The sequence below is a fragment of the Streptomyces sp. NPDC013157 genome (assembly GCF_042899865.1).
In the GTDB taxonomy this organism is placed as follows: domain Bacteria; phylum Actinomycetota; class Actinomycetes; order Streptomycetales; family Streptomycetaceae; genus Streptomyces.
Genome location: NZ_JBIBAK010000001.1, coordinates 618,920 through 675,705 on the forward strand (window position 1 = coordinate 618,920; position 56,786 = coordinate 675,705).

Annotated in this window: 48 protein-coding genes (2 of these 48 running past the window's edge); 25 read left to right on the plus strand and 23 right to left on the minus strand. The window is 72.5% G+C overall.

The annotated features are described in order from the left end of the window. On the plus strand, positions 1 to 1,696 hold the 3' portion of the coding sequence (locus ACFY6U_RS02850; protein ID WP_390034748.1) for an esterase. The gene continues 59 nt to the left of window position 1, outside the view; the window shows 1,696 of its 1,755 coding nt (coding positions 60-1,755); its start codon lies beyond the left edge, outside the window; it ends in the stop codon at positions 1,694 to 1,696. 65 nt (positions 1,697 to 1,761) lie between these two features. On the opposite strand, the gene ACFY6U_RS02855 is transcribed toward ACFY6U_RS02850, so the two are convergent. Then, complete coding sequence (locus tag ACFY6U_RS02855) at positions 1,762 to 2,958, minus strand: cytochrome P450 (RefSeq protein WP_390035188.1); 1,197 nt, start codon at positions 2,956 to 2,958, stop codon at positions 1,762 to 1,764. 226 nt (positions 2,959 to 3,184) lie between these two features. After that, the gene (locus ACFY6U_RS02860; RefSeq protein ID WP_390035189.1) at positions 3,185 to 4,207 is read right to left on the minus strand and encodes a DUF2278 family protein; all 1,023 of its coding nucleotides are present in this window, start codon (positions 4,205 to 4,207) and stop codon (positions 3,185 to 3,187) included. Between the two features lie 157 nt (positions 4,208 to 4,364). Here ACFY6U_RS02860 and ACFY6U_RS02865 point away from each other — a divergent pair, with 157 nt between their 5' ends. Beyond that, on the plus strand, positions 4,365 to 4,805 hold the full coding sequence (locus tag ACFY6U_RS02865) for an SRPBCC family protein (RefSeq protein WP_390034749.1): 441 nt from the start codon (positions 4,365 to 4,367) through the stop codon (positions 4,803 to 4,805). 19 nt (positions 4,806 to 4,824) lie between these two features. On the opposite strand, the gene ACFY6U_RS02870 is transcribed toward ACFY6U_RS02865, so the two are convergent. The 5 genes from ACFY6U_RS02870 to ACFY6U_RS02890 form a co-directional block, all read right to left on the minus strand. Then, positions 4,825 to 5,982 (minus strand): XdhC family protein, encoded by a 1,158-nt coding sequence (locus ACFY6U_RS02870; RefSeq protein ID WP_390034750.1) that lies wholly within the window; start codon positions 5,980 to 5,982, stop codon positions 4,825 to 4,827. 150 nt (positions 5,983 to 6,132) lie between these two features. After that, a complete protein-coding gene (locus ACFY6U_RS02875) occupies positions 6,133 to 7,593 on the minus strand; it encodes an NCS2 family permease (RefSeq protein WP_390034751.1) in 1,461 nt (486 codons plus the stop codon). A 277-nt stretch (positions 7,594 to 7,870) separates the two neighbouring features. Beyond that, entirely contained in the window at positions 7,871 to 10,267 is a 2,397-nt protein-coding gene (locus ACFY6U_RS02880; protein ID WP_390034752.1) for a xanthine dehydrogenase family protein molybdopterin-binding subunit, read from the minus strand. A 5-nt stretch (positions 10,268 to 10,272) separates the two neighbouring features. Beyond that, positions 10,273 to 10,866 (minus strand): (2Fe-2S)-binding protein, encoded by a 594-nt coding sequence (locus ACFY6U_RS02885; protein WP_390034753.1) that lies wholly within the window; start codon positions 10,864 to 10,866, stop codon positions 10,273 to 10,275. Beyond that, positions 10,866 to 11,768 (minus strand): FAD binding domain-containing protein, encoded by a 903-nt coding sequence (locus ACFY6U_RS02890; protein ID WP_390034754.1) that lies wholly within the window; start codon positions 11,766 to 11,768, stop codon positions 10,866 to 10,868. Before ACFY6U_RS02890 ends, ACFY6U_RS02885 begins: the two co-directional genes overlap by 1 nt. Before the next feature lie 373 nt (positions 11,769 to 12,141). Between ACFY6U_RS02890 and ACFY6U_RS02895 the strand changes: the two genes are divergently transcribed. The 3 genes from ACFY6U_RS02895 (at position 12,142) to ACFY6U_RS02905 (ending at position 15,326) form a co-directional block, all read left to right on the plus strand. Next, a complete protein-coding gene (locus tag ACFY6U_RS02895; protein ID WP_390034755.1) occupies positions 12,142 to 13,815 on the plus strand; it encodes a PucR family transcriptional regulator in 1,674 nt (557 codons plus the stop codon). A gap of 168 nt (positions 13,816 to 13,983) precedes the next feature. Next, the gene (locus ACFY6U_RS02900) at positions 13,984 to 14,751 is read left to right on the plus strand and encodes a hypothetical protein (protein ID WP_390034756.1); all 768 of its coding nucleotides are present in this window, start codon (positions 13,984 to 13,986) and stop codon (positions 14,749 to 14,751) included. 74 nt (positions 14,752 to 14,825) lie between these two features. Then, complete coding sequence (locus ACFY6U_RS02905) at positions 14,826 to 15,326, plus strand: DUF2231 domain-containing protein (RefSeq protein WP_390034757.1); 501 nt, start codon at positions 14,826 to 14,828, stop codon at positions 15,324 to 15,326. Between the two features lie 242 nt (positions 15,327 to 15,568). On the opposite strand, the gene ACFY6U_RS02910 is transcribed toward ACFY6U_RS02905, so the two are convergent. Beyond that, a complete protein-coding gene (locus ACFY6U_RS02910; RefSeq protein WP_390034758.1) occupies positions 15,569 to 16,336 on the minus strand; it encodes a GntR family transcriptional regulator in 768 nt (255 codons plus the stop codon). Positions 16,337 to 16,499: 163 nt separating this feature from the next. Between ACFY6U_RS02910 and ACFY6U_RS02915 the strand changes: the two genes are divergently transcribed. Beyond that, positions 16,500 to 17,324 carry a (2Fe-2S)-binding protein gene (locus tag ACFY6U_RS02915; RefSeq protein WP_390034759.1) on the plus strand — a complete coding sequence of 275 codons (825 nt, stop codon included), beginning with the start codon at positions 16,500 to 16,502 and terminating at the stop codon, positions 17,322 to 17,324. Positions 17,325 to 17,652: 328 nt separating this feature from the next. Beyond that, on the plus strand, positions 17,653 to 18,687 hold the full coding sequence (locus ACFY6U_RS02920; RefSeq protein WP_390034760.1) for a DUF2637 domain-containing protein: 1,035 nt from the start codon (positions 17,653 to 17,655) through the stop codon (positions 18,685 to 18,687). An 82-nt stretch (positions 18,688 to 18,769) separates the two neighbouring features. On the opposite strand, the gene ACFY6U_RS02925 is transcribed toward ACFY6U_RS02920, so the two are convergent. The 3 genes from ACFY6U_RS02925 to ACFY6U_RS02935 form a co-directional block, all read right to left on the minus strand. Continuing rightward, the gene (locus tag ACFY6U_RS02925) at positions 18,770 to 19,225 is read right to left on the minus strand and encodes an ATP-binding protein (RefSeq protein ID WP_351500979.1); all 456 of its coding nucleotides are present in this window, start codon (positions 19,223 to 19,225) and stop codon (positions 18,770 to 18,772) included. A 308-nt stretch (positions 19,226 to 19,533) separates the two neighbouring features. Beyond that, positions 19,534 to 19,995 (minus strand): hypothetical protein, encoded by a 462-nt coding sequence (locus tag ACFY6U_RS02930; RefSeq protein WP_390034761.1) that lies wholly within the window; start codon positions 19,993 to 19,995, stop codon positions 19,534 to 19,536. 121 nt (positions 19,996 to 20,116) lie between these two features. Beyond that, positions 20,117 to 20,737 carry a hypothetical protein gene (locus ACFY6U_RS02935; RefSeq protein WP_390034762.1) on the minus strand — a complete coding sequence of 207 codons (621 nt, stop codon included), beginning with the start codon at positions 20,735 to 20,737 and terminating at the stop codon, positions 20,117 to 20,119. 215 nt (positions 20,738 to 20,952) lie between these two features. Here ACFY6U_RS02935 and ACFY6U_RS02940 point away from each other — a divergent pair, with 215 nt between their 5' ends. After that, positions 20,953 to 22,296, plus strand: coding sequence for a helix-turn-helix domain-containing protein (locus ACFY6U_RS02940; protein WP_390034763.1), 1,344 nt, complete (start codon positions 20,953 to 20,955; stop codon positions 22,294 to 22,296). A 13-nt stretch (positions 22,297 to 22,309) separates the two neighbouring features. On the opposite strand, the gene ACFY6U_RS02945 is transcribed toward ACFY6U_RS02940, so the two are convergent. Together ACFY6U_RS02945 and ACFY6U_RS02950 are read right to left on the minus strand one after the other, a co-directional pair. Then, positions 22,310 to 24,052: a pyruvate dehydrogenase gene (locus tag ACFY6U_RS02945; protein WP_390034764.1), complete on the minus strand. Its 1,743-nt coding sequence runs from the start codon at positions 24,050 to 24,052 to the stop codon at positions 22,310 to 22,312. A 79-nt stretch (positions 24,053 to 24,131) separates the two neighbouring features. Then, positions 24,132 to 25,538: a protein phosphatase 2C domain-containing protein gene (locus ACFY6U_RS02950; RefSeq protein WP_390034765.1), complete on the minus strand. Its 1,407-nt coding sequence runs from the start codon at positions 25,536 to 25,538 to the stop codon at positions 24,132 to 24,134. Between the two features lie 552 nt (positions 25,539 to 26,090). Between ACFY6U_RS02950 and ACFY6U_RS02955 the strand changes: the two genes are divergently transcribed. Both ACFY6U_RS02955 and ACFY6U_RS02960 read left to right on the plus strand, forming a co-directional pair. After that, complete coding sequence (locus tag ACFY6U_RS02955; RefSeq protein ID WP_390034766.1) at positions 26,091 to 27,071, plus strand: helix-turn-helix domain-containing protein; 981 nt, start codon at positions 26,091 to 26,093, stop codon at positions 27,069 to 27,071. 36 nt (positions 27,072 to 27,107) lie between these two features. Continuing rightward, positions 27,108 to 27,593 (plus strand): DUF456 domain-containing protein, encoded by a 486-nt coding sequence (locus tag ACFY6U_RS02960; RefSeq protein WP_390034767.1) that lies wholly within the window; start codon positions 27,108 to 27,110, stop codon positions 27,591 to 27,593. Between the two features lie 4 nt (positions 27,594 to 27,597). On the opposite strand, the gene ACFY6U_RS02965 is transcribed toward ACFY6U_RS02960, so the two are convergent. The 3 genes from ACFY6U_RS02965 to rsgA all read right to left on the minus strand — a co-directional run bounded on the left by ACFY6U_RS02965 (position 27,598) and on the right by rsgA (position 31,818). Beyond that, the gene (locus ACFY6U_RS02965) at positions 27,598 to 28,779 is read right to left on the minus strand and encodes an SGNH/GDSL hydrolase family protein (RefSeq protein ID WP_390034768.1); all 1,182 of its coding nucleotides are present in this window, start codon (positions 28,777 to 28,779) and stop codon (positions 27,598 to 27,600) included. 392 nt (positions 28,780 to 29,171) lie between these two features. Further along, complete coding sequence (locus ACFY6U_RS02970) at positions 29,172 to 30,584, minus strand: AlkA N-terminal domain-containing protein (protein ID WP_390035190.1); 1,413 nt, start codon at positions 30,582 to 30,584, stop codon at positions 29,172 to 29,174. Between the two features lie 139 nt (positions 30,585 to 30,723). Then, positions 30,724 to 31,818 carry a ribosome small subunit-dependent GTPase A gene (gene rsgA / locus ACFY6U_RS02975; RefSeq protein ID WP_390034769.1) on the minus strand — a complete coding sequence of 365 codons (1,095 nt, stop codon included), beginning with the start codon at positions 31,816 to 31,818 and terminating at the stop codon, positions 30,724 to 30,726. A gap of 349 nt (positions 31,819 to 32,167) precedes the next feature. Here rsgA and ACFY6U_RS02980 point away from each other — a divergent pair, with 349 nt between their 5' ends. From ACFY6U_RS02980 to ACFY6U_RS02990, 3 genes are all read left to right on the plus strand, one after another. Continuing rightward, a complete protein-coding gene (locus tag ACFY6U_RS02980; protein WP_390034770.1) occupies positions 32,168 to 33,487 on the plus strand; it encodes an acyltransferase in 1,320 nt (439 codons plus the stop codon). Positions 33,488 to 33,627: 140 nt separating this feature from the next. Next, complete coding sequence (locus ACFY6U_RS02985) at positions 33,628 to 33,831, plus strand: cold-shock protein (RefSeq protein ID WP_016578941.1); 204 nt, start codon at positions 33,628 to 33,630, stop codon at positions 33,829 to 33,831. 96 nt (positions 33,832 to 33,927) lie between these two features. After that, the gene (locus ACFY6U_RS02990; RefSeq protein ID WP_390034771.1) at positions 33,928 to 35,709 is read left to right on the plus strand and encodes a DEAD/DEAH box helicase; all 1,782 of its coding nucleotides are present in this window, start codon (positions 33,928 to 33,930) and stop codon (positions 35,707 to 35,709) included. A 204-nt stretch (positions 35,710 to 35,913) separates the two neighbouring features. Here the strand turns inward: ACFY6U_RS02990 and ACFY6U_RS02995 are convergent, their stop codons facing one another. Next, positions 35,914 to 36,930 (minus strand): LacI family DNA-binding transcriptional regulator, encoded by a 1,017-nt coding sequence (locus ACFY6U_RS02995; RefSeq protein WP_390034772.1) that lies wholly within the window; start codon positions 36,928 to 36,930, stop codon positions 35,914 to 35,916. A 200-nt stretch (positions 36,931 to 37,130) separates the two neighbouring features. On the opposite strand from ACFY6U_RS02995, the gene ACFY6U_RS03000 reads away from it, so the two are divergent. Genes ACFY6U_RS03000 through ACFY6U_RS03010 form a run of 3 tightly spaced genes read left to right on the plus strand, consistent with a single transcriptional unit; the run spans position 37,131 to position 39,993 of the window. Beyond that, on the plus strand, positions 37,131 to 37,940 hold the full coding sequence (locus tag ACFY6U_RS03000) for an ATP-binding cassette domain-containing protein (RefSeq protein WP_390034773.1): 810 nt from the start codon (positions 37,131 to 37,133) through the stop codon (positions 37,938 to 37,940). After that, positions 37,937 to 38,971 carry an ABC transporter permease gene (locus ACFY6U_RS03005; RefSeq protein ID WP_390034774.1) on the plus strand — a complete coding sequence of 345 codons (1,035 nt, stop codon included), beginning with the start codon at positions 37,937 to 37,939 and terminating at the stop codon, positions 38,969 to 38,971. Before ACFY6U_RS03000 ends, ACFY6U_RS03005 begins: the two co-directional genes overlap by 4 nt. A gap of 17 nt (positions 38,972 to 38,988) precedes the next feature. Next, positions 38,989 to 39,993 carry an ABC transporter substrate-binding protein gene (locus tag ACFY6U_RS03010; RefSeq protein WP_390034775.1) on the plus strand — a complete coding sequence of 335 codons (1,005 nt, stop codon included), beginning with the start codon at positions 38,989 to 38,991 and terminating at the stop codon, positions 39,991 to 39,993. Positions 39,994 to 40,090: 97 nt separating this feature from the next. Here ACFY6U_RS03010 and ACFY6U_RS03015 read toward each other — a convergent pair whose 3' ends face one another. The 5 genes from ACFY6U_RS03015 to ACFY6U_RS03035 form a co-directional block, all read right to left on the minus strand. After that, positions 40,091 to 41,596, minus strand: a complete 1,506-nt coding sequence (locus ACFY6U_RS03015) for a cellulose-binding domain-containing protein (RefSeq protein ID WP_390034776.1) — start codon at positions 41,594 to 41,596, stop codon at positions 40,091 to 40,093. 340 nt (positions 41,597 to 41,936) lie between these two features. Next, on the minus strand, positions 41,937 to 43,256 hold the full coding sequence (locus ACFY6U_RS03020; RefSeq protein WP_390034777.1) for a radical SAM protein: 1,320 nt from the start codon (positions 43,254 to 43,256) through the stop codon (positions 41,937 to 41,939). Between the two features lie 58 nt (positions 43,257 to 43,314). After that, positions 43,315 to 43,989, minus strand: coding sequence for a pyridoxamine 5'-phosphate oxidase family protein (locus ACFY6U_RS03025; protein WP_390034778.1), 675 nt, complete (start codon positions 43,987 to 43,989; stop codon positions 43,315 to 43,317). A 103-nt stretch (positions 43,990 to 44,092) separates the two neighbouring features. Beyond that, entirely contained in the window at positions 44,093 to 45,160 is a 1,068-nt protein-coding gene (locus ACFY6U_RS03030) for a LacI family DNA-binding transcriptional regulator (RefSeq protein ID WP_390034779.1), read from the minus strand. A 70-nt stretch (positions 45,161 to 45,230) separates the two neighbouring features. Next, a complete protein-coding gene (locus ACFY6U_RS03035; protein WP_390034780.1) occupies positions 45,231 to 46,238 on the minus strand; it encodes a hydroxyacid dehydrogenase in 1,008 nt (335 codons plus the stop codon). A gap of 175 nt (positions 46,239 to 46,413) precedes the next feature. Here ACFY6U_RS03035 and ACFY6U_RS03040 point away from each other — a divergent pair, with 175 nt between their 5' ends. The 5 genes from ACFY6U_RS03040 to ACFY6U_RS03060 all read left to right on the plus strand — a co-directional run bounded on the left by ACFY6U_RS03040 (position 46,414) and on the right by ACFY6U_RS03060 (position 51,798). Next, the gene (locus ACFY6U_RS03040; protein WP_351493151.1) at positions 46,414 to 47,667 is read left to right on the plus strand and encodes an FAD-binding protein; all 1,254 of its coding nucleotides are present in this window, start codon (positions 46,414 to 46,416) and stop codon (positions 47,665 to 47,667) included. Positions 47,668 to 47,739: 72 nt separating this feature from the next. Next, positions 47,740 to 48,984, plus strand: a complete 1,245-nt coding sequence (locus ACFY6U_RS03045) for an ROK family transcriptional regulator (protein WP_390034781.1) — start codon at positions 47,740 to 47,742, stop codon at positions 48,982 to 48,984. Positions 48,985 to 49,185: 201 nt separating this feature from the next. Continuing rightward, positions 49,186 to 50,187, plus strand: a complete 1,002-nt coding sequence (locus ACFY6U_RS03050; protein WP_390034782.1) for an ATP-binding cassette domain-containing protein — start codon at positions 49,186 to 49,188, stop codon at positions 50,185 to 50,187. Between the two features lies 1 nt (position 50,188). Next, on the plus strand, positions 50,189 to 50,992 hold the full coding sequence (locus tag ACFY6U_RS03055; RefSeq protein WP_390034783.1) for an ABC transporter permease: 804 nt from the start codon (positions 50,189 to 50,191) through the stop codon (positions 50,990 to 50,992). A gap of 5 nt (positions 50,993 to 50,997) precedes the next feature. Next, positions 50,998 to 51,798, plus strand: a complete 801-nt coding sequence (locus ACFY6U_RS03060) for an ABC-2 family transporter protein (RefSeq protein WP_351493143.1) — start codon at positions 50,998 to 51,000, stop codon at positions 51,796 to 51,798. A gap of 15 nt (positions 51,799 to 51,813) precedes the next feature. Here ACFY6U_RS03060 and ACFY6U_RS03065 read toward each other — a convergent pair whose 3' ends face one another. Further along, positions 51,814 to 53,073 carry an MFS transporter gene (locus ACFY6U_RS03065; RefSeq protein WP_390034784.1) on the minus strand — a complete coding sequence of 420 codons (1,260 nt, stop codon included), beginning with the start codon at positions 53,071 to 53,073 and terminating at the stop codon, positions 51,814 to 51,816. 116 nt (positions 53,074 to 53,189) lie between these two features. On the opposite strand from ACFY6U_RS03065, the gene ACFY6U_RS03070 reads away from it, so the two are divergent. The 4 genes from ACFY6U_RS03070 to ACFY6U_RS03085 form a co-directional block, all read left to right on the plus strand. Then, a complete protein-coding gene (locus ACFY6U_RS03070; protein WP_390034785.1) occupies positions 53,190 to 53,780 on the plus strand; it encodes a TetR/AcrR family transcriptional regulator in 591 nt (196 codons plus the stop codon). Further along, positions 53,773 to 54,453, plus strand: coding sequence for an alpha/beta fold hydrolase (locus ACFY6U_RS03075; protein ID WP_390034786.1), 681 nt, complete (start codon positions 53,773 to 53,775; stop codon positions 54,451 to 54,453). Before ACFY6U_RS03070 ends, ACFY6U_RS03075 begins: the two co-directional genes overlap by 8 nt. A gap of 247 nt (positions 54,454 to 54,700) precedes the next feature. Beyond that, positions 54,701 to 55,669 carry an alpha/beta hydrolase gene (locus tag ACFY6U_RS03080; protein WP_390034787.1) on the plus strand — a complete coding sequence of 323 codons (969 nt, stop codon included), beginning with the start codon at positions 54,701 to 54,703 and terminating at the stop codon, positions 55,667 to 55,669. 54 nt (positions 55,670 to 55,723) lie between these two features. Then, positions 55,724 to 56,786, plus strand: partial view of a hypothetical protein gene (locus ACFY6U_RS03085; protein WP_390034788.1) — the 5' portion only. It continues 320 nt past the right edge of the window; 1,063 of the gene's 1,383 nt are visible here — the first part of the coding sequence; the start codon lies at positions 55,724 to 55,726; its stop codon lies beyond the right edge, outside the window.

Here is a 56,786-nt window from a genome sequence, read left to right on the forward strand (position 1 = left end):
CGCCGAGGGCGCGGCAGGCACGGCCTTCGCCGGCACCTCGTCGCCGGACGGCTCGTCGAGCACGTCCACGGCGAGCTCGGCGTACTCGCTGGAGTTCGATTCCACCGCCTGGTCGTACGACGCGGCCAACGACGTGTACTACCAGCTCGGGAAGGTGTACGTCGCCAGCCCAGCCACGACGGACTACGAGAACCTGTCGATCTACGTTCCGGGCGCCTACCTGAGGGCCACCGCGAACAGTGACGGGACCACGTACACCGCGACGGTCGACCCGAAGGGGACCGTCGGCGCGTACTCGGGACGCACCGCGCCGATCGTGATCCCGGTCAACACCCCCGGCTACGCCGCGCAGAAGCCGGCCACGTCCTACAGCTACAGCAGCGTCTCGCAGTACCTGAAGGCCGGGCACATCTACGTGTGGCCGGGCCTGCGCGGCCGGGACGGCTCGACCGGCACCCGCTCCGACGCCGCCCCCTGGGGCGTGACCGACCTCAAGGCCGCGGTCCGCTTCCTGCGGTACAACCGGAGCGTCCTGCCCGGCAGCACGGACGACATCGTCCTGTTCGGCATGAGCGGCGGCGGCGCCCAGGCCACCGTGGCGGGCGCGTCCGGTGACAGCCCCCTGTACCACCCGTACCTGCGCACGATCGGCGCGGCGATGGCGGACGCCCACGGCCGACCCCTCAGCGACGCGGTCGCAGGCGTCATGGCCTGGTGCCCGATCACCAGCCTGCACGAGGCCAACCTGTCCTACGAGTGGAACATGGGCCAGTTCGCCTCGACCGGCACGCGCGCGTCCGGCACCTGGACCAGCGCCTACTCGACGGACCTCGCGAAGGCCTGGCCCAGATACGTCAACGGCCTGGGACTGCGTGACGAGCGGGGCAGGCGTCTGAAGCTGACCGAGTCCGCCGGCGGCGTCCACCTGGCCGGCAGCTACTACGACCACCTGATCGAGGTGATCACCGCCTCGCTGAACAACTTCCTGTCCGACAACACCTTCCCGTACACCGTCACGACGATGGGCGGCCCGCCCGGATCGGGCCAGACGGGATCCTCGACCACGTACGAGACGGTCGACGACTACATCGCCTACCTCAACACCGACAGCACCTGGGTCACCTACGACGCCACCACCAACACCGCCACGGTGTCCGGCCTGGAGGGCTTCGTCAGGAGCCAGAAGACCGCGAGCAAGCCGGTCGGCGCCTTCGACGGGTACTCCCGCGGCCAGACCGAGAACGGCGTCTTCGCGATGGGGCTCGACGCCCCGGCGCACTTCGCGCCGCTCACCCGCGACGTCGTCAAGGCGAACGAGTCGACGTACGCCACCTACTCCGGCTGGAGCTCCGACTACGGCTCCGCGGCGTACGACAGCGACTTCGCCAAGAAGGACAGCGTCGGCAAGGACATGGCCTGGCGGGCCGACGCGTACAACCCGCTGTACTACCTCTCGCCCGCCTTCGGCGGCTACCGCCGTTCGCAGGTGGCGCGCCACTGGCGCATCCGCACCGGCATCATGCAGGGCGACACCGCCAACACCACCGAGATCAACATCCGGCTGGCCCTGCTGAACTACGGCATCCCCGACGTCGACTTCGCCACCGTCTGGGCCCAGGGACACACCATGGCCGAGCGCACCGGCGATTCGACGACGAACTTCATCGACTGGGCGGAGTCCGTCACCGGGAAGTGACCACCGGAGCGCCCGGGCGGCTGCGCCACGGGGAACTCCGCCCGGTGCCGAACCCCGGACGCCGCCTAGGACACGGCCCAGGCGAGGTGCAGCTCCTCCGGCGAGCGGTGGATCATCGTCGGCCGCATGGTGACCGGACGCCCCTCCGCGAGCCGCAGGCCCGGCAGCCGGCCGGTCAGCTCCTCCACCGTGATGCGGAGTTGCTCGCGGGCCAGTTGCGCGCCCACACAGGCGTGGGCGCCGAAGCCGAAGGCGAGGTGGCGGGCGGGGGCGGCCCGGGTGATGTCGAACGTGTCGGGGCGGGGGTGCCGGGAGGCATCCCGGTTGGCCGCGCCGAAGGCGACGAACAGGTCGGCACCGGCGGGGAGCTCGGTGCCGGCGAGGGTGACCGGACGGGTGGTGACCCGGCGGAAGCCCTGGAGCGCGCCGTCGTAGCGGGCCGCCTCCTCCACGGCCGCGGGGATCAGCTCCGGTTGCCGGCAGAGCAGTTCCCACTGGTCCCGGTGGCTCAGCAGGTGCAGGACGGTGGTACCGATCAGCGCGGTGGTGGTCAGGTGCCCGGCGATCAGCAGGTTCTGGAGGTGGGCGACGGCCTCGTGGCGCTGTTCCAGGGGGAGTTCGGCGTGGCCGGGTTCGGCCACGGAGGCGACGATCTCCGTGGCCAGGTCCTCGCGGGGGCGGGAGTAGCGGTCCCGGGCGCAGCGGTCGAGAACGTGCTGCATGGCGACGACGTCCTCGGCGGCGGCGATCTGCGCGGCCTCCGGCAGCGGCCGGAACAGCAGCTCCTCGGCGCGGCGCCCGCCGTGCACGACCAGGGGCACGTCGGCGGGGTCGAGTCCGACGATCCTGCCGATGGCCTCGCCGGGCAGCCGCATGGCGTAGGCCGACATCAGTTCCACCCCGCCGTCCGCCGCGAACCCGTCGACGAGGGCGGCGGCGCGCTCACGGGCGTACGGCACGGCCGCCGCGATCCGGGAGGGTGAGAGTGCGCGCAGCAGCGGCGCGCGCAGCTGCTGGTGCCGTTCGCCGTCCGAGGTGACCACGACCGGCGGGCCGCCGAAGCCGCCGCCGAGCACGGCGAGTGCGGCGGGCGAGGGCATGACGTCCGGCCGTAACGCGTTCGCCGACGAGAACTCCTCGGTGCGGCGCAGCACTTCACGGACGTCGGCGTCCCGGGCGACCAGCCAGGCGTCGAGTTCGGGCACCCGCACGAGCCCCTCCGCCGCCCGCGCCCGCGCGTAGAGCGGGTAGGGCTCGCGCATCAGGTCGTCGAGTCTGTCGTGTGCGTCGTGCTTGTCGTGTGCGTCGTGCTTGTCGTGTGCGTCGTGCTTGTCGTGTGCGTCGTGCTTGTCGTGTGCGTCGTGCTTGTCGTGTGCGTCGTGCCTGTCGTGCAGTTCGTGTTCCACGAGACGCCCCCGGGACGACAACGACGGCGGTACGGACCGCGCTCATCGTGCCGTACCGCCGTGCGTTCCCGACAGAGCCGGGTCAGAAGACGACCCACCACCCTTCGCGGGCCGCCTGCTCGGCCGTGTACGACACGCCGTGCGCCTTGAGGCCGGCGGCGTCGAGGAGGGTGATCTCGCCGCCGCGGTTGCCGAGCCGGGCGCCGTCGGACAGCGGCACGGCGAGGGTGGCGCCGGCGGCCAGCGGACCGGCCGGTACCGGAGAGGCCTGGCCGATGCGGTTGAGCAGGCGCCAGCCGGTGAGGTCGACCGGCGCGGGCGAGGCGTTGAGGAGGGTGACGGTCTCCACCTCGGGGGTGGGGCCGGGCGGGTTGACGAGCGCGGCGACGACCCGGACCGGCTGCTCGCCGGGGGCGGGCCGGGAGGTGTCGACGTCGGGAAGGGTGTGGCCGGTGACGTCGTCGGTGTGCCAGGCCTGACTCTGGAAGGCGAGGAATATCCCGACCCAGCGATCCCGGTTCCCGTCCTCGCCCGGGAGGCGAATGAGGAGACCGCCGTCCTGCCACACCCCGTCGTCGCCGGTGAAGCGGCCGCTGTTGCCCTGGTTCATATGGATGTCGTGCACGCCGTTGCCGGGCAGGAAGCCGAACACCTTGTCCTTGACGCCGGTTTCGGGCCCCCAGCGCTCGCCGAAGAGGTACAGCCGGACGCGGGGGTCGTCGACGGCCCGCCGGACGTAGTGGTCGAGCAGGTCGGCCAGGTCGTTGTCGGGGCCGGGACGGTCCGCCGGCAGGACGCGCAGCTTCGCCGGGTCGAAGAGATTGCCGCGCACGAAGTCGAGGTTGGGTCCGCCGGGACCCGGCGGCAGCGTGTTCCAGCCGCCGGCCAGTCCCTCCAGCCGGGCGGTGATGGGGTGCTTGAAGTCGTCGTCGACGAGGTAGAGCAGGTCGGCGGGCTTCTGCTGGGACAGGACGTTGACGGCGGCACGGTAGTGGACGCCGGCGTCGTCCATGAGGTGGATCTGGTAGTGCGGGGTCTCGGCGGCGCCCTCGCGCCGGACGCTGACAGCCCGCGTGATCAGTACGCCATAGGTCTTCAACGGCATGATGACCAACTCCCCGTAAAAGCAGGCGGTTTGCCCGCCCATGGCGGAAATCGTACGGGCCCGGAACCGGTTGCGGTCCGGGTTGGACGATTCTGTCGGTCCTGCGAACAGTCGGGGCGTGCCCCGTTTCCGGTGGCCGGTTCCCTACGATCGTGCCGTGGTCAACTTCCTCCTCCAGCGGACGGCTCCGCTCCCGATCGACGAGGCGTGGCGCCGGCTCACGGAGTGGTCCCGGCATGCCGACGTAGTTCCGCTGACCCGGATCACCGTGCTCACCGATCCCCCGACCCACGAGGGCACGGTCTTCGTGGCGCGCTCCGGTCTCGGACCGCTGTCCTTCGAGGATCCCATGGAGGTGACCGTCTGGCATCCTCCCGAGGACGGCGGCCCCGGCCGGTGCCGGCTCGTCAAGCACGGCCGGGTGGTGCTCGGCTGGGCCGAACTGGCGGTGCACCCCGGCCCCGGCGGCCGTACCCGGGTGGTCTGGCACGAGGAGCTGCGGATCCGGGGGCTGCCGTCGCTCTTCGACCCCCTGCTGCGCAGGGCCTCCCGGGCCGTGTTCGGGCGCGCGGTCAACTCACTCCTCCGGCGGCCCTGACCGCGGTGCCGGACAGGCCCTAGGCCACCGACCCGATCCGCCGCGCCGGCACCGGCGACGACGTCGCGTCGTGATGGATCGGGGTGTGCGCGCCGGTCAGGGAGACCCCGCTGCCGCCCCTGCGGCTCGCGACGATCTCGGCCGCGATCGACAGCGCGGTCTCCTCGGGCGTACGGGCACCGAGGTCGAGGCCGATGGGTGACCGGAGGCGGGCCAGCTCCAGTTCCGTGACGCCGACCTCGCGCAGGCGTTCGTTGCGGTCGAGGTGGGTGCGGCGGGAGCCCATCGCGCCGACGTAGGCCACCGGGAGGCGGAGGGCGAGCCGGAGCAGCGGGACGTCGAACTTGGCGTCGTGGGTGAGGACGCACAGGACGGTACGGCCGTCGACCTGCGTGCGCTCCAGGTACCGGTGCGGCCACTCGACGACGATCTCGTCGGCCTCCGGGAAGCGGTTGCGCGTCGCGAAGACGGGCCGCGCGTCGCACACCGTCACGCGGTAGCCGAGGAACGTGCCGACCCGGACCAGCGCGGACGCGAAGTCGATCGCGCCGAAGACGATCATCCGGGGCGGCGGGACGGACGACTCGACCAGCACGGTGAGCGGTGCTCCGCACCGGGAGCCCTGCTCTCCGATCTCCAGGGTGCCGGTGCGGCCCGCGTCCAGGAAGGCGCCGGCCTCGGCGGCGACCGTGCGGTCCAGCTCGGGGTGGGCGCCGAAGCCGCCCTCGGGGGAACCGTCGGCGTCCACCAGAAGGGCGCGGCCCAGGAGCTCCGCCGGCCCGGTGACGATCCGCGCGAGGGCCGCCGCCTCCCCGCGCGCGGCGGCGGTCAGCGCGGCGGCGACCACCGGCCGGGCGGGGTCGTCCGCCCGGACCGGGGTGACGAGGATGTCGATGACGCCGCCACAGGTCAGACCGACGGCGAAGGCGTCCTCGTCGCTGTACCCGAAGCGCTCCAGGACGGTCTCCCCGTCCTCCAGCGCCTGCCGGCACAACTCGTACACGGCACCCTCCACGCACCCGCCGGACACCGAGCCGACGGCGGTGCCCTCGCCATCCACCGCGAGGGCGGCGCCGGGCTGCCGCGGCGCACTCCCCCCGACCGCCACCACCGTGGCCACGGCGAAGTCCCGCCCATCGGCGACCCACCGACTCAGCTCCTCGGCGATGTCCAGCATGTCCGGATCTCCTTGACGAAGTTGAGGGAAGCGCCCCGCAACGGGCGCTGGGGGTACCCCCGGCCGAAGGCCGGGGGAGGAACTGCGCGACCAGCCCCAACGGACCCGCACCCGACCACGGGCCCGTTCACGGCTCTCCCGGCGGAGCGTCTAGTGGACGCCCAGCCAGCTCTCAATGGGATTGAGGGCGAAATAGACCAGGAAGATCCCTGTCAGACCCCACATGAATGCCCCGATCTCCCGTGCCCTGCCCTGAGCTGCCTTGATGGCGGTGTACGAGATCACGCCGGCGGCCACACCAGAGGTGATGGTGTAGGTGAAGGGCATCAGGACGACCGTCAGGAACACCGGAACGGCGGTGGCCCGGTCGGCCCAGTCCACGTGCCGGGCGTTCATCAGCATCATCGCGCCGATGACCACCAGCGCGGCCGAGGCGACCTCCTGCGGGACGATCGCGGTGAGCGGGGTGAAGAACAGGCAGGCCGCGAAGAACAGGCCGGTGACGACGGACGCGAGACCCGTACGGGCACCCTCGCCGACGCCGGTCGCCGACTCGATGAACACCGTCTGCCCGGAGCCGCCCGCGACCCCGCCGATCGCGCCGCCCGCGCCGTCGATGAACAGCGCCTTGGACAGGCCCGGCATCCGGCCCTTGTCGTCGGCCAGCTTCGCCTCGGTGCCGACGCCGATGATGGTGGCCATCGCGTCGAAGAACCCGGCGAGCACGAGGGTGAAGACGATCATCGCCACCGTCATCGCGCCGACCCTGCCCCAGCCGCCGAACTCGACGTGCCCGAAGAGCGAGAAGTCCGGCATGGAGACGGCGGAGCCGTGCAGTTCGGGGGCTGCGCCGCCGGCCCACTGCTTGGGGTCGATGACTCCGAGGCCGTTCAGTGCGGACGCCACGACGGTGCCGCTGACGATGCCGATCAGGATCGCGCCGGGGACGTTCCGGGCCTGCAGCATGAAGATCAGCAGCAGGGTGCCGGCGAAGAGCAGCACCGGCCAGCCGGCCAGTTCGCCGGCCGGGCCGAGGGTGACCGGGGTGGCCTTGCCCTGGTGCACGAAGCCGGACTTGTAGAAGCCGATGAGGGCGATGAACAGGCCGATGCCCATGGTGATGCCGTGCTTGAGCGCGAGCGGGATCGCGTTCATGATCATCTCGCGCAGGCCGGTGACGACCAGGAGCATGATGACGACGCCGTACATCACGCACATGCCCATCGCCTGCGGCCAGGTCATCTGCGGGGCGACCTGCGAGGAGAGCACGCCGGAGACGGAGAGGCCGGCGGCGAGCGCGAGGGGCACCTTGCCGACGAAGCCCATCAGCAGCGTGGTGAAGGCGGCCGCGAACGCCGTCGCGGTGATCAGCGCCTTCTGGCCGAGGGTGTCCCCGGCCGCGTCCTTGCCGGACAGGATCAGGGGGTTGAGCAGGAGGATGTACGCCATCGCCATGAAGGTGGTGACGCCGCCGCGGACTTCACGCGCGACGCTCGATCCCCGCCGGGATATGTGGAAGTACCGGTCGAGCCAGGATCGTCCGGCCGGGACGCGGGTGCCTTCTCCCGCGTCTTCGGCCGTCGCCCTGGGTTCAAGTGACTGCTGGGTCATGGTGCCGTCTCCCAAGGTTCACAGGGGCCCCCGTGTGTGCCGATGTCTTCGGCGATACACGGGATTTGGGAAGTGCATGACCCGGGGGACGGCCCGGAGGTGCACGCTTGTGGGGTTGGCGCCGGGGAGTTGAGCAGTTGCCCGGCGCCGGGGTGCCGTTGCGCCCACCCGTGCCGCCATGGGGGTCCCCCCAGGCCCTCAAGGCACCGGGGGAGGCACGACTGCCCGCAACGGCAGCGGGGTTACAACGTGGCCGCAAGCCGCGGCCACGCCTTGGTCACGCGTTGCCCGTCAGATGCTCCGGGCGTACCGGCGTGCGGTTGAGCTCCAGGCCGGTCGCGTTGCGGATCGCCGCGAGGACCGCCGGGGTCGAGGACAGGGTCGGGGCCTCGCCGATGCCGCGGAGCCCGTAGGGGGCGTGGTCGTCGGCGAGTTCGAGGACGTCGACCGGGATGGTCGGCGTGTCGAGGATGGTCGGGATCAGGTAGTCCGTGAAGGACGGGTTCCTGACCTTCGCGGTCTTCGGGTCGACGATGATCTCCTCCATCACCGCGATGCCCAGGCCCTGGGTCGTACCGCCCTGGATCTGGCCGACGACGGAGAGCGGGTTGAGCGCCTTGCCGACGTCCTGGGCGCAGGCCAGCTCGATGACCTTGACCAGGCCCAGCTCGGTGTCCACCTCGACGACCGCGCGGTGTGCGGCGAAGCTGTACTGGACGTGGCCGTGGCCCTGCCCGGTGTGCAGGTCGAAGGGCACGGTCGGCCGGTGCCGCCACTCCGCCTCGATCTCCACGGCCTCGTCGCCGAGGACGTCCACCAGGTCGGCGAGCACCTCGCCGCCGTCGGTGACGACCTTGCCGCCCTCCAGGAGCAGTTCGGCGGTGGCCCAGGCCGGATGGTACGTGCCGAACTTGCGGCGGCCCAGCTCCAGCACCTGCTCGCGCACCAGCTCGCAGGAGTTCTTCACGGCGCCGCCGGTGACGTACGTCTGCCGGGAGGCCGAGGTCGAACCGGCCGAACCCACCTGGGTGTTGGCCGGGTGGATGGTCACCTGCGCCACGCCGAGCTCGGTGCGCGCGATCTGCGCGTGGACGGTCACCCCGCCCTGCCCGACCTCCGCCATCGCCGTGTGCACGACGGCGACCGGCTCGCCGCCGACGACCTCCATGCGCACCCGCGCGGTCGAGTAGTCGTCGAACCCCTCGGAGAAGCCGACGTTCTTGATGCCGACCGCATACCCGATGCCGCGTACGACGCCTTCGCCGTGCGTGGTGTTGGACAGACCGCCGGGCAGCTGCCGTACGTCCGCGCCCTCACTGCTCTCCCACTGGCGCTCGGGCGGCAGCGGCATCGCCTTGACCCGGCGCAGGAGTTCGGCGACCGGGGCCGGCGAGTCCACCGGCTGGCCGGTCGGCATGATCGTCCCCTGTTCCATGGCGTTCAGCTTCCTGAACTCCACCGGGTCCATGCCGAGTTGCTTGGCGACCTTGTCCATCTGGGCCTCGTAGGCGAAGCACGCCTGGACCGCGCCGAAGCCGCGCATCGCGCCGCAGGGCGGGTTGTTGGTGTAGAGGGCGATGGCCTCGATCTCGACGTCGTCGACGACGTACGGTCCGATGCCGAGCGAGGAGGCGTTGCCGACGACGGCCGGGGAGGCGGAGGCGTACGCCCCGCCGTCGAGCACGATCCGGCACTTGACGTGCGTCAGCCTGCCTTCGCGCGTTGCTCCGTGCTCGTAGTAGAGGCGGGCCGGGTGGCGGTGGACGTGACCGAAGAAGGACTCGAAGCGGTTGTAGACGATCTTGACGGGCTTGCCGGTGCGCAGGGCCAGCAGGCAGGCGTGGATCTGCATCGACAGGTCCTCGCGGCCGCCGAACGCGCCGCCGACGCCGGACAGCGTCATCCGCACCTTGTCCTCGGGCAGGCCGAGCACCGGGGCGATCTGGCGCAGGTCGGAGTGGAGCCACTGGGTGGCGACGTAGAGGTGGACGCCGCCGTCCTCCTCGGGCACCGCGAGGCCGGACTCGGGGCCGAGGAAGGCCTGGTCCTGCATGCCGAAGTAGTACTCGCCCTTGACGACGACGTCGGCCTTCTTGGCGGCCTCGTCCGCGTTGCCGCGGATGATCGGCTGGCGGTGCACGATGTTGGGGTGGGGGACGTGGCCGACGTAGTGGTCGTCGCGGTTCTCGTGGACGTGGACCGCGTCCGGGGCGGTGGCGGAGGCCTCGTCGGTGATGACGGGCAGCTCGCGGTACTCGACCTTGATCTTCGCGGCCGCGCGGCGGGCGGTCTCCGGGTGGTCGGCGGCGACGATCGCGATCGGTTCGCCGTGGTGGCGGACCTTGCCGTGGGCGAGGACCGGGGTGTCCTGGATCTCCAGGCCGTAGTTCTTCACCTCGGTGGGCAGGTCGTCGTAGGTCATGACGGCGTAGACGCCGGGCTGGGCGAGGGCCTCGCCGGTGTCGATGGACACGATCTCGGCGTGCGCGACCGTGGAGCGGAGGATCTGGCCCCAGAGCATGTCCTCGTGCCACATGTCGGACGAGTACGCGAACTCGCCGGTGACCTTGAGGGTGCCGTCCGGGCGGAGCGTGGACTCGCCGATGCCGCCCCGGGTCTGGGAGCCCTGGGTGACCTTGGTGGGCGTGCCGAGGGGGGCGCTGTTGGTGGGCATCCGGTTCAGACCGCCTCTCCCTGCCGGGCGGCCGCGAGGCGGACCGCGTCCATGATCTTCTCGTAGCCGGTGCAGCGGCACAGGTTGCCCGAGAGGGCCTCGCGGATGTCTGCGTCGCTCGGGTTGGGGTTGCGCTCCAGCATCTCGTCGGCGGCGACCAGCAGACCGGGGGTGCAGAAGCCGCACTGGACGGCGCCGGCGTCGATGAAGGCTTGCTGGATGGGGGAGAGTCGGGTGCCTTCGCGGGTCTGGGAGTCGGCGGGGGGCTGGGGCTGCCAGCTCTGCGAGGTGTCACGCGTGACATGTGACATAGCACTGTCGCCGTGGCCCGTCCCGCTGCAGGCCCGCCGCTCCGCGAACTCCGCCAGCCCCTCCACGGTGACGACCTCCCGGCCCTCCACCTGTCCCGCCGCGACCAGGCACGAGCACACGGGCACGCCGTCCAGCCGGACGGTGCAGGACCCGCACTCGCCCTGCTCACAGGCGTTCTTGGATCCGGGCAGGCCGAGCCGCTCCCGCAGCACGTACAGCAGGGACTCGCCCTCCCACACGTCGTCGGCTTCCTGCGGACGTCCGTTGACGGTGAAGTTGACGCGCATCAGGCGACACTCCCCTTCTGCTCAGGGTTCTGCCCAGTAGTGCCGCGGTACGACTCCCAGGTCCAGGTGAGGGTGCGGCGGGCCATCACGCCGACCGCGTGGCGGCGGTAGCTCGCGGTGCCCCGGACGTCGTCGATCGGGTTGCAGGCGGCGGCGCACAGGTCCGCGAACTGCTTGGCGACCGACGGGGTGATGATCTTCCCGTTGTCCCAGAAGCCGCCCTCGTCGAGCGCCGCGTTCAGGAAGTCCTCGGCGGTCTTCGCCCGCACGGGTGTCGGGGCGGCCGAACCGATCCCGGTCCGCACGGTCCGCGTCCGCGGGTGCAGGGCGAGCCCGAAGGCGCACACGGCGATCACCATCGCGTTGCGCGTACCGACCTTCGAGTACTGCTGCGGACCGTCCGCCTTCTTCACGTGCACCGCGCGGATCAGCTCGTCCGGCGCGAGGGCGTTGCGCTTGACGCCGGTGTAGAAGTCGTCGATGGGGATGAGCCGGGTGCCGCGCACCGACTCGGCCTCGACCTCGGCGCCGGCCGCGAGCAGCGCGGGGTGGGCGTCGCCGGCCGGGGAGGCGGTGCCGAGGTTGCCGCCGACGCCGCCGCGGTTGCGGATCTGCGGGGAGGCGACGGTGTGCGAGGCGAGGGCGAGACCGGGCAGCTCGGCGCGGAGGTTCTCCATGATCCGGGTGTACGGGACGGAGGCGCCGAGCCGTACGCTCTCCTCGCCGACCTCCCATTCGTAGAGATCGCCGATGCGGTTGAGATCGAGGAGGTACTCGGGCCGGCGGTGGTCGAAGTTGATCTCGACCATCACATCGGTGCCACCCGCGATCGGCACTGCGGTGGGGTGCTCGGCCTTCGCGGCGAGCGCCTCCTCCCAGCTGGCGGGGCGAAGGAAGTCCATGACCGGCTCTCTTCTCCGTCTCGTGAGTCTCGTGAGTCGTGCGGATTGAGCCAATCCGTGTGCGGCGGGCCCGGCTCGTTCATGTCCTGTTAACGCGGAATGACGCCAGTACACCGCCCCTTACTCCGGCGGGGTCAGTCACTGAAACCATGAAGGAGTTGGCTGGCCAGCACGGGCATCTTGTAGATTCGTATGAACGGAGGTCATCAGTAACCTCTTGGTTTTCCTGTGGAAACGCAGGAAACGCCCTGGCGACCACCGGTTGCGGCCCGGCAGCCCTTGGTGACGGCCCACGGAGGCGCCCGCCGGGCACCTCCCCCGTGACCCTTCAGGATTCATCGTAGATTTCGAGACACAGAACGGCGGCGACGAGATGCGGCTGCGCGCACTGCTGGACACCGATGCGCTGGGCCTGCGGCTGCTCGGCGGCGAGGACGAGCTGGACCGTACCGTGCGCGGGGTCATGACCACGGACCTGCGCGACCCGAGCCGCTACCTCTCCGGCGGCGAGCTGGTGCTGACGGGCCTGGCGTGGCGCCGGGACGCGGCGGACTCCGAGCCGTTCGTACGGCTGCTGGTGCAGGCCGGGGTGGTCGCGCTGGCGGCCGGTGAGGCGGAGCTGGGCGACGTTCCGGACGACCTGGCCGTGGCCTGCGCGCGCCACCGGCTCCCGCTCTTCGCCGTGCACGAGTCGGTGGCCTTCGCGACGATCACCGAGCATGTCGTACGGCAGGTCAGCGGCGAGCGCGCCGGGGACCTGGCGGCCGTGGTGGACCGGCACCGGCGGATGATGACCTCGGGCCCGGCGGGCGGCGGCCCGGACGTGGTCCTCGACCTGCTCGGCTCCGACCTGGACCTGCGTGCCTGGGTGCTGTCCCCGGCCGGCCGCCTGATCGCGGGCTCCAAGGTGTCCGGGCCCGCGCTGCCCGCCGACGCCTGTGCCGGGCTGGCCGCCGAGCACCTGGCCGCCACCCGCACCGGCCGCCGCGGCCCGCACCGCGTGCTGCTCGGCGGCACGACCTACTCCCTCTTCCCGATCCGCTCCAGCGGCCGCTCTCCGCAGGGCGCCCGGGACGTGCGCGAGACCGTGCTGTCGGACTGGCTGCTGGCGGTCGAGGCGGACGCGGGCGACTGGCCGGAGGAGCGGCTCGACCTGCTCCAGGGCGTCACCCAGCTGATCGCCGTGGAGCGCGACCGCCGCGACGCGGCCCGCACAGTGCGGCGCAGGCTCGCGCAGGAGGTCCTGGAGCTGGTCCAGACGGGCGCGGCCCCGGCCGAGATCGCCGCCCGGCTGCGGGTGGCCGCCCCGGTCCTGCTGCCCGGGCTCGGCGCCGCGCCGCACTGGCAGGTGGTCGTCGCCCGCGTCGAGTGGGACGGCGGGGAGGTCGAGGGCGGCCCGGTCGCCCAGTCCCTCCTGGAGGAGATCCTGGTCGACCCGCTGGCGACCGGCCCGGAGCCCTCCGACCGGATAGCGGTGGCCCACACCGGCGACGAGGCGATCGCCCTCGTACCGCTGCCCGCCGTCACCGCCGAGCACGACGGCTCCGAGTCCGGCATCCACGCCGACGTCCTCCTGGAGTCGGTACGGGTCCCACTGTCGGCGGGTCTCGACGACGACGGCCGGGTCACGCTCGGCGTCAGCGCGGCCGTGCACTCGGCGGAGGGACTGCGCGGTGCCCTGGAGGAGGCCCGGCACGCCCGCCGGGTGGCCGCCGCCCGCCCCGGCCGGGTCTGCGCGGCCGGCCACCAGGAGCTCGCGTCGCACGTGCTGCTCCTCCCCTTCGTCCCCGACGACGTCCGCCGCGCCTTCACCGCCCGGCTGCTGGACCCGCTCCGGGACTACGACCGCCGCCACCGCGCCGAACTGATCCCCACCCTGGAGGCGTTCCTCGACTGCGACGGCTCCTGGACCCGCTGCGCCACCCGTCTCCACCTGCACGTCAACACGCTGCGCTACCGCGTGGGGAGGATCGAGCAGTTGACGGGCCGGGACCTGTCCCGGCTGGAGGACAAGCTCGATTTCTTCTTGGCATTGCGGATGAGCTGAGGTCACGCGGGCGTGCGACCGTCTCGTGCCAAGTGCCGCCGCCGTCCCACGACTTTGTGAAATTATTCACCCACCCTCTTGGCCCCGCGCGGCGATCGGTGCTGGAATGCGGCCACCACTTCACTGCTCGACGGCGCGCAAGGGGAGGGCAACGTGGCGTACTCCGCCATGTCTGGGAACGGAACGACCGACGGTGACGATCCGCTCCAGACCGCGGTATGGCGGCTGCGCTCGCGGGCCTGCTGGGCCGACGCGGCGGCTCTGCTGCCGTCGGACACGCCGAGGTACACCCTGCAGCGGGCGGGGCTGATGGTCGAGCGGTGTCTGTACACCGAGGGGGGCTGGGAGGAGGCCGAGGACGCACTGCGGACGGCGGAGGCGGTGGCCCGGACCGACGAGGAGCGGGGCGCGGCCGCCTGCGAACGCGGCCAACTCGCCTACGCCGCCACGCTGCACGGTGTCCGCGACCGGGCGGACGAGGCGCGGGCCGCGCTCGGGAGGGCGGCGGCGCTGATCCCGCCGGGGGCGCCGGGCCGGGCGCTGCTCGACTTCCGCCGGGGTCTGCTGGCGGAGAACCTGACCCGCTCCCCGCAGGCGGCCCGCGCCGCCTACCGCCGGGCCCACGCCGCCGCCACCGCTCACGCCGACCCGCTCCTGCTCTCGTTCACCTGGCGTCACCTGGCCGGACTGGCGCTGCGGGACGGGGAGTTGGCGGAGGCGCGGCACGGTTTCGCGGAGTCGCTGCGGATCAGGGAGGAACTGGGTTACCTGGTGGGCACCGCCCCGGCGCTGGCCTCCCTGGCCGACACGGAGTCCGAGCCGGAGGCGTCGCGCCTGCGGGAGGAGGCGGGACGGCTGTTCCGGCTCCTGGGCGGCGTCCCCACCTGGCTGGCGAGACAGCTGACTCCGCCCGCACCGGGAGCGGCGACCGCCTGAGACCCGGCTCAGAGGAAACTGAGAGTCTGCTGTGGCAGCGTGACGCGCCCCGACCCTCTCAGGAGCGCTTCGCCATGAGCACCGTCAACGGGCTGCCGGCCCATGTCCTGCTGGTCCACATCGTCGTCGTCCTGGTTCCACTGACCGCACTCGCCCTGGTGGCCGCGGCGCTGTGGCCGCGGGCCGCCCGGCGGCTGGGCGTACTGCTGCCCGCGCTCGCCCTGGTCGCCCTGGTCAGCGTGCCGCTGGCGACCCAGGCCGGCGAGTGGCTGGAGCGGCACGTGACCGAGGACACGCTGGTCCGCCGGCACACCGAACTGGGCGACGGGCTGCTGCCCTGGGCCCTGGGCCTGTTCGTGCTGGCCACGGTGGTGTGGTGGGCGACGCGACGCGGCGGGCAGGAGCAGGCTCCCGGCAAGGGCGCCCGCTGGTCGGCCCTCCCGGTCCGGATCGTCGTGGGCGTGCTGTCGGTGGCCGTGGCGGCCGGCGCGGTCGTCGACGTCTACCGCATAGGCGACTCGGGCGCGAAGGCCGCGTGGCACGACGCGTACCAGAAGACGGCACAGGGCAACTGAGTGGGCTGAGGCCGGGGGGCGTGGACGCTCACCGGCGCTTGCCGGCTGCCGCCCGCGCCCACCCGTGCCGCCCTGGGGGGCACCTCCCAGGCCCTTAAGGCACGGGGGGAGGCACGACTGCCCACGGCTGAGGAGCCCCGTAAGGGGCGCGGGGAACTGCGCGAGCAACCCCCCACGCACTCGCACCCGGCTCCCGGCCGCCACCCCGCACGGCGAACAGCCGCGCAAACGCCCTCCCCCCGTCAGCCCGCGTCGGCGAAATGCCCGGCCACCAACCTCCGCACCGCATCCAGCTCCCCCGAGATCAACGCCTCCAGCAACGCCGCATGCTCCGCCGCGTCCGCCATCAGCTCCGCCCGAGCCCCGCGCAACGGCAGAGCCCTCCTGTGCAGGTCCTCCGCGATCTGCACCAGCTGCTCGTTGCCCGCAAGGCCCAGCACCGCCCGGTGGAACGCCCGGTCGGCCTCCGCGTACGTCGCCCGGCACCCCGTCGCCGCCACCCGCACCGACTCCTCGGCCAGCGGCCGCAACGCGGCCCACCGCTCGGCCGGCACGCTGCGCGCCAGCCGCATCATCACCGGAACCTCGATCAGCGCCCGCACCTCGGCCAGTTCCGCGAGCTCGCGAGCGCCCCGCTCGACGACCCGGAACCCGCGGTTGGGCACGACCTCGACCGCGCCCTCAAGCGCCAGCTGTTGCATCGCCTCGCGCACCGGCGTCGCGGAGACCCCGAACCGCTCCCCCAGCGCCGGCGCCGAGTACACCTCGCCGGGCGCCAGCTCCCCGCCGACCAGCGCGGTGCGCAGCGCGTCGAGGATCTGCCCGCGCACGGACGCCCGCTGCACGGCGGGCCTGGGCTGCGGGACCGGCCGCTCACCGTGGGTGTGCTCACCCCGGGCGGCCGGCAGACCGGCGGGGAAACCGGGCGCCTCCCGCGCCGACTCCCCGGACCGCGACTGCGCCGGCACCCTGGCGGTCTCGGCGGAAGCCGGGTGCGCGCGCTGGTTCACGGGTCCTCCTCCGGCTCGTCGGCACTTGGGTCATTAACGGCGGGTTGTTACTTGTCCGTCAAGCACCTTAGGCGCACAAGGCGCTGGTTCAAATTTCCGAACGAATGGGTAAGGTAAGGCTTACTTATCTGACAGTCGGCCCGCACCCGATCGGTGGTAGCCCATGTCCTCCCCCGTCTCCGCCGCCTACGCGCGCCTCACCGAGGTCTGCCCGGACCTGGCGGTCACGGAGCTAGGACCGGGCGAACCGGCACCCCGGGGCGGCGACTGGGTCGGCGCCGCCGAGCTGGCGGCCGGCGGCCCCGGCCTGGACGCCTTCCTGGCCTGGGACGAGGACCAGATCCTGCGGGACGAGGGAAAGCCGGCCCGCCCCGACGTGGTCGCCACCTTCGGCCTGCACCGCTACGGCTGGGCCGCCTGCCTCCTGATCACCCTCCCCTGGTTCCTGGACCGCAGGGTCCCTCGCCTCCCCGCGACCGAGGTGTCGTACGACCGCACGGCGGGCCGGATGGCCGTACGGGTCGCCTCCTTCGCCTGCCTCCCGGACGACCCGGCGGCGGCGCTGCCCGGTGCGGTCGTCGTGGCCGGCGAGGAGGCGCTGCGGGCCGAGGTACGGGCGGCCGTCGCCGAGCACCTGGAGCCGGTCCTCGGCGGCTTCGGGCCGCGGATGCGGCGGCGCGGGCGCGCACTGTGGGGCATGGCGACGGACGAGGTCGTCGAGGGCCTCTGGTACATCGCCGGACTGCTCGGGGACGAGGCACGGGCCGTACGGGAACTCGAACAGCTGCTCCCGGGCGCGACCAGGCCGTACGTCGGCTCGGCCGCCTTCCGGGTGCTGTCCGGCCCGGCCGGGGAGCCGCTGCCGACCCGGGACCGGGCGAGCTGCTGCATGTACTACACGCTGCGCCCCGAGGACACCTGCGCCACCTGCCCGCGCACCTGCGACGACGACCGGATCGCCAAACTCACGGCCGCCGCGGCGGCCTGAGCCCCCCTCAGGCCGTTCGAAGCACCCACCCCCGGGACACAGCACTCCCCGGCATCCACTAAGATCGCCGGTGGCAAGGTCACCCTGCGCGGACAGGAAGTTCACAACTTCCCCACTTGCCGCAGGAACTTTCCGAGGAACCACCCGTATGGGTAGTCTTACTCGAACTCAACTCCCGCCCCTCATGCGGCAGTTCGAGCAGAATGCCGCCCTGGGGCATCCCCTTGCACTTCCTTGGCGGCCTCTTGCCCCGAAACCCCCTGAGGGCCAGTGGGATTGGGCCACTATGGCGGGCGATACGCCCTATCCCAATGCAAGGGACCCCTAGATGAGACTGACCGACATATCGCTGAACTGGCTGCTTCCCGGCGCCGTACTGCTCCTGGGCATGCTGGTCGCGGTGGCGGTGCTGACGCGCTCCAAGCGGTCCGGCGGGGAGCACGCGAAGGACGACTCGTGGGAGCGCAGCGAGGAGCGTCGCCGGCGCAAGGAGGCCATATACGCCACCGCCGCCTACGTGCTCCTGTTCTGCTGTGCGGCGGTGTCCGCAGCCCTCTCCTTCCACGGACTGGTCGGCTTCGGCCAGCAGAACCTCAACCTCTCCGGCGGCTGGGAGTACCTGGTGCCGTTCGGCCTGGACGGCGCCGCGATGTTCTGCTCCGTCCTCGCGGTGCGCGAGGCCAGCCACGGTGACGCGGCGCTCGGCTCCCGGATCCTCGTATGGACCTTCGCGGGCGCGTCCGCCTGGTTCAACTGGGTGCACGCTCCCAGGGGCGGGGGCCACGCCGGCGCCCCGCAGTTCTTCGCCGGCATGTCGCTGTCCGCGGCCGTCCTCTTCGACCGCGCGCTGAAGCAGACCCGCAAGGCCGCCCTGCGCGAGCAGGGTCTGGTGCCGCGCCCGCTGCCGCAGATCCGTATCGTCCGCTGGCTGCGCGCTCCCCGCGAGACGTACAAGGCCTGGTCGCTGATGCTCCTCGAGGGCGTGCGCAGCCTGGACGAGGCGGTCGACGAGGTGCGCGAGGACAAGCGCCAGAAGGAGGCCAACCGGCTGCGCCGCCGCGAGCAGGACCGTCTGGAGCGGGCCCAGCTCAAGGCCATAAGCCGAGGCCACCGCGGCTTCGTCGGACGCACCGGCCGGCAGGACGAGGTGCACCAGGTCGAGCGCGCCTCTCAGCCCACTGCGGAGCCTGCCATAGCGGCGCCGGAGCAGCTGCCCGTACGCCAGCGGCCCTCCCTTCAGCCCGTCCGCAAAGGGTCTGACCCGATCACCGTCGACCTGACCGCGGAGGACGACACAATGGCGCTGCCGCGCCTCGACTCCCTGGAGCGCAAGCTCAAGGACCTCGAGCAGCAGTTCGGCTGATCGCCTGCTGCCGCACAGCACCTCGGGACGGGGGCGTGACCATGACGGTCACGCCCCCGTCCCGTTGGGTACGAGGAGCCGGCTAGGCGGCCTCCGCGTCCAGTTCGAACCACACCGACTTGCCCACCTCGTGCGACTGGACGCCCCACGCGTCGGCGAAGGCGTCGACCAGCACCAGGCCCCGGCCGTGCGTGCCGTCGTCGGTGTCGGTGCCGGGGGCGCACATCCGCGGCCTGCGGGACACGAAGTCCCTTACCTCCACCCGCAGTTGGCCCGGTGCCACGACGGCCGTCAGCACCGCCTCCCGGTCGGTGTGGACGAGCGCATTGGTGACGAGTTCGCTGGTGAGCAGTTCCGCTATCTCGGAGCGGCCGGGCCGCCCCCAGTGCCGCAGCAGTTCCCGCAGTTCCCTGCGCGCCTCGGGCACCGCCCGCAGGTCCGACCGTCCCAGCCGGCGCCTGAGCTGCGACGGGTTTCCCCGTTCCGTCGTGTCGGTCTCTTCCCCCGCCGTCTTCGCCGAGGAGGCCCCGATGGCCACGGGACCGCCCCCTCGTGCCTGACTGTTCATGACCCCCGCCCGCACGCTGTTTGCCGGATCCCCTCCTGATCGAGCACGTTCACGGGGATCCATGCCCGCTCGGGCACGGGCCAGTCATGTCACGCCGATGACGACCGGGTGTTCGGCCATGTCCCGGATCCGCCCCCGCGCGTACGCCGCGGCCCGGACCGTCCCGTACGCGCCACCGGTGCCGTGGACCCGGCGCGAATCAGCCCCTCGCACAACCCGCCGAGCTGATTCCCCCGGCCCACGGCACCGGCGAACCTGGCCGAAACCTGTCCTTCCGGCTACTTGCTCCCGAGGCCCTTGGTGCCGATGTTGACGATCTTGTGGGTGTCACGGGTCATGTCGACGACCAGCTTCGAGGTGGTGTTGCGGCTCCAGGTGAGCGTGATGACGGCCTCCGTGTACTTTCCGGTGCCGTTGTCCGTGACCTTCCACTTGAGCGGGGTGTTCTGGGCCCGCAGCACCCCGTCCGCGTGCTCGCGGTTCTCCCAGGCCTTCAGCTTCTTCAGGTAGGTCGGGGCGATGTAGTAGGCACGCAGCGCGGTGGGCAGGTTGCCGCTGCCGTCCGGGTCGCTCTCCGCGTCGATGTAGGCGCCGTAGAAGTCGGCGATCCGGCTGATGTTGTCGGCCGGGCTGCCACTGACGGTGCGCGGTGCGCCGGCCGAGGCCTGGGCGGTGGCGCCGAGCCCGAGGGCCACGGCGAGGACGCCGGCGGTGAGGACGGCGCGGGTCTTGCTGCTCATGTCTGTTTCCCCGTTTTCTGTGTCTTCGTGTCTTCGTGTCTTTGCGTCTTGCGTCTTTACGTCTGGGGCCGCCCTCCCCTCCCCCGAGGGAGAGGGCGGCCCCGGTCCCGGTGCCCCTGCGTCAGTGGAGCTTGTTCACGGCCGTGGTGGTGGTCTTCTTGAAGGCCTTCACGGGCGCGTCCACGAAGCCGCCGAGCTGCCCCCAGTCCACGACGGTGACGGTGCGCCCCTCCCGGCCGATGGAGATCAGCCGGATGTCACTCGTGCCCCAGGCGGTCACGGTGCGCAGGGCGTAGACATGGGCGCCGTCCCCGACCGGGAGGGTGCCGTGGTCCTGGAGCGTGGCCCGCATCTGCGGGTCCTCCATCTCGATCCGGTCCGCACAGGACACGATGTCCTCGTCGAGCTTCGCGAACCGGCCCTTCGCCAGGCGGACGCTGGGCAGCTCGGCGCTGACCTGACGGGCACTCGTGTCGAGGTCGGTCCGGAACTTCCGGTACCAGGAGTCCTGGCCGCCGCCGAGCCCGACGCCGATGCAGATGTCCTGCCTGGCCTCCTCCGGAATGCCGGCGGTGACCTTGCCGGCCGTCCAGGACGTGCCGGCCCGCGGCGGCAGGTCGGCCGCCCTGAGGAAGCCGGGCGCCTTGGGTGCGGCCGCCGCGGGAGCGGCGAGCGCGGTACCGGCGACGAGTGCGGCGCCGGCGAGTGCGGTGAGCGCGCCTGCTCGGGTGCGCTTGGGCATGGGTGTTCCCCCGTGGGTCGGTGCATGGGTGTGGGCTGCCGCCGACGCGGCCGGTGGTCGGTCCGGCCCTGCTCGGTGCGACACCAAGAGCATCGGCCGTCACCGGCGTGGACCGCAACGGCGGCCGCCCGTTTCCCCGCCCTGGAACCATCCCAGCCCCGTTGACGTGCAGGTATATAAGTGCCTGGGATGGCGAGGACCGGGGGAGGGCGCCCGTGCGCGACGACGTCGAGGAGTTCGCGGCGCTGCTGCGGCAGTTGAAGGACCGTACGGACCGGAGCTACGGCTCCCTGGCCCGTCGGCTGAACATGAACACCTCCACCCTGCACCGCTACTGCGCGGGCGAGGCGGTACCGCTGGACTTCGCTCCGGTGGAACGCCTGGCCGCGTTCTGCGGGGCGACACCGCAGGAACGGCTCGCACTCCACGAGCGCTGGCTGCGCGCGGTGGCGGCACGCCAGCGACCGCGCGCCGGGGAGAGCGCGACGCCTGCGGAGAACGCAGAGACCTCGGAGAGCACCGGCCCCGCGGCCGACACCCCCGCACCGGCCGGTGCCCGCGAACCGGCGGAGATCCCCGGCTCCGCCACCGAGCCCTCGCCGGAAGCCGCCCCCGTCCCCCGCCCCTGGTACCGGCGGCGTCGCACACTGGTCGCCTCGGCCGTGGCCACCGTGCTCCTGGCGACGCTGGGCACCCTGGCCGCCCTCCCCGACGACCGGCAGGCCGCAGGCACCGCGGCCCAGGGCCCCGGCTCCTCCGCCCCGACCGCCGCCGGTGACGCCCAGCGCCACGGCAGCGGCGCCACCGGCCCGGGCCCGAACTCCGCCTCCGCCACCCCGTCGTCCCCGACCTCGTCCTCGTCCTCGACCGCCTCGGGCGGCGCCAGGACCTCCTCCCCCTCCGGCAGCACTCCCGGCACCCCGGCCCCGACCGCCGTTCCCCTCACCTGGACCGCGAACTCGCAGCTGTGGGAGCTGGGCTGCGACCACGACTACGTCATCGACAAGCAGCCGGCCCAGGTCCCGCCGCCGCCCGCCCCGCAGGACGCCGGCGCCTGGGCGGCCACCCAGGGCGCGGTGCACGGCGGCAACACGATCGTGGACGTGTCCGTGCAGGGCCGTTCGTCCACCGCCGTCGTCCTGGAGGCTCTGCGGGTGCGTGTCGTCGGCCGTACGGCTCCCGCGCCGGGCATCGCCTACTCCATGGCCGACGGCTGCGGCGGCGGGCTCACTCCGCGGTACTTCGACGTGAACCTGGACAAGGACCGTCCCATCGCCCGCCCGGTGGCCGGTGAGGGTCCCGACGGGCAGACCGTCTCGACCATGCACCTGCCCTACCGGGTCTCCGCCACGGACCCCGAGGTGCTGCGCGTCAAGGCGAGCACCGCGGGCTGTGACTGCCGCTGGTACCTCGAACTCGACTGGTCGTCACAGGGCCGCAGCGGCACGGTCCGGATCGACGACCACGGCCGGCCGTTCCGCACCAGCTCCATCAAGGGCCTGCCGCACTACTGGTACGGCTCGGTCGACGGCGTCCGCCGGTGGGTGCCCACCGACTGAGCGGTGCCCCGGGTCACGGCCGCGGCACGTTGCGCAGGTTGGAGCGGGCCATCTGGACCATCCGGCCCACGCCGCCGTCGAGGACCATCTTGGACGCGGAGAGCGCGAAGCCGGTGACCATCTCGGCCTTGATCTTCGGCGGGATGGACAGCGCGTTGGGGTCGGTCACCACGTCGACCAGGGCCGGCCCCTTGTGCTTGAAGGCGTCCTTCAGCGCACCCGCGAGCTGCTTGGGCTTCTCGACCCGCACGCCGTAGGCTCCGCAGGCCAGCGCGACGGCGGCGAAGTTGGGATTGGTGTTACCGGTGCCGTACGCGGGCAGCCCCGCGACCAGCATCTCCAACTCGACCATGCTCAGCGCCGAGTTGTTGAACAGGACCACCTTCACCGGCAGGTCGTACTGGACCAGGGTCAGGAAGTCGCCCATCAGCATGGCGAATCCGCCGTCCCCGGACACCGACACGACCTGCCGCCGCCGGTCGGTGAACTGGGCGCCGATCGCCATCGGCAGCGCGTTGGCCATCGAGCCGTGCGAGAACGAACCGATGACCCGGCGGCGGCCGTTGGGTGAGATGTAGCGGGCCGCCCACACGTTGCACATGCCGGTGTCGACGGTGAACACCGCGTCGTCGTCGGCGAGTTCGTCGAGGACCGAGGCCACGTACTCCGGGTGGATCGGGACGTGCTTCTCGACCTTCCTCGTGTACGCCTTCACCACCCCCTCCAGCGCGTCCGCGTGTTTCTTCAGCATCCGGTCGAGGAACCGCCGGTTCTCCTTGGCCCGCACCCGCGGCACCAGGCAGCGCAGCGTCTCGCGCACGTCACCCCACACCGCGAGGTCCAGGCGGGAGCGGCGGCCCAGCACCTCGGGGCGGACGTCGACCTGGACGATCTGCACGTCGTCGGGGAGGAAGGCGTTGTACGGGAAGTCGGTGCCGAGCAGGATCAGCAGGTCGCACTCGTGGGTGGCCTCGTAGGCCGCGCCGTAGCCGAGCAGCCCGCTCATGCCGACGTCGTACGGGTTGTCGTACTGGATCCACTCCTTGCCGCGCAGGGCGTGGCCGACCGGGGACTTGACCTTCTCCGCCAGCTCCATGACCTCCGCGTGGGCGCCGGCCGTGCCGCTGCCGCAGAACAGGGTCACCTTGTCCGCCGCGTCGATCATCGCGACCAGCTTGTCGAGTTCGGCGTCGCCGGGGCGGACGGTGGGCCGGGAGGTGACGATGGCCGCCGAGGCGGACTGCTCCGGGGCGGGCTGGTCGGCGATGTCACCGGGCAGGCTCACCACGCTCACCCCGCTGCGGCCGACCGCGTGCTGGATGGCGGTCTGGAGCAGCCGGGGCATCTGCTGCGGGCTGGAGATCAGTTCGCTGTAGTGGCTGCACTCCTGGAAGAGCCGGTCGGGGTGGGTCTCCTGGAAGTAGCCGAGGCCGATCTCGCTGGAGGGGATGTGGGAGGCGAGGGCGAGGACGGGGGCCATCGAGCGGTGGGCGTCGTACAGGCCGTTGATGAGGTGCAGGTTGCCCGGGCCGCAGGAGCCGGCGCAGGCCGCCAGCGTGCCGGTGATCTGGGCCTCGGCGCCGGCCGCGAAGGCGGCGGTCTCCTCGTGGCGGACGTGGATCCAGTCGATGGCGGAGTTGCGGCGGACGGCGTCGACGACCGGGTTGAGGCTGTCGCCGACGACGCCGTAGAGGCGGCGCACCCCGGCGCGGACGAGGATGTCGACGAACTGTTCGGCGACGTTCTGCTTGGCCATGGCGGTCGGGCACCCTTCGGCTCCGCGGATCTCCGGCTTCCCCCCGCGATGCCCTTCCATGTATCCACAGAGGGCGCGCTCACGCCTCCCAGACTGCCGCCGCCGTACGGTCGTCGGCGTACCCCTTGACCCGGACCTGGGCGTCCGCGAGGAACGCGGCGAGGCCCGGCGGGGTGCGGCCGGACCAGCGTCGGGCCAGGTAGGCGCAGAGTGCGGGCTCGCCGCGCAGCGGGTCGGCGAGGCCGCCCGTGCACATCACGAGGGCATCACCCGGGCGGGCTACGGAGGCCCGGAACAGGAAGGGGTCGCGGGGCGGCTCGGGGGCCGGTTCGTAGGGGCTCGGCGGGGTCGGGATGCCGAGGTCCATGGTGAGCCGGTCGCCCGCCGGGGTCTCGGAGGGCAGCGAGCCGAAGCCGAGCACGGGTTCACCGGCGGTGTCGGTGTCGACGCGCGGTTCGATGTCCTGCCACTCGCCGCCCCTCAGCCGGAACAGGCCGCCCTCGCCGACCCCGAAGAAGACGCGGGTACGGCACTGGGGGTGGGCGGGGAGGAGGAGGCAGCGCAGGCTGGCCGCGTACTCCTCGGGGGCGATGCCCTGTTCGGCGGCGCTTGCGCGGAGCTTGCCGAGGCTGCGGTCGGTGAGCCGGTGCAGCCCGGACTTGAGGTCGCCGCGGCGGGCCGCCTGGATGTCCTCGGTGAGCCGCTGGTGGCTGCGGCCCACGGCCCGGGCGATCCACTCGCACAGCTCGGCGGCGGCCCGGTGCGCGCCGGGGGTGGCCCGGGCGCCGGTGGCCATCGCGACCAGGACCAGGGCCTGTTCGCCGGTCCCGAAGCGGGCGGTGAGCAGGGCGTCGCGGCGCGGTTCGCCCCGGTACCGGGCGGAGTCGCCGCGCTGCGAGACGGCCCGCAGGGTGCAGGCGCCGTACCGGGCACCGTCCAGGACGGTGTCGGCGACCAGGTCGTCGAGTTCGTCGGGGTCGGCGGGGGGCAGGGCGGTGGGCTCGGCGTCGTAGGTGGGCGGTCCGGAGCCGACGTAGTCCACGGAGGAGGCCGAGGCGGCGGCCGGGACGGGCAGGGCGGCCGAGGTGTCCGGGGTTTCCGCGACGGCAGCGGCTGGACGCGGCGGCGCGGGCAGGTCGGGGCGGGGCGCGGGGTAGAGGTCCGCCGGGGCGTCGTCGTCCGCCTCCAGCAGCTCCTGGTCCTCCTCGTCCCACGGCCAGGTCTTCTTCGCAGCGGCCCTGATGTCCTCGGCCGGGGCGGCCGGGGCGGCGGGTGCCCGCTGGGCCGGCACGGTCGGCGGTGGCGGCTCGTCCTCCGGTTCCACGGTGACGCCCCGCCGTCCCCCCACCGTCTTCTTCGCCGAGGCGAAGCGGTCGTCCAGGGAATCGGGTGCGGCCGTGGGTCCGGTGTCCTCGGTGGAGTCGTCGTACAACTGCCCCCACCAGTCGTCCTCATGACGGGTGGGCCTACCCCCTGGCTGGCTCATGCCCCTAATTGTCCACCGCACGGGCCGGATGAAAACGGGGCATCGGGAAAATCCCGCACACGCCCCCGCTTCGAACGGCATGACGAGGGACATCCTGAACACCCGTACGAGGAAAGGGGATCGCCGACACGCGCGGGACGGACGGTACGGACGACACACACGAGAGGCGATTGACGAAAGTCAACGGGGAGCGACCGAAGTGCAGCGGCTGCGGGGGATGACACGTGTGAGTCGCCGGGTGGTCCCACCCCCCACGGGAGAACCACCCGGCGACACCGGAGTGACCGGCCCCAGATCCCCTGCGCGTACGCGCGTCATGGTGCCGGTCACCGTTCGCACGGCCGAACGCCACGGCGCCGGCCGGAAGGCCAGATTGTGACGGCTCTTCCTGATGGTCAGCTGTGAATGGCGCATCGGTTTTCCGTGCGAAGGTGCTGCGGTGACGTGATCTTGGCAGAGTGACCCGCGGTACGGCGATGATGTGCAGCGGCGGGTTCGCGCCGTGGCCGGTTCCCGCCACACCACCGGGCTTCGAAGGAGGGAGGCGGGTCGATGCTGGCAGTGCTGGGGCTGGACGAACGGGACGAGTCGGCCTACCGGGCGCTGGTGTCCGCGGGCGCCGCCGACGTGCCCGGCCTGGCACGGCGTCTGACGCTGGCGGAGCCCGACACCGAGCGCGCGCTGCGCCGGCTGGAGCGGCACGGGCTGGCGGCCCGGTCCCCGGGGCGCCCGGAACGCTGGGTGGCGGCGCCGCCCGGGGTCGCGCTGGGCGCGCTGCTCACCCAGCAGCGGCACGAGCTGGAGAAGGCGGAGCTGACGGCGGCGCTGCTCGCGGAGGAGTACCGGGCGGCGGCCGCCGAGCCCGCGGTGCACGACCTGGTGGAGGTGGTGACCGGCGCCCCGGCGGTCGCCCGGCGGTTCCGGCAGCTCCAGCTCGGCGCCCTGGACGAGGTCTGCGCCCTGGTCACCGGCGACCCGGTGGTGGTCTCCGGACCGGATAACGACGCGGAGGAGCAGGCCGCCGGCCGGGGCGTGCGCTACCGGGTGGTGGTGGAGCGGCCGGCGCTCGCCCTGCCGGACGCCGTCCCGGAGTTGACGGCGGCGCTGGCCCGGGACGAGCAGGTGCGGGTGGTGGAGCGGGTGCCGACGAAGCTGGTCGTCGCCGACCGCGCGCTGGCGCTGGTCCCGCTCACCTCGCACGCCGCGGAACCCGCCGCCCTGGTGGTGCACGCCAGCGGCCTGCTGGAACTCCTCTGCGGCCTGTTCGAGTCGGTGTGGCGGGAGGCGCTGCCGCTGCGCCTCGGCGCGACCGGGGTGTTCGAGGAGGAGCCGGACGGCCCCGACGCCGCCGACCTGGAGGTGCTGTCGCTCCTGCTGGCGGGCCTGACCGACGCCAGCGTGGCCAAGCAGCTCGATGTGGGCCTGCGGACCGTGCAGCGCCGGGTGCGGCGGCTGATGGAGCTGGCCGGGGTGTCGACCCGCATGCAGCTGGGCTGGTACGCGTACGAGCGGGGCTGGGTGACCCGGAACTGACCTGCGCATCCTCCCGCCGTCCGGCACTCTGGGCAGATGGGAGCAGGGGAACTCCTGCTGGTCGGCCTGGTGCTGGTGCTCGGCCTGTGCGGGGTACTGGTGCCCGGGGTGCCGGGGACCGGGCTGGTGTGGGCCGCCGTGCTGTGGTGGGCGCTGTACGACCCGCGCCCGGTGGCCTGGACGGTCCTGGTCGGGGCGACCCTGGTGCTGCTGGTGGCGCTGGTGGTCCGCTGGGTCCTGCCCCCGCGCCGGCTCCGGGCGAGCGGTGCCACCCCCAGGATGGGCGTGTACGCCGGAACCGGCGCCGTCCTCGGCTTCGTCCTGCTCCCCGTCCTCGGTGCGATCCCCGGCTTCATGGCCGGGATCTACCTGCACGAACGCCTCCGTCTCGGCCGCGGTGCCGAGGCGCGGGCCGCCCTGCGCACCGCGATGAACGCGGGCGGCTCCAGCGTCCTGGCCGAGTTGCTCGGCTGCCTGCTCGTCGCGGCCGGCTGGCTGACCGCGGTGATCTGGGCCGGCTGAGTGCTCAGAGCAGGTCGGCGAGCGGGACGGCGTCGGCGAGGGCGCGCGTGCCGGTGTCGTTGAAGTGCAGGTGGTCGCCGGGGTCGTAGGCGGGCAGGATGCGGCCGGGCTGCTGCGGATCACGTACGACGGCGTCGAAGTCGACGTACGCGTCGAAGACGTGTCCGGTGCGGATCAGCGCGTTCACCCGCTGCCGTACGGCCTCGCGGGCGGCGGTGTACGCGCTGTACCCCTCGTACGGGGTGAGGGTCGCGCCCACCACCCGGATCCCCCGCTCGTGGGCACGGGCCACGATGGTCCGGTAGGCCTGGACGAGCTCGGCGGGGTCCGTGGTCTCCGGGGTGCCCTTGATGTCGTTGATCCCTTCGAGGACCACCAGGGTCCGGACCCCGCTGCGGTCCAGCCCGTCGGCGTCCAGGCGGCTGAGGGCCGCCGGTCCTCCGGTGCCGTCGAGCAGCAGCCGGTTGCCGGAGATGCCGGCGTTGAGGACGCCGACCCGAAAGGACCGCAGCCGCTCCGCGAGGCGGTCGGGCCAGCGGTGGTTGGCGTCCATGCTGGTGCCGTTGCCGTCGGTGAGGGAGTCGCCGAGGGCGACCACGGTGCCGCGGGTCACGGCCTGCACGTCGACGCCGGTGACGTAGTACCAGTGGCCGGTGGTGCGGGTGTAGGCGCCGCCGTCCTCGTCGTCGGCCCGCCCGGCGCCGTCCTCGGCGAGGTAGCTCGTCCGGAGCGCGACCCGGTGGTAGGTGGCGGGCCCGGAGTCGCCCGGGGTCTCGACGCTGACCAGCAGGTCGGCGGCGGCCGGGACGGCGAGCGGCACCGGGTCGCTGACCAGGTCCTGCCCGACGGGTACGACGGCGGTGCCGGCGCCCGCGAAGGTGGCGGCGCGCATGGAGCCGGGTACGGCGGCCGGGCCGCCGCCCTGCCGGAGGGCGACGGTGACGGCCCCGAGCCGGAGCGGGGCGCTGCCCAGCCGGTTGCTGACCCGCACCCGCACCTCGCTGCCGCCGACGCTCAGGTGAACGACGTTGCGGTACGCGGCGCCGGGCACCGCCGGTTCGGTACCGGACGGCGCAGCCTCCCAGCTCCCCGCCCACAGCGAGGGCTCCGGATCGGCACCGGCCCGCCCGCTCACCCCCATCACCGACAGCAACGCCACCACGAGCACTCGCCCGACCTTGCCCATCCTCACCTGCCCTTCCGAGACCTACAGGAGGGGAAAGTGACATACGGGCGGTGCCCTGGACAGCAACTCGGCCACGAGACCACCCGGGTGGCGGAGCGAGGGGTGGGGACCGGAGGGGGCAGCCGCGGTGGTCGTCTGTTTTCTGTCCGGGTGGGGGGTGAGGCGGACGGATGGGGGCGGTTGTTCTGTGACTGCGGGTGGGTGGGGGCTGGTCGCGCAGTTCCTCCCCCGGCCTTCGGCCGGGGGTACCCCCAGCGCCCCTGGCGGGGCGCTGCCCAGCCGTGTCCTGCACACCTAGCCGCGGGCAGTCGTGCCGCTGGGGCGGCACGGGCGGGCGCGGGCGGTGCCCGGGAAGCGCCGGTAGGCGTCCCCACCCCCCGCCCCGGCCGGCGTCAGGCTCTCGGCGCTGCTTCCAGCAGCAGGTGCCGGGCGGCGTACGAGCGCCAGGGCCGCCACTCGTCCGGTGCGTCGGGGCCGGGCAGGCCGGGCAGCGTGACGTCGGGGTCGGCGAGGGCGCGGACGCGGATGGTGGCGATGATCGCCGGGTCCATCCCGGGCAGGGCCCGCAGCGCGGCCTCCGCCTCGTCCCGGTCGGCGCCCGGGTCCAGCCGTAGCGTCCCGTCGGCGAGCGCCGCGGCAAGCGCGCCGAGCCTGCCGTCGGGCTCCGCTCCCGCGAGCACCGCGGGCTCGGGGAAGAGGTGGGTGGGGCCGCCGGACGGAGCGTCGAGCGCCCTGCCGTACCGCCGTACCAGCCGCGCGGCGCCCGCGGTGCCGACGAGAGCCCGTACCGCGGCCTCGGCCGGGTCCGCGGCGCCGGGTGACCGCAGCCCCGGCCGGGCGGCGACCAGCGGAGCGAGCCGCGGGTCCTCGGCGAGCCGTTCGTCGACGGCGTACGGATCGGCGTCGAGGTCGAACAGCCGGCGCAGCCGCTGTACGGCGGTGGTCAGGTCGCGCGGGTCGGTGAGGCGCAGCCGGGCTTCGAGCCAGCCGCCGGGGTGGGCGCCGAGGCCCGTACCGGTCGCGCGGGTCGTGCCGGTCCGCTCCTCGACGGCGACGACGGCATGGCCGTACGGCAGCCGCAGGGTACGGCGGTAGGTACGCGTGCCGGCGGTGCCCGTGATCTCCTCCACGCCGGGCACCGCCTCGTGTTCCAGCAGGTCGAAGACGGGGCCGGCCTGGTACGGGCCGCGGTGGGCGAGCCGCAGCGGGATCCCGGCGGCCGGGGAGCCGCGCCGTGCGCCCCGGCCGCCCGGCGCGGCCCCGCGCAGCCCGCTCGGGGTGGTGGCGTACACGGCGCGGACGGTGTCGTTGAACTGCCGGACGCTGGCGAAACCGCTCGCGAACGCGATCTCCGTGATCGGCAGCTCGGTGGTCTGGAGCAGCGTGCGCGCGGTGTGCGCCCGCTGGGCCCGGGCGAGAGCGACCGGGCCGGCGCCCAACTCGGCGGTGAGCTGCCGCTGCACCTGGCGTGCGCTGTAGCCGAGCCGGTCGGCGAGCCCGCCGACGCCCTCGCGGTCCACCACGCCGTCGCCGATCAGCCGTACGGCGCGGCCGACGACATCGGCACGGACGTTCCACTCGGCGGAACCGGGGACCGCGTCCGGGCGGCACCGGCGGCAGGCCCGGAACCCGGAGCCCTGTGCGGCGGCCGCGGTGGGGAAGAAGCGGACGTTGCGCCGCTTCGGGGTGACGGCGGGGCAGCTGGGCCGGCAGTAGATGCCGGTGGTCTCGACGGCGAAGAAGAACGCCCCGTCGAACCGGGCGTCCCGGCTGCGGACCGCCTCGTACCTGGTGTCCTCGTCCATCACGTCGTCAAGTGTGGGTGATGGCGAGGGCCGGGGCTGGCGGGAATCGGACGTGGTGCCTGCCGGTGGGGACGTGTCCGTGACGGGCGTGGGGAACTGGGCTGCGCGACCGGCCCCCCACACTCCCGCAGTCAGGCCCCTACCGCCACCTCCCCCGCTTCGCCTCCATCGCCGCCTTCCCCTCCGCGCCCCTCTTCTTCCAGTCCTTCTTCATCTCGGCCCGGAGCCGCGCGTCGGTCTTCGCGACGATCCACTGGTTCTCCCGCATCAGCTTGCGGTAGCTCTCCAGTCGGCGTACGGGCAGTTCACCCGCCTCCACCGCGGAGCGCACCGCGCATCCCGGCTCGCTCTCGTGTTCGCAGTCGGAGAACCGGCAGCCCTCCGCCAGTTCCTCGATCTCGGCGAACACCTGCCCGACGCCGGTCTCTGCGTCGTACAGCCCCACGCCCCGCAGTCCGGGCGTGTCGATCAGCACGCCCCCGCCCGGGAGCGCGAGGAGGTTGCGGGTGGTGGTGGTGTGGCGGCCCTTGCCGTCGACGTCCCGGGCGGCCCGGACGTCCATCACGTCCTCCCCGAGGAGCGCGTTGGCGAGGGTGGACTTGCCGGCGCCGGACTGGCCGAGCAGCACCGAGGTACCGGAGCCGACGAGGGCGACCAGCACGTCCAGGCCGTCACCCGCGTGCGCGCTGACCGTCAGGACCGGCACGCCCGGGGCCGTCGTCTCCACGTCCTGGACGAGGTGCGCGAGGGTCACCTGGTCCGGGACCAGGTCGGCCTTGGTGAGGACCACGACCGGCTGCGCCCCGGACTCCCAGGCCAGTGCCAGGAACCGTTCGATGCGGCCGAGGTCGAGTTCGACGGCGAGGGACACCGCGACGACCGCGTGGTCGACGTTGGCGGCGAGGATCTGCCCCTCGGACCGCTTGGAGGAGGTGGAGCGCACGAAGGCGGTACGGCGCGGCAGACACGCGCGTACGTAACGGGGGTTGCCGCCGGGTTCCACGGCGACCCAGTCGCCGGTGCACACGACGCGCATCGGATCGTGCGGGGTGACGAAGGCGGTGTCGGCGCGCAGCGGCCCGCCGGCGGTGACGACGTCGCACTGCCCGCGGTCGACCCGGACGACCCGTCCGGCGAGCAGTCCTTCGGCGTCGTGGGGGGCGAACTCCTTCGCCCAGGTCTCGTCCCAGCCGTAGGGAGCGAGCGCGGAGAAAACAGCAGAGCTGGAAGTCAAGGGTGACCCTTCACAGGGGCGGCCCCGGGAAGCCGAGAGGTCAGCCGGTGGCCGCGGAGGTGGAATGGATGAACTTCTGGTCGCGGGCAGCGCACATCGCAACGACAGCCATCGGTCAACACCTCCCTGATCGAGCCGAGTCACCCGCGGCACCCGGGGGTGGCCGCTCCAACGCCACGAACCTTAGAAGCTGTGCGCACCGCGCCGCCACCGAATTACGGCGCGGCGTCGGGAGGTTCCTTCGCGACCGGCTCCGGGTGCCTCGCGGACGGTGTCGTACCGGGCACGGATTGATTGCGGCCAGGGCTTTCCGCCACGACGGGCGACAGGCCCCGGGATCATGACCGCCATGAGCAGAGACCGGTACGTCGACTTCCTGCGCGCGTGGGCGATCGTGCTGGTGGTGCTCGGCCACTGGCTGATCACCGCCCTGGTCCGGGAGCCCGACGGGCGGATCGTCGCCCCGGAGCTGCTGGCGGTCGTGCCCTGGACCCAGTGGCTGACCCTCGGGTTCCAGATCATGCCGCTGTTCTTCCTGGCCGGGGGCCATGCCGCGGGTGGTTCCTGGGCGCGGGCCCGGGCGGAAGGGGGGACGCCCGCGGGGTGGCTCGGGCGGCGGGCGCTGCGGCTGCTGCTGCCGGTGGCCGTCTACAGCGGTGCGGTGCTGCTCGCCGTCGGCGTCTGCACGGCGGCCGGCGTGGACGCGGACACGCTGGCGCTGGTGGGATGGGCGATGGCGATGCAGTTCTGGTTCCTGCCGGTGTATCTGCTGCTCAGCGCCCTGACACCGCCGCTGTACGCGGCACACCTGCGGTGGGGACCGCGCGTCCCGCCGGTCCTGGGGGCGGTCGCCCTGGTGACCGACGCCCTCGTGGTTGCCGTGCACACGCCCTATGTCGGACTGCTGGACTACGTGCTCGTGTGGGGTGTCGCCTACCAACTGGGCTTCTGCTGGCGGGACGGTCGGCTGACCGGCCGTCGGCTCGTGCCGCTCGTGATGGCGGCGGGCGGCGGACTGGCCTTCGCCGCGCTCGTGGCCCTCGGGCCGTTCCCGGTCAGCCTGATCCTGGTGACCGGTCAGAGTCCCAGCAACACCGATCCGCCGTCCGCCGCGATGCTGGCGTGGGTGGTAGCCCAGGTCGGCGTCAGCCTCCTCGCCGCGCCGCCGGTGCGGCGGCTGCTGGACCGCGAGCGGGTGTGGCGGGTGGTCCGCCCCGTGGGCGCGGCCAGCATGACGCTGTATCTGTGGCACATGCTGCCGGTGCTGATCGCCGCCGCCGCGTTCTACCTCACCGGCCTCGCGCCCGAGCCGACGCTCGGGTCCGCAGCGTGGTGGGGGCTGCGCGTGCCCTGGCTGCTGGTGCTCGGCGCCGTCCTGGCCTGCGTCGTCTTCGCGCTGCGGCCGCTGGAACGCGGGCTGGGCGTGCTGTACGGGCGGACCGTGCCGGACGCGGGGCTGCGCCGTGCGTGGCCGCTGTGGGCCGGGCTGGCCCTGGACGTCGCCGCTCTGGGCCGCTTCGCCGTGCGGGGTTTCGCGCCGGACGGCCGGTTCCCCGTGCTGCCCGCCCTGGGCCTGGCCGTGGGCACGGTGTTGGTGGGGCTTCCGCGGTGGGCGGCCGTGGACCGCCTCGGGCAGCCCGAGGCAACGCGCGCTCGGGACCGGGTCTGAGGCTGTGCTACGGTTGCGATGTTGCAGTTGTGGTACCCATGAACCTATGTGCGCCTGACGGGAATGTTTCTCCTGCAGGCGCATTAGTTGTTTTACCGGCATCTCCGGATGGGGCCTCTGCCTACAGATCGGAGAAGGTCATGGCACAGGGAACCGTGAAGTGGTTCAACGCCGAAAAGGGTTTCGGCTTCATCCAGCAGGACGGCGGCGGCCCGGACGTGTTCGCCCACTACTCGAACATCCAGTCCCAGGGCTTCCGTGAGCTCCAGGAGGGCCAGCGGGTCTCCTTCGACGTCACGCAGGGCCAGAAGGGCCCGCAGGCGGAGAACATCGTCCCCGCCTGATCATCGGACGCGTCTCCACGCGTATCCACTCGCCGGGGTCCGTATCGTCAAGGTGCGGACCCCGGTTTGTGCTGTTCCAGGAAGGCAGACAGCCGCATGTCCCGCAGGCCCCAGAAGCCGAACAGGCGCACCTCGTCGTCCACGTCCTCCGCGGTGTCCCCGCCGTCCGGGGCGTCGGCGCGTGAGTTCCGGCTGCCGGAGAACACGACACCCGGGCTTCCCGCCGTCGAGGACTTCGCAGCCCTGGACATGCCCGCGGCGCTGCTGAAGACCCTGACCGCGCAGGGGGTGACCACCCCGTTCCCCATCCAGGCCGCGACGCTGCCCAACTCGCTCGCCGGCCGTGACCTGCTGGGACGGGGACGCACCGGCTCCGGCAAGACCCTCGCGTTCGGGCTGGCGCTCCTCGCCCGTACGGCGGGGCTGCGCGCGCAGCCCAAGGCACCCCTCGCGCTCGTGCTGGTGCCCACCCGTGAGCTCGCCCAGCAGGTGACGGACGCGCTGACCCCCTACGCGACGGCGGTGAACCTCCGGGTGGCCACGGTCGTCGGCGGACTGTCGATCACCAAGCAGGCCGCCACCCTCCGGCGCGGCGCCGAGGTGGTCGTCGCGAGTCCCGGCCGGCTCAACGACCTCGTGGAACGCGGGGACTGCACACTCGGCGACGTCCGCATCACGGTGCTGGACGAGGCCGACCAGATGACCGACATGGGCTTCCTGCCGCAGATCACCAAGCTGATCCAGCAGGTACGGCCCGACGGACAGCGGCTGCTCTTCTCGGCCACCCTCGACCGCAACATCGACCGCCTGGTGCAGCGGTTCCTGACCGACCCCGTGGTGCACTCCGTGGACCCGTCCGCCGGGGCGGTCACCACCATGGAGCACCACGTGCTCCACGTCCAGGACGAGACCGACAAGAAGGCCGTCACCACGCGCATCGCGGCCCGCGACGGCCGGGTCATCCTCTTCCTCGACACCAAGAGATCCGCCGACCGGCTCACCAAGCGGCTCCTTGCCGTCGGCGTCCGCGCGGCGGCGCTGCACGGCGGCCGCTCCCAGCCGCAGCGCAACCGCACGCTGGAGCAGTTCAGGAACGGCCATGTCACCGCTCTGGTGGCGACGAACGTCGCGGCCCGGGGCATACACATCGACGACCTCGACCTCGTCGTGAACGTCGATCCGCCGACCGACCACAAGGACTACGTCCACCGGGGCGGCCGTACGGCCCGCGCCGGGGGCTCGGGCAGCGTGGTCACGCTGGTCCTGCCCGAGCAGAAGCGGGACGTCACCCGGCTCATGTCGGACGCGGGCATCCGCCCCCGCACGGCCCGCATCGCGTCGGGCGACGCCGAGCTGACGACCCTCACCGGCGCCCGCGAGCCCTCCGGTGTGCCCGTCGTCATCGAGATCCCCCAGCCGCCGGCGTCCCGCCCGGACCAGAAGACCGACCCCAAGCCGGGCAGGCGCTCCGCCCGCCGACGCCGAAGCGCTGGCACCGGAACGGCCACGGGTACGGCCACGGGCGGACGAGCTGGCACGCCCGCGGCGGACGGCCGCTCCGCCCGCCGCAAGGGGACCGCCGGGGCCACGGGGGACGCCGCGGGAGCGGGTGGCCGTGGTGCAGCCGGCACGAGCGGTCGCGGTTCCGCCGGCGCGGGCAACAGCCGTGGTGCCGAGCGCCGGGCCGCATCCGGTGGGTCTGCCGGCGGCGCGGCCGGCCGCGGTTCCGACCGCCGAGCCGCTGCCGGTACCACCACCGGCACCGCATCAGACAAGGACGACCGCGGCTCCCGGCGGCGCACGCCCTCCGGCGGGGCCGCCGGCACGAGCGGCCACGGCTCCGGCCGCCGAGGGGGCCGCCGCACCACGGCCACCTGAGCGCTCCGCCGGAAGTGCCGCGCATGCCGTCAGTCGACTGCGGCGCCATCGCGGCTGGTCGCGCAGTTCCCCGCGCCGGCCATGTCGCGGCGCGCATCGAGCGGACCGGCACCTGTCGCGCCCTGAAGGGGCGCGGGGAACTGCGCGGCCCGCCCCCACCGGCCCGCATCCGGAATCCGGCCGGACCACGCCCGCATCGACGCCCTACGTCCCTCCCACGAACGGCCCGGGTATCTCCCCGGACCCCCGCCGGATCAGCCGGGTAGGCATGACCACCGTGCGCGGTGGTGAGATGTCGCCGTGGATGCGGGCGAACAGCAGGTGTGCCGCGCTGGTCGCGAGGGCCACCGGGTCCTGGGCGATCACGGTGACGGGCGGGGTCAGCCGGGCGGCGAGCTCGAAGTCGTCGAAGGCGACGAAGGCGAGATCGCCGGGGGCCGCGGTCAGGGCGCCGAAGGCGAGCAGTTCGTTGCCGGCGAGGAGGGCCGTCGGGGGGTCGGGCAGTGAAAGCATTCCGGTGACGGCCGCAGCCGCCTCGGGCCCGGTGCGCACGGCGTCCCTGACCAGCGCCGGGTCGGCGGCGATGCCCGCGGCTGCCAGCGCCGCGAGATAGCCCCGCCGCCGTTCGCCGAACGTCCAGATCTTCGGCGTGTCGCCGAGGTAGCCGATCCTGCGGTGGCCGTGTGCCACCAGCTGCTCCACGGCCCCCCGCACCGCGCCGAAGTTGTCGACCACCACGGCGTCCACGTCCAGACCGAGTGCCGCCCGGTCCACGCAGACGATCTTGGTGCCCTGTGCCTGCGCGGGACGCAGGAAGCGGTGGCTGCCGGCGGCCGGGGTGAGGATCAGTCCGTCGACACGGCGGGCGGTGAACGCGGCGATCACCTCGCGTTCGCGGCGCAGGTCGGCGCGGCTGGAGCCGATGAGCATGATGCTGCCGCGCTGCCGGGCGACGTCCTCCGCGGCGGAGGCGACCGCGGCCATGAAGGGGTCGGTCACGTCGTCCACCAACAGGCCTATGATCTGGCTCAGTTCATGGGTGCGGCGCAACTGACGTGCCACGTCGTCGCGTTGGTAGCCGAGTTTGCGGACCGCGGCCTCCACCCGCGCGGCGGTCCGCGGGGCGACGGCCGAATCGCCGTTGACGACGCGGGACACCGTCATCGTGCTGACGCCCGCTTCCGCGGCAACGTCCTTCATGGTCGGCCGGGTGGCTGCCACGCCACGTCCTCCAGCTGCGTCACGTTTGAGCGTCGACTCGTTAACGTTACCAACTCGCACGCGTATCAACGCCCTTGCAAACAGCGGGAGATGAGACGCGACATACGCGCTCGGCGACCGGCTGCACCACCCTTGACACCCCGCTGTGGGCGCCCCAAGAATCAGCCAAGCTGTTAACGATACCAACCAGAAGGCACAACATGGCCTCTGCAAGGGAACCACTGCTCACCGCACATGGGGTGGTCAAGCGTTTCGGCCACGTCCAGGCGCTCTCGGGCGCCGATTTCACGGCATACCCCGGCGAGGTCGTCGCCCTCATCGGTGACAACGGTGCCGGCAAGTCCACTCTGGTGAACGTCCTGTCGGGCGTGCTCACCCCCGACGCCGGCGAGGTCCGCCTGGACGGTGCGCCGGTGCGGTTCTCCGGTCCGATGGACGCCCAGCGGCAGGGCGTGGAAACCGTCTACCAGGACCTGTCGCTCGCGCCCGACCTGGACGCGGCGGCCAACCTCTACCTCGGCCGGGAGATCGTGCGCGGGGGGCTGCTCGGACGCCTCGGCGTGCTCGACCGGCCCGCGATGCGCCGGGAGGCGGTCAAGGCCTTCGCTGAACTCGGCGTGGAGCTGAAGGATGTGACGGCCGCTGTGACAACGTTGTCGGGCGGGCAGCGGCAGTCGGTCGCGGTGGCCCGTGCCGTCGCCTTCGCCCACAAGGTCATCTTCATGGACGAGCCGACCGCCGCACTGGGCGTCGTCCAGCGCGCCCGGGTCCTGGAGACCGTGCGCAGGGTCGCCGACCGGGGCATCTGCGTCGTGCTGATCAGCCACAACATGCCCGAGGTGCTGTCGGTCGCGGACCGGGTGGAGGTGCTGCGGCTGGGCCGGCGGGTCGCGTCGTACACCGCCGCCGACACGACGATCGAGGAGCTGGTCGGGGCGATGACGGGCTCGCTGGACGGGGCGAACGGGACCCGGGAGAACGGGACCGGGAAAGCGGAGGGCGCACGATGACGGCGCAGAGCGAGAAGGCCCCGGCGGCCGTGGGCGGCCGGTCCGCGGTGCCCGACTGGGTGCGCCGCGCGGCAACACTCAACGAACTGTGGACCTTTGTCATCCTGATGGCGCTGGTCCTGTTCTTCACGATCGCGGCGCCGGGCAAGTTCTTCACCACGTACGACATCACCCAGATCGCCGTGAACGCGGCCATCTACCTGGTGCTCGGCGTCGGCATGACGTTCGTGATCATCACGGCGGGCATCGATCTGTCGATCGGCTCGGTGCTGGTGCTGGCCGCGGTGGCGGCGGGCGAGTACAACATCCATCACGGCGGGGCGACTTCGGGCTGGGGCACGGTCGCGTTCTGTGTCGTCATCGCGCTGGCGGTGGGCACGGCGTGGGGTGCGCTGCAGGGCGCGGTGGTGGCGACCGGCAAGGTGCCGCCGCTGATCGTGACGCTTGGCGGGCTCGGCGCGGCGCTGGGGATCGCCGAACTCGCCACCGGCGGCCAGGACCCGGCTGGGGCGGCCTCCACGCATCTGCAGAACAGCCTCGGTTTCGGCAAGGTGGCCGGCATCCCCTGGATGGTGATCCTGGCGGCCGTGGTGACCACGATCTTCGGCGCGGTGCTGGCCGGCACCCGGTTCGGCGAGCACACCCTCGCCATCGGGTCCAACCCGACCGCCGTCAGGCGGGCGGGCATTCCGGTGGGCCGGCAACTGGTCAAGGTCTACGGGCTGATGGGGCTGCTGGCCGGGCTCGGCGCGGTGATGTGGCTGGCCTCGTACGGCACGACGTCGATCGCCGGGCACTCGACCGACAACCTCAAGGTGATCACCGCGGTGGTCCTCGGCGGTACCAGCCTGTTCGGCGGGCGGGGTTCGGTGCTGGGCACGGTGATCGGTGTGTTCATCCCGGCGGTGCTGACCACCGGGCTGATCGTGATCGGCGTCCAGCAGTACTGGCAGGACGTGGCGGTGGGCGTGGTGCTGGTCGTGGCCGTCTACGTCGACCAGCTGCGCAGGAAGACCCGGGAACGCGCATGACTAGGGAGGATTCTGTGATGAGGAACGTTCGCAGCAGGCGCCGGTTGCTGGTCGCGGTGGGCACGGTCCTGGCCCTCGGTGCGGGGGCCTCGGCCTGCGGTTCGTCCGACGACGGCGGCGGCTCGGGGAGTTCGGGCAGCGCCAAGGGCAAGAAGGTCCGGCTGATCACCGGCGTGAAGAGCGACCCCTTCTACATCACCATGACCTGTGCCGCGCAGGCGGAGGCCAAGGCCAAGGGGATGGACTTCACGGCCGACGGTTCCGCGCAGTGGGACGTGTCGGTGCAGCGGCCGCTGCTCGACTCGGTGGCCGCGTCCCGGCCCGACGGGCTGCTGATCTCGCCGGTCGACACCAGCGCGCTGACGCCGTCGCTCAAGCAGATCCAGTCGGCGGGCACCAAGGTGGCGCTGGTGGACACGACGGTGACCGACACGTCGATCGGCATCACCCGGATCTCGTCGGACAACGAGAAGGGCGGCCGGGTCGCCGCCGACGCGCTGGCCAAGCTGATGAAGGAGAAGGGCTCGGTCATCGTCATCAGCGTCAAGCCCGGTGTGTCGACGACCGACGCGCGGATCAAGGGCTTCACCGAGGAGATGGGCAAGTACCCGGACATCAAGGTGCTGCCCACGCTCTACGACAACGACCTGCCGGCCACCGCGGCCTCCCAGATCCAGTCGACGCTCGCCGCGCATCCGGATCTCGGCGGGGTGTTCGCGGGCAACACCAACACCGGTCAGGGCATCGCCACCGGTCTGAAGCAGGCCGGCAAGGAGGGCGCGGTGAAGGTGGCCGCGTTCGACGCCGAGCCCGACGAGATAGCCTCCCTGAAGGCGGGCACCCTCCAGGTGCTGGTCGCCCAGGACCCGGCGGCGATCGGACGGCAGGCGGTGGACCAGCTCGCCGACGCCTTCGAGGGCAAGTCGGTCAGCAAGTCGATCGGCACGAACATGGTGGCGATCACCAAGGACAACATGAACGAGCCGTCGGTCAGCAAGTACTTCTACAAGTCGCAGTGCTGAGCGGGAGTTCGGCAGAACCGGCCTGACGTACGGTCAGCGGCCGGGCGGACCCACCCTCTTGGGTCCTCCCGGCCGCCGGTCGTGCGGGCGGCCCGGCTCAGTTCAGCGAGCAGGACGCGCCGTTCAGCGTGAAGGCGTACGGCGCCGAGTTGCTGCCGCTCCAGGTGCCGAGGAAGCCGAAGGACAGGGTGCCGTTCGCGGCGACCGACTGGTTGTAGTCGGCGGCGTCGGCGGTGACCCGGCCGCCGCTCTGGCTGACGGTCGCGTCCCACATCTGGGTGACCTTCTGGCCGTCCCGGAAGGACCACTGGACCCGCCAGCCGGTCAGGGCCTGGGTGGTGGTGACGGTGACGGTGGACTGGAAGCCGTCGGTCCACTGGTTGACCAGGTCGTAGGAGACCTGGCAGCCGGCCGCCGCGTGAGCGGTGGGGCCGGCGGAGGCGGTGCCGTGGTGGCCGGTGCTCGCCGTGGCCGAGGAGGTGCCCTGGGGCTCCGGGTCGGGGTTCTTGTGGCCCGGCTTCCCGGCGGTGGCCGAGGAGGAGGGGGCCGCGGAGGCGGACGCGGTGTGCGTGGCGGTCGGGTCGGCCGACGGGACGGCGGCGGTGGGGTCGGCGACGGGCTGACGGTCGTCGTGGGAGGCGGTGACCGTGTCGTCGCCGGAGCCGTCGCCCATCGGCATCATCGACACGCCGAGCGCCACCAGCGAGATCAGCACCGCCGCGCCGAGCAGACCGTGCCGCAGCACCTTGCCCCGCCCGCCGCTCTCCTTGGGTTCGCCGCCATCGTTGTCGGCGGTGGCCGGGCGGCCCGCGCCGAGCCGCACCTCGGCGGCGCGCCGACGGCGCTCCAGGTAGGCGAGGCCGCCCCAGCCGATGACCCCGCCGGCGAGCGCCGCGGGCAGTCCGCCGCCGTGCAGCCGCAGACAGGCGGCGGCCTCGGCGCACTGCACACAGGTGGCGAGGTGCCGGGAGAGGTCATCGGGCGTGTCGGCCGCCGAGGACCGGGTGACGGCGTCGAGGAGCCGGGCGTAGCTGCGGCACTCGGCTTCCATCGGCGTGTCGAGGTGGGCGCGGTGGCAGCGGTCGCGGAAGAGTCCGCGCACCTGCTCCAGCTCCTGGGTGACGACGGCCTGGTCGAGACCGAGCCGCCGCGCCACGGAGGACAGCGGCAGCGCCTCCACCTCGGCCAGCCACAGCAGCGAGGCGTCCGCCTCCTGCATGTCGCGCAGGCCGCGCAGCGCGACGGGCCGCTGCAGCGGCGGACCCGTGTAGCGCGTGGCCTTCTCCGAGTTGAGCCACAGCCGCAGGTCCGGATCGAGCTTGTGCCCCAGCCCCCCGGCCTCCCAGGTGGCGGCCGTGTTGCGCACGGCGGTGAGCAGCAGTGGGATCATCGGAAGCCGGGCGGCGCGCCGCCCGGAGCTGCGGACCGGCGCGAAGTCCGCCTCACGGGCCTCACGCATGCCGAGCGTGAAGGCCTCGGTGGCCAGCTGATTGGCCGTCAGAGAGCCGGACGTGCACAGGTCGGCGTAGGAGAGCACCGCGTCCCAGCATTCGGAGAACAGCGCTGCCTCGGCGGCGTCCTGAGGGGTCGGCAGGTCGGGCATGGGTCTCCTGCATCCAAAGCGAGGTCAACTCACCGTATCGGCAACGGAGTTGGGGGGAACCTCGCGGCAGGCCCAGAGCCTTTCACGTCTCCTGCACAACTGACAAGCGGCATATTCAAAACCGGTTACCGGTGGTCGTGCCACGGATTCTCCCCGTCACACCCATACCACCGGCCCCCGGTCTCACGTCAACCACTGTGCCGGCCGCCCGGAGAACACCTTCGTGTCCGCCGTGACCCACAACTCCGGCCCCTAGTACGGACAGCGACCGCGTTTCGACTCACCGTTCCCGTAAGTCACTTGCGCGCCCGCCCGGCCGAGCCCCGGGCCGCCCTGTGCCTCACACCTCCGCCGGCGCCTCCGCGGGCAGGCTGTCCATGAAGGAACTGACGGAGAAGACGGCGCGGCCGGGTCCGGGCGGGCCGTAGCCGGGGGGCGAGGAGAGGCCGAAGTCCTCCATCGTCTGCCGGTAGGCCTGCAGCAGCCGGATGTGGTACTCCAGCGGGGCGCCCTGGGGGTTGGCCTTGCCGAGCGGGGTGGTCGGCTCCGGGCACCAGGTGGTGAAGCGGGGCGTGATGCCCTGCGACATGAAGAAGCGGAGCCCCTCGGTGGTGGACGCGATCGCCTCGTCGACGGTCTTGAACCCGAACGGCTCGGCCATCTCCACGCCGGCCACGAAGTTGGGGATCACGTTCCGGGCGCCGAAGATCTCGGCGGAGTCCAGGATCCGCTTGTGCCACTCGTCCCGGCCGACGTACCGCTCCTTGCCCGGGCAGTACATCTTGAACAGGTACTCGTCCCACACCTCGTAGTTGGGGTGGTAGATCTGCACGCCGTAGTCCTTGAACCGCTGCACGTCGTCCCGCGGCAGCGCCTGGGCCACGACCTTGCCGATCCACCGGCCCGGGAACCGCTCCTCGATGGCCTTGGCGTAGTGGCCGTAGAAGTCGGCCTCGTCACGCCCGGAGACGGTCTTGGTGATCGCGCCGCCGGTCAGCGTGTAGGCGGTGGACGTCCTGGCGGTGTCGTACCGGTCGATGATCTCCAGGGCTTCGAGGACCTCCTCGACGTCCTTCACGCCCGTGTACGGCCGCCCGGCCGCCTTGTGCTGGCGCCAGTTGTGGTTGATGTCGCAGTACTGGCACTCCTCCTTGGCGCCGAAGTACTGGCAGACCCGGAAGACGGTGAGGTAGATCAGGTAGCCCCACTGGATGGTCGGGGCGACCTCCATCACGGACTTCCCGTTGGCGAGCTTGTGCCGGTAGTACTCCGGCATGGGCGGCACCCCGACGTCGGCGATCCGCTTCCCGTCGAGGTAGAGCCCGAGCATGCCCTCCTCGTCCGCGGCCACCCGGTACGGGGAGGCCGGGTTCACCCGCACGGACACCACGGTCCGCCGCAGGTCGTACGGCCCGCCGGTGAGGATGATCTCCTCCGGCGGCCGGCGCAGCGCGGCCTCGCCCAGCTCGGGCAGGGTGCCGTGGTCGAAGGAGAAGATGAAGTACGACTTCGGCTTGACCTCGCCGCTCTCGTTGTCGCTCAGCGCGGACGGGTCGAAGGCCACACCGCCCCGGAGCAGGTCCTCCTTGAAGACGGCTTCCCGAGGTACCTGCGGGAACCTCTCCATCAGATCCTCGACCAGCGCGGTACGGCTGCCCATCCCGTGTCTCCTCCCGGCTCAGGCGTTCAGCTCCTCACGGTATGCCCCCGCCTCGCCGTCAGCCGTGCCGGGTCCCCTCTCGGCGCGCGATGTGTCCCGGTACGGGGGTGTCCGGGTGCAGTGCGGGATCCGTCACCGGCGCGCCCCAGGCCGAGACCAGCGGCAGGACGCCGGCCCACAGCCCCCGTTCCGCGTCCGGTCCGTCGCCGTCCTCCGGAGCTCCGGTGCGGATCTTGACGGAGGCCTCTTCCAGGGAGAGGGCGAGGAGAGTGGTGGCGGCCAGCTCCCTGCGGTTCGGCTGCCGGGCGTACGACCACTGGCCCGGGGCCGTGTGTTCGGTGAGGAGGCGCAGCCCCGTCAGTTTCTCCTCGGGGTCGGTCACCTTGCGGGCGGCGCCGTGGATCACCGCGCTGCGGTAGTTGACGCCGTGCCCGAAGACGGACCGCGCCAGCACCAGGCCGTCGACGTGGGTGACCGTGACGCACACCGGGGTCCCGCCCGCGAGGCTGCGGCTGGCGACCGAGCCGTGCAGGTACAGCTGCCGCTCGTCCCGCCCGTACACCGTCGGCACGACCAGCGGACGCCCTTCGACCACCACCCCGAGATGGCAGACGAACCCGGCGTCGAGAATCGCCTCCAGATCGGCCCGGTCGAGGCTGCCCTGCTCGCGGAGCCGGCGATGGCGGGTGAGGTCGGTCGCCGGAAGGCGCGGGGACAGCGGATCGGGGGTCATACCCGCACGCTACCGATATCGCGGCATCATGGCCATACCGTCAACGTTTACAGCAATGATCAACGCTTGTGGCAACGAAATCCGTAGACCGCGCTCCGGTCGCTCAGCCGCCGGCAGCCCGCCGTGTCGACTCCCGCAGCACCACGTGCGTCCCCAGCACCAGATGCTGCCCGTCCGGCAGCTCGTCGCGGTGCAGGGCGAGGCGGACGGCGGCGCGGCCCAGTTCCTCCTGGGGTACGTGGACCGTGGTGAGTGCCGGGTAGACGTCCCGGGCGACCGGGATGTCGTCGTAACCGGCCACGGCGACGTCGTCGGGGATGCGGCGGCCCGACTCCCGCAGGGCCTGGATCACGCCGGTGGCGATCATGTCGGTGGCCGCGAAGACCGCGGTGAAACCGCGTCCGGAGGCGAGGAGTTCACGGGTCGCCTGGTAGCCGTAGGAGCGGGAGAAGACGCCGTCGAGGACGAGGTCCGGGTCCGGGGCGAGGCCGAGGAGTCCGTGGGCGCGGGTGAAACCGGCGATGCGCTGGGCGCTGGTGGACAGGCCCGGGACCCGGCCGAGGTAGGCGATGCGCCGGTGGCCGCCGGAGAGGAGGTGACCGGTGAGCGCGAAGGCACCCCCCTCGTTGTCGTAGTCGACGACCGTGGCCGGGACGCCGGGGCCGAGCGGCGGGCGGCCGACCAGGACCAGCCGGGATCCGGACCGGTCCAGGGCGTGCGCGAAGTGGGTCATGCGGTCGTGGTAGGCCCTGTCCGCAAGGGCGCCGCCCACCACGATCACCGCGTCGGCCCGCTGCTCCCGCATGGTCTCCACGACGGCGAGGATGCGGCGCGGGTCGCCGTGCGTGGTGCACAGCATGCACAGCCGGCCCTCCGCCGAGGCCTGCTCCTCGACCCCGCGGGCGATGTGCGCGTAGAAGGGGCCGGTGACGTCGTCGACGACGAAGGCGACCGTGTTGTTGGTGGCGCCGCCGAGGGCGCGGGCGTGCGCGTTGACCACGTAGTCCAGCTCGCGCATGGCCTTCAGGACCTTGGCGCGGGTGGCGGCGGCCACCGGGTAGGTGCCGCCGAGGACCCGGGAGACGGTCGACGCGGAGACCCCGGCCCGCGCGGCCACGTCCCGTACCGTCGAGGCGTCCCCGTTCGGCGCCGGCTGTGTCCGCTTCGCCACCGCTCGGCTCCCCTTCGTCATGTGTTCAGGTCACCCTACGAGACGGCCGGGGTGCCCGGCGGACCGCCCGTCACGCGGCCCGCTCCAGGGCCGACTGGTCGACGGTGTGCAGGAGACCGACACCGGTCAGCAGTCGGCCGGCCTCCTCCACGACGGTGAGGCCGAGCCGTGCCACCTCGTTGCCCTGCGAGCCGGCCAGGTGCGGGGTGAGGAAGGCGTTGGGGAGGTCGAAGAGCGGGGAGTCGGCGGGCAGCGGCTCCGGGTCGGTCACGTCGAGGATCGCGGTCAGGCGGCCGGTGCGCAGCTCCGCGATCAGGGCGTCGTGGTCGAGGAGGGAGCCGCGCGCGGTGTTGATCAGTACCGATCCGTCCGGCATCAGGCCGAGTTCGCGGGCGCCGAGGAGATGCCGGGTCTCCGGGGTCTGGGGGGCGTGCACGCTGACGATGTCCGAGGTGCGCAGCAGGTCGTCGAGAAGCAGCAGGGGGACGCCGAGCCGGGCGGCCTCCGTCTCGTCCACGTAGGGGTCGGCGAGGGTGACCGACAGGTCGTACGGTCGCAGGAGTTCGACGAGGCGGCGGCCGATGCGGGAGGCGCCGACGATGCCGACCCGGCGGTGGAAGTTGCCGATGCCGGGGACGATGTCGCCGTACGGGAAGGTGCGGCGGGTGCGCAGCAGGTCGCGGAAGGCGAAGACGTCCTTCCCGGCGAGCAGGATCATCGCGAGGGTGTACTCGGCGACCGGCAGCGCGTTGGCGGCGGCGGCCGAGGAGACGACGATGCCCCGCCGCCACACCTCGGGCGTGGTGAAGCCCTTGACCGAGCCGGCCGCGTGCAGCACCGCCCGCAGTTTCGGCGCCGCGTCCAGGGCGGCCGTGTCCAGGACCGGGCAGCCCCAGCCGGTGACCAGGACCTCGGTGCGGGCGAGCGTCTCCCGTACCCGGGGATCGGCGAAGTCGTGCACCACCAGAGTGGGATCGATTTCTACGCACTCGCGCAGTCGCGCCAGTACCTCCGGCGGGAAGATGTGCGGCACGTTCTGGGCTGTCATGGCGAACACTGCCTGGGGACGCTCGGGCAAGGAAGTGACCTTCCGGCTCGGTGACGCGCGGATAGCAACCGGTCTCTACCGTAGGTCCCGGCGAATGAGAGGGTCAATGGAGAGGCACTCCCCGGAGGGGGCGGACACTCCTCGAAGGAACTCCTCGAAGGACGGCCGGCACTCTCCGGCGAACGACAGGGATGGGACGGCAGAGATGACGGATCCGGCGCAGACGGTCACCAACTGGGCGCGCAACATCACGTACACCGCGAAGGAGTTCCACCGCCCGCACTCGCTCGACGCGCTCCGGTCGCTGGTGGCCGGCAGTGCGCGGGTACGGGTGCTGGGCAGCGGGCACTCCTTCAACCGCATCGCCGATCCGGGCCCGGAGGGCGTGCTGGTCTCGATCGCCGGGCTGCCGCCGGTGATCGAGGTGGACACGGCGGCCCGTACGGTCCGGGTCGCGGGCGGGGTGCGGTACGCCGAACTGGCCCGCGCGGTCCATGCGCACGGCCTCGCCCTGCCCAACATGGCCTCGCTGCCGCACATCTCGGTGGCCGGCTCGGTCGCCACCGGCACCCATGGCTCGGGCGTGGCCAACGGGTCGCTCGCGGCGCCGGTGCGGGAGGTGGAGCTGGTGCTCGCCGACGGCTCGACGGCGAGGATCGCGCGGGGGGACGCGGGGTTCGAGGGAGCGGTGACCTCGCTGGGGGTGCTGGGGGCCGTCACCGCGCTCACCCTGGACCTGGAGGCGGCATATGACATGGCGCAGACCGTATACACCGAACTGCCGCTGGACGGCCTCGACTTCCCGGCCGTGTCCGGCGCCGCCTACAGCGTCAGCCTGTTCACCGACTGGCGGGAGCCGGGCTTCCGGCAGGTGTGGGTGAAGCGGCGCACCGACCGGCCCGCCGTGGACTTCGGGTGGGCCGCGCCCGCGACCGAGGCGATGCACCCGGTGCCGGGCATGCCGGCCGGCAACTGCACCCAGCAGTTCGGGGTGCCGGGACCCTGGCACGAGCGGCTGCCGCACTTCCGGGCGGAGTTCACCCCGAGCAGCGGCGACGAGCTCCAGTCCGAGTACCTGCTGCCGAGGACGACGGCCCTCGACGCACTGCACGCCGTCGACGCCGTCCGGCAGACGGTCTCCCCCGTCCTGCAGACCTGCGAGGTGCGGACGATCGCCGCCGATCCGCAGTGGCTCAGCCCCGCCCACGGCCGTGACTCGGTCGCCCTGCACTTCACCTGGGTGGACGACCTGTCGGCCGTCCTGCCCGTGGTGCGCCGGCTGGAGGAGGCGCTGGAGCCGTTCGACCCGCGGCCGCACTGGGGCAAGGTCTTCGCCGCCGCGGCGGCGGACGTGCGCCGGCGGTATCCGCGCCTCGGCGACTTCCGCGCCCTCGCCCGGGACCTGGACCCCGACGGGAAGTTCACCAACCCCTTCGTGGCGGATCTCCTGGACGGCTGACGGACCTGACCGACGGACTTAATCAAACCCTTAACGTAATGCCTTGTCGAAAGCGCTTCCCAGGCCATAGCCTTGCGCCGCGTGAAGCACACATCACGTGACATCCGCACCGCGAACCGCTACGAGGTACTGCGGCACATCATCGCCGAGTCTCCCACCTCCCGGCAGGAGCTGGCGGCCGTCACCGGGCTGAGCCTGGCCACGGTCGCCACCCTCGTCGGGGAGCTGCTGGAGCTGCGGATGATCACGGAGGTCGGCTTCGAGGACTCCGCCGGCGGCCGTCCCCGGGGACTCGTCGCGGTCAACGCCTCGGGGGGCGCGCTGATCGGCGTCGACATCGCGGAGACGTACGTCCACGTCGAGCTGTTCGACCTCGCCCTGAACGTGCTGGCCCGCGCCGAGGAGGACATGCGACCCGGCGAGATCCGGCCGGAGCAGGTGGTGGGGCAGGTGGCCGCGGCGGTCGGCGCGGTGGTGGCGCAGGCCGGGATCGAGGGCGCGCGGGTGCTGGGCGTCGGGGTGAGCGTGCCGGGGCAGGTCGACCGGGCCACCGGCATCGCCGAGTACGCGCCCAACTGGGACTGGCACGACGTGCCGTTGCTCGACCTGCTCGCCGAACACATCGCCTACCCGCTCCACCTGGACAACCCGCTGCGGGCGTGTGCGGTGGCCGAGCAGTGGTTCGGGGCGGCGCGGGGGCGCGGGGACACCGTGGTGGTGAACCTCGGGACCGGGGTCGGCGCCGGGCTCGCCCTCGGCGGCCGGCTGCACCGGGGGGTCAGCAACAGCGCCGGGGAGTGGGGACACACGACGCTCGTCCTGGACGGGCGGCCGTGCCACTGCGGCAACCACGGCTGTGTCGAGACGTACGTCGGCGCCCCCGGCATCATGCTGAACCTGCAGGAGCTCAGCCCGCAGAGCCCGCTGCTGCACCCGGAGGACCAGACGGCCACCGTGGGCGCGCTGGCCCAGGGCCTGGCGGACGGTGATCCGGTCGCGGTCGAGGTCGTACGGGACACCGCCCGCTACATCGGCGCCGGGATCGCCAACCTGGTCAACCTGCTCAACCCCGAACTGGTCGTGCTCAGCAGCTGGGTGGCCCGCCGGCTCGGGGAGCCGCTGCTGGCGGAGGTGCGCGAGGCCGTCCGGCGGCACGCGCTCGGGCGGCCGTTCGCCGCCACCGAGATCGTCCTCTCCCCCATCCCCACCGACCCGGTCTGCCTGGGCGCGGCCACGTTCGCGCTGGAGGGCGCGCTGCGCCCGGTGGGCCTGCGCGGCGGCGGACGCCCGGGCCGCACCGTGCCGGCTGCCCGCTGACCGCCCCGCCTTCCGAGCCGCCGACGCGGTCCTCCCGGCCGTGGACGCCGCCGTCCCGGTGATCGAATAGTCCAAATCGCGGCTCGATTAATCCATTGCCGGGCTACTCGGCGCTCTGCGACCGTCGTGGCGTATCCGCGGCCGGTCGGCCTCACAAGCCGACCGGCCGCACGTCGTGCACGGAACGAGAGGGTCCCCAGCGTGGCCGGAACCATCGAGGTCCGCGGTCTGTCCCGCACCTTCCACACCACCGTCCGGCGCCCGGGTTTCGCGGGCGCCCTGCGATCCCTGGTCAACCCCGAACGCGTGGAGAAACACGCGGTCTCCGACGTCTCCTTCGACGTCGCCCCGGGCGAACTCCTCGCCCTGCTCGGCCCGAACGGCGCGGGCAAGTCGACCACCATCAAGATGCTGACCGGGATCCTCACCCCGACCTCCGGCGAGGCCCGGGTCGCGGGCGTGGTGCCGTACCGGGAACGGGAGCGCAACGCCCGCAACATCGGCGCGGTGTTCGGACAGCGGACCCAGCTGTGGTGGGACCTGCCGGTGCGGGAGTCGTTCGCGATCCTCCGCGACATCTACGAGGTACCGAAGGCCGAACACGCGGCACGCCTCGGGGAGTTCGACGACCTGCTCGAACTCTCCGCCTTCTGGGACACCCGGGTCCGGCACCTCTCGCTCGGCCAGCGGGTGCGCTGCGACCTGGCCGCCGCCCTGCTGCACGATCCTCCGGTCGTCTTCCTGGACGAACCGACCATCGGCATGGACGTGGTGGTGAAGGAGCAGGTCCGCGAGTTCCTGCGGTACCAGGTGGCCGAACGCGGCCGTACGGTGCTGCTGACCACGCACGACATGACCGAGGTCGAACGGCTCGCCGAGCGGGTGGTGCTGGTCAACCACGGGCGGCTGGTGCTCGACGGCTCGCTGGACGAGATGCGGCGCCGGTTCGGCTCGACCTGGCAGGTCCGGGCCACGCTCGCCGACGCGCACACGCCGGTCGTCCCGCTGCCCGGCATCACCCTGGTGCGCCGGGAGGGCCCGCAGGTGGTGTTCGGCCCGGACGGTCCGGCCGCGCCCACGGTCCACGAGGCGCTGAAGCTGGTCATCGAGCGGTACGAGGTGACCGGTGTGGCGGTGGACGAGGCGGACCTGGAGGACGTGATGCGGGCGGCCTACGCGCAGGCGAAGGCCGAGGCGGTCTGAGATGGCCCTCCTGTACGCCTGGCGCGCCGCCCGGGTCACCCCGCTCGGCGAGCTGTACACCCCGCCCCGGATGACCGGGGTCCTGCTGCGGCTGACCGTGCAGGTGGTGCTGGTCGCCTCGCTGTGGCGGGGCCTGTACTCCCAGACGGGTACGACCGCGGGTCTGGACCGCGGCCAGGCCGTCACCTACGCGGTGCTGGCCGTGCTCGCCTCCCGGCTGCGGGAGCTGGACCAGTACGCGGGCCGGGACTCCGTGATGCAGCACATGCACTTCGGCACGATCGTCTACTGGTACCTGCGCCCGCTGCCGCCCCAGCGCTACCACGCGCTGCGCGCGGTCGGCGAGCAACTGTACGGGCTGACCTGGGCGTCGGCGGGATACGCGGTCTGTCTGGCGGCCGGGGTGGTGGATCCGCCGCGGTCGGCCGCGGTGGCGGCGGTGTTCGCGCTCAGCCTGCTCCTCGGCCAGCTGGTCCTCTACTACGTCATGCTCCTCATCGACCAGTTCTGCTTCTGGACGCTGCGCAACAGCGCGGCGATGCTGATCCTGGTCTTCGCGCAGAACCTGCTGTCCGGGGTGTACGCGCCGCTCTGGTTCTTCCCGCACTGGTTCGTCACGCTCAGTTCCTTCCTGCCCTTCCAGGCGACGCTGAGCGTGCCGCTGTCGCTGTACGTGGGCCGGATCCCGCTGTCGGACGCCGGGCCGCAGCTCGGTGTCCAGGCCGGCTGGGTCGTGGCGCTGTATCTCTTCACCCGTTTCGTGTGGCGGCGCGCCGCCCGCCGTGTCATCTCCCAGGGAGGCTGAGGCCGTTGAACGCCGTCCGGATCGCCTGGCGCATCACGCGCCTCAACTTCCGTGCGCAGCTGGAGTACCGCACCGAGTTCCTGATGATGATCGCGATCGGCGCGGTCTGGCAGGTGTCGGTGATCGTGTTCGCGACCGTGCTGCTCACCCGGTTCACCGGGATGGGCGGCTGGGACAGCTCGGACGTCCTGCTCATCCCGGCGACGCGGATGCTGGCGCACGGTCTGTTCGTCCTGGTCCTGGGCCGGGTGCACGGGGTGGGCCGGTACATCCAGGAAGGCAGGATCGACGCCTATCTGCTGCGCCCGATGCCCGTGTACCGGCAGGTGCAGCTGGAGTACTTCCCCACCAACGCCATCGGTGACCTGACGGTGGCCGCGGGCCTGATGGCGGGCGCGCTCGGCCGCAGTCACCTCGACTGGACGGCGGGCCGGGTCTCGTACCTGATCGCGGCGGTCCTGGGCGGGATGCTGCTGGAGGCGGCCCTGTTCACGGTGGTCGCCTGCGCCTCGCTGCGCTACCCGGCCGCCGACTACTGGAGCCGCTGGCTGGAGGAACTCCTCGGCACCTTCGGCAGCTACCCGCTGAACGTGCTGCCCCGGGCGGTCGGCGGCCTGCTCACCTACGGCCTCCCGCTCGCCTTCGTCGCCTACTTCCCGGCGGCCGTCCTCACCGGCCACGGCCACTCCACCGGCGCCCCCTACTGGCTGGCGGCCGCCTCCCCCCTCCTGGGTCTGCTCGCCTACCTGGCCGCCCGGCTGCTGTGGCGGTGGGCGCTGGGGCACTACACGGGGGTGAACGGCTGACCGTCCCCGCGCGGATCAGGTGCGGCCCGCGCCACGGATCGGGGTGCACAGGCCGGCGAGGGCGATCAGGGTGCAGCAGACTCCGGCCGCGGCGGCCACGGGGGCGGTGCCGTGACGCTCGGCGGCCCAGGTGAGGACGGCCGCGCCGACCGGGGCCGTCGAGTACTGGAGCGTCCAGTGCGCCGAGGTGACGCGGCCGAGGAGGGGTTCGGGGGTGATCTCCTGGCGCAGCGACATGGAGCAGGTGCCCGCCACGCCCACACAGGCCAGGTAGACCGCGGTCACGAAGGCCACGGCGGGCACCGTGTGCAGCCGGCCGAGCCCGGCGAAGGCCAGTCCGCACACCGCGGTCGTGCCGATCCAGGTCGGCCCGAAGCCGAGCCGCCGGCGGAGCGGGGCGACCAGCAGCGCCCCGGTGATCGTGCCGACCGCACCGACCGCGAGCACGGTGCCGACCGTCCCGTCGTCGTGGCCGAGATCGTGCTGCAGGTGGTAGATCACCAGGTCGTTGATGCCGAGGGTGAGGAAGCTGAAGAGGGAGAGGAGGCCGGTGAGCGAGCGCAGGACGGGATGGCGGACGAGGTACGCGATGCCGGTGCGCAGGTCTCGCCCCACGCTCGTGTCCTTGGGCACGCGCTCGTCCCCGGCGCGCTCCCGCAGCCGTACGAAGAACAGGCAGCCCGCCGACACCGCGTAGCTGGCCGCGTCCACGGCCACGGCGTCGGCCGGTCCCGTCCAGGCGGCGACCAGGCCCGCGCCCAGCGGGCCCAGCACACCGGCCGCGGCCGCCGTCGCGTTCAGCCGCCCGTTGGCCTCGGTGAGCCGGCCGGTGCCGACCAGCCCGCGGACGACGGTGACGTACCCGACGGCGAAGAGCATGCCGACGGCCTCGCACAGGGGCAGGACCACGTACAGGAGCCACAACTGCGGCCCGGCGAGCCAGACGAGCGGGACCAGGCCGTAGAGGACCATACGGACCAGGTCGCAGGCGATGAGGAGCCTGCGGCGGTCGACCCGGTCCACGACCACGCCGGCGAACACGGCCGCCAGCACCATCGCGGCCCCGCCGACACCGGTGAGCAGGCCCATCCGGGCCACCGAGCCGGTCGCCCGGAGCACCAGCAGGGGGAGCGCGATCAGGCTGAACGAGTCGCCGAGGACGGAGAGGGTCTGGGCGAGCCAGAAGAACCCGAAGTCCCGCTGTCTCCAGAGTGGTCGGCCGTCTGACGCACGCCTCTGTCCCGCCCGCGCCACCCGTCGCGCCCCGTACGCCACGGCTCCCCCTTCCGCTCGTCCACAACCCTATGCCGCCGGGCGGGCGCCATAATCGCTTGCCCCCCATACCTAGGGTCTCTAGGCTTGCTCCTAGAACCCCCAGACGGAGGCATCACATGGCACGTGCCGGGATCACCGCCGACCGGCTGGTCGCGGCGGCGGCCGAGCTGGCCGACGAGGCCGGCTTCGAGCAGGTCTCGCTGTCGGCGCTGGCCCGCCACTTCGGCGTACGGGACGCGAGCCTCTACTCGCACGTCCGGAACCTCCAGGACCTGCGCCACCGGCTCGCCCTCCTCGCGGGCGGCGAGATGATCGACGGGATCGCCGTCGCCGTGGCCGGCCGGTCCGGGCGGGACGCGCTGGCCGCCTACGCAGACGCGTACCGCGCGTACGCGCTCGCCCATCCCGGGCGCTACGCGGCGACCCAGATCCGTATCGACCCCGCGCTCGTCGACCCCGGGAACCCCGCCATGCGCCGCACCGTGGAGATCACCTACGGCATGCTGCGCGGCTACGGCCTGGCCGAGCCCGATCTCACCGACGCCGTACGCCTGTTGCGCGCCACCTTCCACGGCTACTGCGCCCTGGAGGCCTCGGGCGGCTTCAACGCGCCACGCGACGTCCGCGCCTCCTGGGACCGGGCGATCGGCGCCCTGCACGTCGCACTCGAGAACTGGCCCCGCGAGGAGACGCACCACCATGTCTGACCTGCACTACGACGTCACCGGCAGCGGCCCCGTGCTGCTCGTGGTCCCCGGGGGAGCCGGGCACCCGATGGGCCTGGGCCCCTTCACGGAACATCTGGCCCCGCACTTCACGGTCGTGACGTACGACCCGCTGGGCCTCGCCCACGGCCACCTCGGGGACCCGGTCGCCGACCAGGCCGTACGGGACTGGAGCGAGGGCGCGCACCGGGTGCTGGCCGAGGTACCGGCGGACGGCGAGCCGGCGTACGTCCTCGGCACCAGCTCCGGCGGAATCGCCGCCCTCGACCTGCTGGCCCGCCACCCGGACCGGCTCCGGCACGTCATCGCGCACGAGCCGCCGTGCGTCACCCTGCTGCCGGACGGCGAGCGGCTGCGCACCGAGCTCGTCGAGCAGCTCGACGCCGCCCGCCCGGCTCCCGGGACCCCGATGGCCGTCTTCCTCGCCCACGTCCTCCGCCCCTTCACCGCCTACCGCCCACCGGCCGCCCTGCCCCGCCTCACGATCGCGGCCGGAACCGCCTCGAAGGACCAGCTCCTGTACCGCACGGCGGAGTTCGTCGCCGAGCACACCGGCGCGGCCTTCACGGAGTTCCCCGGCGGCCACCTCGGCCCCCTGGAGGACCCGGCCGGGTTCGCCGACCGGGTCAGGGAGACGCTGCTCGGGGCCGGGTGACACCGCACGGATGACGCAGCAGGGATGACGCAGAGCAACCGGCCGCGCACCCGGAATGCAGCGACGGAGGAGGCGTGATTATGGTGGACAGTGGGTCCTCACCGAGGGGCTGACCCAGGGCGCAGGCTCCGCCGGCCGCCGCACGGCGCCGGCGCATCGCGACGCTCGTCAGCCTTGTGCACTCGGCGCCATGCCCTTCCCGGACTTCCCGACCAGGCCGTTCTCGGATTCCCCAGGGAGCATTCCCATGGCTGCTCAGACCGCCTCGATCGTCCTCGAACCCGAAGCACGGGAGCTCGCCGAAGCAACCTCGCACCATCCGTTCCTGTACGAGCTGGATCCCGCCGCGGCGCGCAAGGTCCTCGACGACCTCCAGGCCGCGCCGGTCGACAAGCTGCCGGTCGACGAGGAGTGGGTCACCGTGCCGGCCGACGTCGGCGACGTACGGGTACGCATCGTCAGACCGCAGGGCGCCACCGGCATGCTGCCCGTCGTGCTGTACATGCACGGCGGTGGCTGGGTGCTGGGCAACGCCGGCACCCACGACCGCCTGGTGCGGGAACTGGCGGTCGGCGCACGTGCGGCCGTGGTCTTCGTGGAGTACACGCCGTCCCCCGAAGCCCACTACCCGGTGGCCATCGAGCAGGGCTACGCCGCCGCCCAGTGGATCGTCCGCGACGGAGCGTCCAAGGGGCTCGACGCACAGCGCATGGCGGTGGCCGGGGAATCGGTCGGCGGGAACATGACGGCCGCTCTCGCCCTCATGGCCAAGGAGCGCGGTGACGTCACGTTCGTACAGCAGTCGATGTACTACCCGGTCACGGACGCGGCGATGAACACCGGTTCCTACGACCAGTTCGCCACCGGCTACTACCTGAGCCGCAAGCTGATGGAGTGGTTCTGGGACGCCTACACGACCGACCCGGACCAGCGCGCGGAGATCACCGCCTCCCCCAACCAGGCCACCGCCGAGCAGCTCTCCGGCCTGCCGCCCGCGCTGCTGATCGTCGACGAGGCCGACGTGCTGCGCGACGAGGGCGAGGCGTACGCCGCCAAGCTCCGGGCGGCCGACGTTCCGGTGACCACGGTGCGCTACGACGGCACGGTCCACGACTTCATGATGCTCAACTCGCTCAGCCAGTCCGAGGCCGCCCGTGGCGCGATCGACCAGGCCACGGGATTCCTGCGCAACGCCCTCGGAACCGACCGGGCCTAGCGGACAACTCCACGGGCACGGCAACCTTCCGGGACCCGGCGGCGACCACGGGGCATGACTTCTGCACCACGCACTTCGGCCCACCGCCGGGTCCACGCCTACCGCAAGCCCGCGATCGGGCTCCTCGCGGCCGGCGGTCTGCTGGCCGGCGCCTGGTACGCCACGGCCGGCGCGGCCACGACCCCGGACCTCGAGATCACGTCCACGGCGGTGAGCCTCGGCGCCAAGTACCCCTATCTCTCAGCGGGTTACAACAACACCCGGGAGTGGAACAGAACCGCCACCGCGGTCGCCCCCGACGGCACGGTCCGGGTCGCCTGGCCCGCCGCCGACGGGGTGCACGTCACCCCGCTCACCGCGGGCGGCAAGCGGTCCGGCGCCGACACGGTCGTCAAGGGCGCGAAGGAGGTGGGCGGTCTGGTCGCCCACACCAACGGGTTCGCGCTGCTCACCAGGGTCGCCGACACCAACAAGTGGAAGGAGACGGCCGCCGCGATCATCCGCTACACCGGCGGCAGACGAACCTGGACCACCAAGCTCACCGGCACCGCCTCCCACGACACCTCCCCCACCCTCGACGGCCGGCTCACCTGGAACGGCTCCAAGTACGGCGCCTACTTCGTGGTGCACGGCGCGGGCGGCTTCGCCGACGGGCACTTCGGCGACAAGCTGGCGTACGTCAGCGCGGCGGGCAAGAAGCTGAGCGGCGGTTGGAGTTGGGGCTGCAGCCACAACGAGGGCATCGCCCTGCACGCCGAGGCCTCCGGCGCCTTCACCTCCCTCTGCTTCGACGACTGGCGCTCGGGCCTGTTCGTCTCCACCGGCATCGGCGCCCCGGACGTGGCCCCGGTCGTCCAGCGGGAGCAGTGCTGGGCGGGGTACTGCGGTGGCACCTTCCCCGGCCGCACCGGCGACCTCGTCAAGTCGTCCGCCGGAAAATACGCGACCGCCTTCGCCTCCCGGGGCGCGGCCTCCGCCAGGAAGAACCCGGACGACAGCAGCGGCCGCGGCTGGACGGTCACCCCGAAGACCGCCACCCACCAGGTCGCCATCGCCTTCCTCAAGAACCGCAACTCCGGCCCCGGCAAAGCGATCTACCTCACCAGCGCCAGGACCG

Coding starts and splice junctions, on each gene's coding strand:
- ACFY6U_RS02855 (WP_390035188.1), bottom strand. CDS start 2,958: ATGCGCGAGCCCTACCCGCTCTACGCGCGGGCGCGGGCGGCGGAGGGG.
- ACFY6U_RS02860 (WP_390035189.1), bottom strand. CDS start 4,207: ATGCCGTTGAAGACCTATGGCGTACTGATCACGCGGGCTGTCAGCGTC.
- ACFY6U_RS02870 (WP_390034750.1), bottom strand. CDS start 5,982: ATGCTGGACATCGCCGAGGAGCTGAGTCGGTGGGTCGCCGATGGGCGG.
- ACFY6U_RS02875 (WP_390034751.1), bottom strand. CDS start 7,593: ATGACCCAGCAGTCACTTGAACCCAGGGCGACGGCCGAAGACGCGGGA.
- ACFY6U_RS02880 (WP_390034752.1), bottom strand. CDS start 10,267: ATGCCCACCAACAGCGCCCCCCTCGGCACGCCCACCAAGGTCACCCAG.
- ACFY6U_RS02885 (WP_390034753.1), bottom strand. CDS start 10,866: ATGCGCGTCAACTTCACCGTCAACGGACGTCCGCAGGAAGCCGACGAC.
- ACFY6U_RS02890 (WP_390034754.1), bottom strand. CDS start 11,768: ATGGACTTCCTTCGCCCCGCCAGCTGGGAGGAGGCGCTCGCCGCGAAG.
- ACFY6U_RS02895 (WP_390034755.1), top strand. CDS start 12,142: ATGCGGCTGCGCGCACTGCTGGACACCGATGCGCTGGGCCTGCGGCTG.
- ACFY6U_RS02900 (WP_390034756.1), top strand. CDS start 13,984: ATGTCTGGGAACGGAACGACCGACGGTGACGATCCGCTCCAGACCGCG.
- ACFY6U_RS02905 (WP_390034757.1), top strand. CDS start 14,826: ATGAGCACCGTCAACGGGCTGCCGGCCCATGTCCTGCTGGTCCACATC.
- ACFY6U_RS02915 (WP_390034759.1), top strand. CDS start 16,500: ATGTCCTCCCCCGTCTCCGCCGCCTACGCGCGCCTCACCGAGGTCTGC.
- ACFY6U_RS02920 (WP_390034760.1), top strand. CDS start 17,653: ATGAGACTGACCGACATATCGCTGAACTGGCTGCTTCCCGGCGCCGTA.
- ACFY6U_RS02930 (WP_390034761.1), bottom strand. CDS start 19,995: ATGAGCAGCAAGACCCGCGCCGTCCTCACCGCCGGCGTCCTCGCCGTG.
- ACFY6U_RS02935 (WP_390034762.1), bottom strand. CDS start 20,737: ATGCCCAAGCGCACCCGAGCAGGCGCGCTCACCGCACTCGCCGGCGCC.
- ACFY6U_RS02945 (WP_390034764.1), bottom strand. CDS start 24,052: ATGGCCAAGCAGAACGTCGCCGAACAGTTCGTCGACATCCTCGTCCGC.
- ACFY6U_RS02950 (WP_390034765.1), bottom strand. CDS start 25,538: ATGAGCCAGCCAGGGGGTAGGCCCACCCGTCATGAGGACGACTGGTGG.
- ACFY6U_RS02955 (WP_390034766.1), top strand. CDS start 26,091: ATGCTGGCAGTGCTGGGGCTGGACGAACGGGACGAGTCGGCCTACCGG.
- ACFY6U_RS02960 (WP_390034767.1), top strand. CDS start 27,108: ATGGGAGCAGGGGAACTCCTGCTGGTCGGCCTGGTGCTGGTGCTCGGC.
- ACFY6U_RS02965 (WP_390034768.1), bottom strand. CDS start 28,779: ATGGGCAAGGTCGGGCGAGTGCTCGTGGTGGCGTTGCTGTCGGTGATG.
- ACFY6U_RS02970 (WP_390035190.1), bottom strand. CDS start 30,584: ATGGACGAGGACACCAGGTACGAGGCGGTCCGCAGCCGGGACGCCCGG.
- ACFY6U_RS02980 (WP_390034770.1), top strand. CDS start 32,168: ATGAGCAGAGACCGGTACGTCGACTTCCTGCGCGCGTGGGCGATCGTG.
- ACFY6U_RS02985 (WP_016578941.1), top strand. CDS start 33,628: ATGGCACAGGGAACCGTGAAGTGGTTCAACGCCGAAAAGGGTTTCGGC.
- ACFY6U_RS02990 (WP_390034771.1), top strand. CDS start 33,928: ATGTCCCGCAGGCCCCAGAAGCCGAACAGGCGCACCTCGTCGTCCACG.
- ACFY6U_RS03000 (WP_390034773.1), top strand. CDS start 37,131: ATGGCCTCTGCAAGGGAACCACTGCTCACCGCACATGGGGTGGTCAAG.
- ACFY6U_RS03005 (WP_390034774.1), top strand. CDS start 37,937: ATGACGGCGCAGAGCGAGAAGGCCCCGGCGGCCGTGGGCGGCCGGTCC.
- ACFY6U_RS03010 (WP_390034775.1), top strand. CDS start 38,989: ATGAGGAACGTTCGCAGCAGGCGCCGGTTGCTGGTCGCGGTGGGCACG.
- ACFY6U_RS03015 (WP_390034776.1), bottom strand. CDS start 41,596: ATGCCCGACCTGCCGACCCCTCAGGACGCCGCCGAGGCAGCGCTGTTC.
- ACFY6U_RS03020 (WP_390034777.1), bottom strand. CDS start 43,256: ATGGGCAGCCGTACCGCGCTGGTCGAGGATCTGATGGAGAGGTTCCCG.
- ACFY6U_RS03025 (WP_390034778.1), bottom strand. CDS start 43,989: ATGACCCCCGATCCGCTGTCCCCGCGCCTTCCGGCGACCGACCTCACC.
- ACFY6U_RS03040 (WP_351493151.1), top strand. CDS start 46,414: ATGACGGATCCGGCGCAGACGGTCACCAACTGGGCGCGCAACATCACG.
- ACFY6U_RS03055 (WP_390034783.1), top strand. CDS start 50,189: ATGGCCCTCCTGTACGCCTGGCGCGCCGCCCGGGTCACCCCGCTCGGC.
- ACFY6U_RS03070 (WP_390034785.1), top strand. CDS start 53,190: ATGGCACGTGCCGGGATCACCGCCGACCGGCTGGTCGCGGCGGCGGCC.
- ACFY6U_RS03075 (WP_390034786.1), top strand. CDS start 53,773: ATGTCTGACCTGCACTACGACGTCACCGGCAGCGGCCCCGTGCTGCTC.
- ACFY6U_RS03080 (WP_390034787.1), top strand. CDS start 54,701: ATGGCTGCTCAGACCGCCTCGATCGTCCTCGAACCCGAAGCACGGGAG.